The 57,671-nt window shown below is 39.4% G+C and carries 48 protein-coding genes and 1 pseudogene (2 of these 49 cut by a window edge); 36 read left to right on the forward strand and 13 right to left on the reverse strand.

The window, feature by feature from the left end; all coding sequences use genetic code 11:
• From KQI66_RS04935 to KQI66_RS05015, 17 genes are all read left to right on the forward strand, one after another.
• Positions 1-463, forward strand: partial view of a folate family ECF transporter S component gene (locus KQI66_RS04935; RefSeq protein WP_216427571.1) — the 3' portion only. 59 nt of this gene lie to the left of the window's left edge; the window shows 463 of its 522 coding nt (coding positions 60-522); its start codon lies off the left edge, out of view; it ends in the stop codon at positions 461-463.
• Between the two features lie 78 nt (positions 464-541).
• Positions 542-2,218, forward strand: a complete 1,677-nt coding sequence (locus KQI66_RS04940; protein ID WP_216427572.1) for a formate--tetrahydrofolate ligase — start codon at positions 542-544, stop codon at positions 2,216-2,218.
• Between the two features lie 17 nt (positions 2,219-2,235).
• Entirely contained in the window at positions 2,236-2,862 is a 627-nt protein-coding gene (locus tag KQI66_RS04945) for a cyclodeaminase/cyclohydrolase family protein (protein ID WP_216427573.1), read from the forward strand.
• Positions 2,853-3,698 carry a bifunctional 5,10-methylenetetrahydrofolate dehydrogenase/5,10-methenyltetrahydrofolate cyclohydrolase gene (locus KQI66_RS04950; protein ID WP_216427574.1) on the forward strand — a complete coding sequence of 282 codons (846 nt, stop codon included), beginning with the start codon at positions 2,853-2,855 and terminating at the stop codon, positions 3,696-3,698. Before KQI66_RS04945 ends, KQI66_RS04950 begins: the two co-directional genes overlap by 10 nt.
• A gap of 456 nt (positions 3,699-4,154) precedes the next feature.
• Positions 4,155-4,844, forward strand: coding sequence for an MgtC/SapB family protein (locus KQI66_RS04955; RefSeq protein ID WP_216427575.1), 690 nt, complete (start codon positions 4,155-4,157; stop codon positions 4,842-4,844).
• Positions 4,845-4,861: 17 nt separating this feature from the next.
• Positions 4,862-5,437: an NUDIX hydrolase gene (locus KQI66_RS04960; protein WP_216427576.1), complete on the forward strand. Its 576-nt coding sequence runs from the start codon at positions 4,862-4,864 to the stop codon at positions 5,435-5,437.
• Entirely contained in the window at positions 5,430-6,581 is a 1,152-nt protein-coding gene (locus tag KQI66_RS04965; RefSeq protein ID WP_216427577.1) for an alanyl-tRNA editing protein, read from the forward strand. Before KQI66_RS04960 ends, KQI66_RS04965 begins: the two co-directional genes overlap by 8 nt.
• 104 nt (positions 6,582-6,685) lie before the next feature.
• Positions 6,686-7,318: an aminoacyl-tRNA hydrolase gene (gene pth, locus KQI66_RS04970; RefSeq protein ID WP_216427812.1), complete on the forward strand. Its 633-nt coding sequence runs from the start codon at positions 6,686-6,688 to the stop codon at positions 7,316-7,318.
• A gap of 13 nt (positions 7,319-7,331) precedes the next feature.
• Complete coding sequence (mfd, locus tag KQI66_RS04975) at positions 7,332-10,835, forward strand: transcription-repair coupling factor (RefSeq protein ID WP_330655027.1); 3,504 nt, start codon at positions 7,332-7,334, stop codon at positions 10,833-10,835.
• 60 nt (positions 10,836-10,895) lie between these two features.
• Positions 10,896-11,627: a hypothetical protein gene (locus tag KQI66_RS04980; protein ID WP_216427578.1), complete on the forward strand. Its 732-nt coding sequence runs from the start codon at positions 10,896-10,898 to the stop codon at positions 11,625-11,627.
• A gap of 179 nt (positions 11,628-11,806) precedes the next feature.
• Entirely contained in the window at positions 11,807-12,934 is a 1,128-nt protein-coding gene (locus tag KQI66_RS04985) for an aldo/keto reductase (RefSeq protein ID WP_216427579.1), read from the forward strand.
• 198 nt (positions 12,935-13,132) lie between these two features.
• Complete coding sequence (locus tag KQI66_RS04990; RefSeq protein ID WP_216427580.1) at positions 13,133-14,347, forward strand: BMP family ABC transporter substrate-binding protein; 1,215 nt, start codon at positions 13,133-13,135, stop codon at positions 14,345-14,347.
• A gap of 103 nt (positions 14,348-14,450) precedes the next feature.
• Positions 14,451-15,977, forward strand: a complete 1,527-nt coding sequence (locus tag KQI66_RS04995; protein ID WP_216427581.1) for an ABC transporter ATP-binding protein — start codon at positions 14,451-14,453, stop codon at positions 15,975-15,977.
• A gap of 1 nt (position 15,978) precedes the next feature.
• Positions 15,979-17,109 carry an ABC transporter permease gene (locus KQI66_RS05000; RefSeq protein ID WP_216427582.1) on the forward strand — a complete coding sequence of 377 codons (1,131 nt, stop codon included), beginning with the start codon at positions 15,979-15,981 and terminating at the stop codon, positions 17,107-17,109.
• Between the two features lie 3 nt (positions 17,110-17,112).
• Positions 17,113-18,120, forward strand: a complete 1,008-nt coding sequence (locus KQI66_RS05005) for an ABC transporter permease (protein WP_216427583.1) — start codon at positions 17,113-17,115, stop codon at positions 18,118-18,120.
• A 227-nt stretch (positions 18,121-18,347) separates the two neighbouring features.
• Complete coding sequence (locus tag KQI66_RS05010; RefSeq protein ID WP_216427584.1) at positions 18,348-18,722, forward strand: YegP family protein; 375 nt, start codon at positions 18,348-18,350, stop codon at positions 18,720-18,722.
• Positions 18,723-18,902: 180 nt separating this feature from the next.
• Positions 18,903-19,799 carry a L,D-transpeptidase gene (locus tag KQI66_RS05015; RefSeq protein WP_216427585.1) on the forward strand — a complete coding sequence of 299 codons (897 nt, stop codon included), beginning with the start codon at positions 18,903-18,905 and terminating at the stop codon, positions 19,797-19,799.
• A gap of 64 nt (positions 19,800-19,863) precedes the next feature.
• On the opposite strand, the gene KQI66_RS05020 is transcribed toward KQI66_RS05015, so the two are convergent.
• Both KQI66_RS05020 and truA read right to left on the reverse strand, forming a co-directional pair.
• Positions 19,864-21,171, reverse strand: a complete 1,308-nt coding sequence (locus KQI66_RS05020; protein WP_216427586.1) for an acetyl-CoA hydrolase/transferase family protein — start codon at positions 21,169-21,171, stop codon at positions 19,864-19,866.
• A 38-nt stretch (positions 21,172-21,209) separates the two neighbouring features.
• Entirely contained in the window at positions 21,210-21,953 is a 744-nt protein-coding gene (gene truA, locus KQI66_RS05025; protein WP_216427587.1) for a tRNA pseudouridine(38-40) synthase TruA, read from the reverse strand.
• Positions 21,954-22,270: 317 nt separating this feature from the next.
• Between truA and KQI66_RS05030 the strand changes: the two genes are divergently transcribed.
• Genes KQI66_RS05030 through KQI66_RS05045 form a run of 4 tightly spaced genes read left to right on the forward strand, consistent with a single transcriptional unit; the run spans position 22,271 to position 25,878 of the window.
• On the forward strand, positions 22,271-23,530 hold the full coding sequence (locus tag KQI66_RS05030) for a UDP-N-acetylglucosamine 1-carboxyvinyltransferase (protein ID WP_216427588.1): 1,260 nt from the start codon (positions 22,271-22,273) through the stop codon (positions 23,528-23,530).
• A gap of 21 nt (positions 23,531-23,551) precedes the next feature.
• Positions 23,552-24,346 carry an MBL fold metallo-hydrolase gene (locus KQI66_RS05035; protein WP_216427589.1) on the forward strand — a complete coding sequence of 265 codons (795 nt, stop codon included), beginning with the start codon at positions 23,552-23,554 and terminating at the stop codon, positions 24,344-24,346.
• Between the two features lie 13 nt (positions 24,347-24,359).
• A complete protein-coding gene (rlmH, locus tag KQI66_RS05040) occupies positions 24,360-24,839 on the forward strand; it encodes a 23S rRNA (pseudouridine(1915)-N(3))-methyltransferase RlmH (protein WP_216427590.1) in 480 nt (159 codons plus the stop codon).
• Between the two features lie 22 nt (positions 24,840-24,861).
• Entirely contained in the window at positions 24,862-25,878 is a 1,017-nt protein-coding gene (locus KQI66_RS05045; protein WP_216427591.1) for an acyltransferase family protein, read from the forward strand.
• Positions 25,879-26,142: 264 nt separating this feature from the next.
• Here KQI66_RS05045 and murC read toward each other — a convergent pair whose 3' ends face one another.
• A complete protein-coding gene (gene murC, locus KQI66_RS05050) occupies positions 26,143-27,525 on the reverse strand; it encodes a UDP-N-acetylmuramate--L-alanine ligase (protein ID WP_216427592.1) in 1,383 nt (460 codons plus the stop codon).
• Positions 27,526-27,791: 266 nt separating this feature from the next.
• Between murC and KQI66_RS05055 the strand changes: the two genes are divergently transcribed.
• From KQI66_RS05055 to add, 6 genes are all read left to right on the forward strand, one after another.
• On the forward strand, positions 27,792-29,075 hold the full coding sequence (locus KQI66_RS05055; protein WP_216427593.1) for a glucose-1-phosphate adenylyltransferase: 1,284 nt from the start codon (positions 27,792-27,794) through the stop codon (positions 29,073-29,075).
• Positions 29,072-30,187, forward strand: a complete 1,116-nt coding sequence (gene glgD / locus KQI66_RS05060) for a glucose-1-phosphate adenylyltransferase subunit GlgD (protein WP_216427594.1) — start codon at positions 29,072-29,074, stop codon at positions 30,185-30,187. Before KQI66_RS05055 ends, glgD begins: the two co-directional genes overlap by 4 nt.
• Before the next feature lie 138 nt (positions 30,188-30,325).
• Positions 30,326-30,619 carry a septation regulator SpoVG gene (gene spoVG, locus KQI66_RS05065; protein ID WP_216427595.1) on the forward strand — a complete coding sequence of 98 codons (294 nt, stop codon included), beginning with the start codon at positions 30,326-30,328 and terminating at the stop codon, positions 30,617-30,619.
• Between the two features lie 140 nt (positions 30,620-30,759).
• Entirely contained in the window at positions 30,760-32,118 is a 1,359-nt protein-coding gene (gene glmU / locus KQI66_RS05070; RefSeq protein WP_216427596.1) for a bifunctional UDP-N-acetylglucosamine diphosphorylase/glucosamine-1-phosphate N-acetyltransferase GlmU, read from the forward strand.
• A 135-nt stretch (positions 32,119-32,253) separates the two neighbouring features.
• Positions 32,254-33,213, forward strand: a complete 960-nt coding sequence (locus KQI66_RS05075) for a ribose-phosphate diphosphokinase (RefSeq protein WP_330655029.1) — start codon at positions 32,254-32,256, stop codon at positions 33,211-33,213.
• Positions 33,214-33,318: 105 nt separating this feature from the next.
• Positions 33,319-34,335, forward strand: a complete 1,017-nt coding sequence (add, locus tag KQI66_RS05080; RefSeq protein WP_216427597.1) for an adenosine deaminase — start codon at positions 33,319-33,321, stop codon at positions 34,333-34,335.
• 49 nt (positions 34,336-34,384) lie between these two features.
• Here the strand turns inward: add and KQI66_RS05085 are convergent, their stop codons facing one another.
• Positions 34,385-35,680 carry an MATE family efflux transporter gene (locus KQI66_RS05085; protein WP_216427598.1) on the reverse strand — a complete coding sequence of 432 codons (1,296 nt, stop codon included), beginning with the start codon at positions 35,678-35,680 and terminating at the stop codon, positions 34,385-34,387.
• A gap of 130 nt (positions 35,681-35,810) precedes the next feature.
• Here KQI66_RS05085 and KQI66_RS05090 point away from each other — a divergent pair, with 130 nt between their 5' ends.
• Positions 35,811-36,638 (forward strand): nicotinate-nucleotide--dimethylbenzimidazole phosphoribosyltransferase, encoded by an 828-nt coding sequence (locus tag KQI66_RS05090; RefSeq protein ID WP_216427599.1) that lies wholly within the window; start codon positions 35,811-35,813, stop codon positions 36,636-36,638.
• 304 nt (positions 36,639-36,942) lie between these two features.
• On the opposite strand, the gene KQI66_RS05095 is transcribed toward KQI66_RS05090, so the two are convergent.
• The 3 genes from KQI66_RS05095 to KQI66_RS05105 form a co-directional block, all read right to left on the reverse strand.
• Positions 36,943-37,740, reverse strand: a complete 798-nt coding sequence (locus KQI66_RS05095; RefSeq protein ID WP_216427600.1) for an ABC transporter ATP-binding protein — start codon at positions 37,738-37,740, stop codon at positions 36,943-36,945.
• The gene (locus KQI66_RS05100) at positions 37,740-38,702 is read right to left on the reverse strand and encodes an ABC transporter permease (RefSeq protein WP_216427601.1); all 963 of its coding nucleotides are present in this window, start codon (positions 38,700-38,702) and stop codon (positions 37,740-37,742) included. The genes KQI66_RS05095 and KQI66_RS05100 overlap by 1 nt, the downstream gene beginning before the upstream one ends.
• Positions 38,703-38,892: 190 nt before the next feature.
• The gene (locus tag KQI66_RS05105; RefSeq protein ID WP_216427602.1) at positions 38,893-39,885 is read right to left on the reverse strand and encodes an ABC transporter substrate binding protein; all 993 of its coding nucleotides are present in this window, start codon (positions 39,883-39,885) and stop codon (positions 38,893-38,895) included.
• Positions 39,886-40,242: 357 nt separating this feature from the next.
• Here KQI66_RS05105 and KQI66_RS11560 point away from each other — a divergent pair.
• The 3 genes and pseudogenes from KQI66_RS11560 to rfbA form a co-directional block, all read left to right on the forward strand.
• Positions 40,243-40,374 (forward strand): annotated as a pseudogene (locus KQI66_RS11560) (sporulation transcriptional regulator SpoIIID); the annotation flags it as partial.
• 25 nt (positions 40,375-40,399) lie between these two features.
• Positions 40,400-40,807, forward strand: a complete 408-nt coding sequence (locus KQI66_RS05115; RefSeq protein WP_216427604.1) for a hypothetical protein — start codon at positions 40,400-40,402, stop codon at positions 40,805-40,807.
• 174 nt (positions 40,808-40,981) lie between these two features.
• A complete protein-coding gene (gene rfbA / locus KQI66_RS05120) occupies positions 40,982-41,842 on the forward strand; it encodes a glucose-1-phosphate thymidylyltransferase RfbA (RefSeq protein ID WP_216427605.1) in 861 nt (286 codons plus the stop codon).
• Between the two features lie 73 nt (positions 41,843-41,915).
• Here rfbA and KQI66_RS05125 read toward each other — a convergent pair whose 3' ends face one another.
• The 5 genes from KQI66_RS05125 to KQI66_RS05145 all read right to left on the reverse strand — a co-directional run bounded on the left by KQI66_RS05125 (position 41,916) and on the right by KQI66_RS05145 (position 51,599).
• Entirely contained in the window at positions 41,916-46,817 is a 4,902-nt protein-coding gene (locus tag KQI66_RS05125) for a leucine-rich repeat protein (RefSeq protein WP_216427606.1), read from the reverse strand.
• Positions 46,818-47,006: 189 nt separating this feature from the next.
• Complete coding sequence (locus tag KQI66_RS05130; RefSeq protein WP_216427607.1) at positions 47,007-48,128, reverse strand: DHHW family protein; 1,122 nt, start codon at positions 48,126-48,128, stop codon at positions 47,007-47,009.
• Positions 48,129-48,145: 17 nt separating this feature from the next.
• Positions 48,146-49,537 carry an MBOAT family O-acyltransferase gene (locus tag KQI66_RS05135; protein WP_216427608.1) on the reverse strand — a complete coding sequence of 464 codons (1,392 nt, stop codon included), beginning with the start codon at positions 49,535-49,537 and terminating at the stop codon, positions 48,146-48,148.
• 103 nt (positions 49,538-49,640) lie between these two features.
• The gene (locus KQI66_RS05140; RefSeq protein ID WP_216427609.1) at positions 49,641-50,129 is read right to left on the reverse strand and encodes a DUF4358 domain-containing protein; all 489 of its coding nucleotides are present in this window, start codon (positions 50,127-50,129) and stop codon (positions 49,641-49,643) included.
• Positions 50,130-50,132: 3 nt separating this feature from the next.
• Complete coding sequence (locus KQI66_RS05145) at positions 50,133-51,599, reverse strand: GDSL-type esterase/lipase family protein (protein WP_216427610.1); 1,467 nt, start codon at positions 51,597-51,599, stop codon at positions 50,133-50,135.
• A 648-nt stretch (positions 51,600-52,247) separates the two neighbouring features.
• Between KQI66_RS05145 and KQI66_RS05150 the strand changes: the two genes are divergently transcribed.
• The 4 genes from KQI66_RS05150 to KQI66_RS05165 all read left to right on the forward strand — a co-directional run bounded on the left by KQI66_RS05150 (position 52,248) and on the right by KQI66_RS05165 (position 56,479).
• Positions 52,248-53,171, forward strand: coding sequence for a helix-turn-helix transcriptional regulator (locus KQI66_RS05150; RefSeq protein WP_216427611.1), 924 nt, complete (start codon positions 52,248-52,250; stop codon positions 53,169-53,171).
• A gap of 282 nt (positions 53,172-53,453) precedes the next feature.
• On the forward strand, positions 53,454-53,753 hold the full coding sequence (locus tag KQI66_RS05155; RefSeq protein WP_216427612.1) for a DUF6110 family protein: 300 nt from the start codon (positions 53,454-53,456) through the stop codon (positions 53,751-53,753).
• A 79-nt stretch (positions 53,754-53,832) separates the two neighbouring features.
• Positions 53,833-55,911, forward strand: a complete 2,079-nt coding sequence (locus tag KQI66_RS05160; RefSeq protein ID WP_216427613.1) for a heavy metal translocating P-type ATPase — start codon at positions 53,833-53,835, stop codon at positions 55,909-55,911.
• Between the two features lie 223 nt (positions 55,912-56,134).
• Positions 56,135-56,479, forward strand: coding sequence for a phenylalanine--tRNA ligase beta subunit-related protein (locus tag KQI66_RS05165; RefSeq protein ID WP_216427614.1), 345 nt, complete (start codon positions 56,135-56,137; stop codon positions 56,477-56,479).
• Between the two features lie 182 nt (positions 56,480-56,661).
• Here the strand turns inward: KQI66_RS05165 and KQI66_RS05170 are convergent, their stop codons facing one another.
• Complete coding sequence (locus KQI66_RS05170) at positions 56,662-57,555, reverse strand: HAD family hydrolase (protein WP_216427615.1); 894 nt, start codon at positions 57,553-57,555, stop codon at positions 56,662-56,664.
• A 91-nt stretch (positions 57,556-57,646) separates the two neighbouring features.
• Here KQI66_RS05170 and KQI66_RS05175 point away from each other — a divergent pair, with 91 nt between their 5' ends.
• Positions 57,647-57,671: the start of a hypothetical protein gene (locus KQI66_RS05175; RefSeq protein ID WP_216427616.1), read on the forward strand. 140 nt of this gene lie beyond the right edge of the window; only the first 25 of its 165 coding nucleotides appear in the window; the start codon lies at positions 57,647-57,649; its stop codon lies beyond the right edge, outside the window.

Raw genomic sequence — 57,671 nt, forward strand, 5'->3', positions numbered from 1 at the left:
AATGCTTGTTGCACTGTATACCATATTATCATTTTTTACATTTAAACTAAGCACAACGCTTGAAATAGGCTTTGCATATCTTGCACTGGCTGTATGTGGAATGATGTTCGGTCCTGTTATTGGGGGAATTGCCGGTGCAGTAGGAGATACGCTTGGATTTATTGTAAGCCCTAACGGAGCGTTCTTCCCCGGATTTACGCTCAGTGCATTTATCATGGGCTTTATTTACGGAATTGTGCTTTATAAAAAGCCGCTTACACTTAAAAGAATAATGCTTGCGTCATTTATTGTAATGTTCGTATGCAATCTCATTCTTACACCAATCTGGCTTAATATGATGTATGGAACCAACCTTATTGCTCTTCCCAGAATAATAAGAAATGTAATTATGTATCCGATAAACACAATTTTAATGTATGCTGTTCTCAAATGTGTATGCAGCGTAAGAAAGTTGGAAGCCTGAATATGGTTTTAAGCCCTGAGATTTTAGAGAATCCCGGGGCTAAATTTATATAATTATAAGGATAAAGGAGAATTGTTTATGTCAGAGTATAAAAGCGATATTGAAATTGCACAGGAAACAGAGCTTCTTCCCATTGAAGAAGTTGCCGCAAAAATCGGTCTTACAAGAAAAGACCTTGAGCTTTACGGAAATTATAAAGCAAAGCTTGATTATACCGAATTAAGCAAAAAAGAGGATAAAGCAAAGCTTATTCTTGTAACAGCTATTACACCTACTCCTGCCGGAGAAGGAAAGACAACAACTGTTGTCGGCCTTGGCGATGCACTTAACAGAATCGGCAAAAAAACCGTTATTGCACTCAGAGAGCCTTCACTTGGACCTGTTTTCGGTGTTAAGGGCGGTGCTGCCGGCGGCGGATATGCACAGGTTGTGCCTATGGAGGATATTAACCTTCATTTCACAGGTGATTTCCATGCAATCGGTGCGGCAAACAACCTTCTTGCGGCTATGATAGATAACCATATTTTCCAGGGCAATGCACTTGGACTTGATGTAAGAAAAATCACATGGAAACGCTGCGTAGATATGAACGACAGACAGCTCAGAAGTATTGTCTGCGGTATCGGCAGCAGAGTAAACGGTATTCCCAGAGAAGACGGCTTTGATATTACCGTTGCTTCCGAAATTATGGCTATCCTTTGTCTTTCAAAGGATATAACAGACCTTAAGGAAAGACTTTCAAAGATAATTGTAGGCTACACAAGAGACGATAAACCGGTTACAGCCGGACAGCTTAATGCACAGGGAGCTATGGCGGCTCTTCTTAAGGATGCAATTAAGCCCAATATCGTTCAGACACTTGAGCATAATCCCGCTTTAATACATGGCGGTCCCTTCGCAAATATTGCTCACGGCTGCAACAGTATAACAGCAACAAAGCTTGCACTTAAGCTTGGCGATTATGTTGTAACAGAGGCAGGCTTCGGTGCTGACCTCGGTGCTGAAAAATTCCTTGATATTAAATGCCGTAAGGCCGGCTTAAGACCTGATGCGGTTGTAATCGTTGCTACTGTAAAGGCACTTAAGATGCACGGCGGAGTTCCTAAGACAGAGCTCGGAGCAAAAAATCTTGAAGCACTTGAAAAGGGTATTCCCAACCTTCTTAAGCATATCGAAAACATTACACAGGTTTACGGACTTCCGGCTGTTGTTGCAATCAACAGATTCCCCAATGATGATGAAGAAGAGCTTAAGCTTATTGAAACAAAATGCAAGGAGCTTGGCGTAAACGTAGCTCTTTCTGAAGTATGGGGCAAAGGCAGCGAAGGCGGCGTTGAACTTGCTAAAGAAGTAGTAAGACTTGCGGAAACAGCAGAAAACAATTTCAGATTTGCATATGACGATGATATGTCAATCGAAGAAAAGATAAATGCCATTGTAACTAAGGTTTACGGCGGTGAAGGAACAGACTTTACACCTGCCGCAAGAAAAGAAATGGCAAGACTCGAAGAACTCGGATTCGGAAAATATCCCGTATGTATGGCAAAAACACAGTATTCATTCTCTGATGATGCCACAAAGATGGGCAGACCGACAGGCTTCCGTATAACAGTAAGAAACATGAAGGTTTCTGCCGGAGCAGGCTTTATCGTTGTTCTTACAGGCGATGTTATGACAATGCCGGGCCTTCCCAAGGTACCTGCCGCTGAAAAGGTTGACGTCGATGCAAACGGCAAGATCAGCGGATTATTCTGATAACGGACGGTGTAAAAATGACTTTAATAAATAAAGACTGGTTTGAAGAGCTTTCGTCGGGAGCGCCTGTTCCCGGCGGCGGCGGAGCATCGGCAATGGGCGGAGCGGCAGCAGCCTCTCTCGGTATGATGGTAGGTAATCTTACCGTAGGAAAGAAAAAGTATGCGGCTGTCGAGGCTGACGTAAAGGAATATATGGTTAAACTTGAAAAGCTCAGAGATGAAATGCTCGTACTTATAGAAAAGGACGCAGAGTGCTTTAAACCTCTTGCGGCGGCATATTCACTCCCTTCATCAACCGATGAGGAGAAAGCCGAAAAAGAAAAGGTTATGGCAGAGGCTTTGGTGACAGCCTGCTCGGTTCCTTTGGAGATAATGGAAAAAGGTCTTGATATATGCCTTATTCTTGAGGAGCTTGCTGTTAAAGGCAGTGTTATGGCTATAAGCGATGTTGCTGTCGGAGTTGAATTTGTCCGTACGGCAGTGCTTGGTGCATCCATGAATGTATATATAAATACAAAATCCATGAACGATAGAGAGACTGCCGAAAAATATAACGCACATGCGGATGAATTAAACAAAACCGTTGCCGAAAAGGCGGATGCGGTATTCGATAAAATAAAGGAGACACTTAAATGTCGATAATAAAGGGCGCACAGGTTGCTGAGGCAGTCAGTGCCGAAACAAAGAAAAGAGCCGAAAAGCTTAAGGCTGAAGGCACAGAGCCTTGTCTTGCAATTATCCGTGTCGGTGAGGACGGCAGTGAAATTGCATACGAACGAGGTGCAATGAAAAGAATGGATAAATGCGGCATAAAATGTGTGTCGGTTGTGCTTGATAAAAACATCAGTCAAGCGGAATTTGAAAAGAAGTTTGTTGAAGTAAACGATGATAAAAATGTTCATGGAATACTTCTTCTCCAGCCGCTTCCCAAACAGCTTGATATTGAGCCGATTAAAGAGCTTATCAATCCGATTAAGGACGTTGACGCTCTCAGTGCGGTAAATCTTTATAAGGTTTTTGTCGGAGATAAAACAGGATATGCGCCTTGTACGGCAGAGGCTGTTATGGAAACTCTTGATTACATGGGAACGGATTACACAGGAAAGAAATGCGTTGTTATAGGACGTTCTCTTGTTGTCGGAAAACCGCTCGGAATGCTGCTTCTCGGAAGAAATGCAACAGTAACCTATTGCCACAGCAGAACAAAACAGCTTGCCGAAGAAGCAAAACAGGCAGATATACTTGTTGCGGCAGTCGGTGTGCCTAAAATGGTTAAGGCTGATTTCGTAAAGGAAGGCATGACAGTTATTGATGTCGGTATAAATGTAGATGAAAACGGCAATATGTGCGGCGATGTTGATTTTGAAAATGTTGAGCCTATTGTTGAAAACATAACTCCCGTACCCGGCGGAGTCGGTGCGGTGACTACATCGGTGCTCGCAAAGCACGTTGTTATGGCGGCTGAAATGCTTAAATAATCGGATAAATAAATTGTGATAATGCAGATTTGAATGTATAATTTAAGTCTGCATTGTTTTTATTGTTAAATTTAGCCACATTGTATACGGTAAACAGACTTAAAATATGTTAATATAAAACAGACAGAGAAACTGCGGCGGTTGTTCCACCCTCGAAAGGTGGGATGTTATGAGCGATTTTGAGATTATAATGATAATTTTAACTATCATTAGCATTTTAATTTCCGTACATAAAAAATAACCGCCACGTTGGCCCGTAACGGTTAAAAAATAAAAACCTGCTATTGGAGCAGCCTAAGCCGTTTCTTTGTTTTATACTGTATAACGGAGATATTCAGAAGTCAATAGATTAAAGATATTAATAGAATTTATGACAGTGCGGCAGATCAGACGTACTGTTTTTATTTTGTTGCAAAATCAAGACGAGATAAGTATACTAAAGCAGGAGGTGTTTTAATGAATTTAATACCCGATTACTTGAGAGAAATATGTATGCAGTCTATAATACTCAGGTTCATTCTTGCGGTTTTGGGCAGTGGATTGATAGGCTTGAGCAGAGGAAAAAGGCATCATGCCGCCGGCTTCAGAACGCATCTGCTTGTTTGCGTAGGAGCGGCATCTGTTATGATGATAAACCAATATATTTGTGAGTTTCTGGATTATAATGGTGATATGGGACGAATGGGAGCACAGGTAATAAGCGGAATAGGCTTTCTCGGTGCAGGAACAATACTTGTTACCGGAAAAAAGCATATCCGAGGACTTACTTCTGCGGCAGGTCTTTGGGCGTCTGCATGTATGGGTCTGGCTGTCGGAATCGGTTTTTATGAGGCGGCTGTAATAATGTCTATATTGCTTTTTATTATACTTTCGTGTCTTGAAAAGCTTGATGAAAAATATATAAAAACCTCGGCAGACCTTACAGTTTATATCGAATATGATTCAAAGGTGCTTTTCAGCCGTATTATAAGATGTATAAGAGATAACGGCTGGCACATAAACGATATTGAACAGCTGAATAATTCTGTCGATAATGTAAATTCGCTTATATTGGTGCTTGAGGTTCAAGACAGAACTATGAAGCATGGCGAATCGCTTAAGCATATTTCGGATATTCCGGGAGTTTTGTTTGTTGAAGAAATATAAAGCAGGTGGTTAATTTAATGAAGCTTAAAAATTTTAGAATGACCAAAAGCGGAAATTATCTCAATAATTACGAGCTTACCTATATAAATAAAGCCGGAAATGACAAGGTTTATGAAATGGTAAGCCGTGAAAAATATAAAGACGTCAACGATGTAGGAAAAAAGACAGCCGGAGTTATAATTGCGGCGTTTACAAATGACGGTGAAGAAGAAAAAATTCTCCTTGTCAGAGAATTCAGAATGGGCGTAAATGAATATGTCTATGCTTTTCCGGCAGGACTTTCCGATGCGGACGAAACCGTAGAGCAGACTGCCGCAAGAGAGCTTAAGGAAGAAACCGGCATGGAAATATCGGAAATAACGGATGTTTTAAGGCCTGCATATTCCTGTACCGGCATAACTGATGAAAAAACTGTTGTTGTATTTTGCAAATCCAAAGGAAATATATCCGAATGTACCTTTGATGATGAGGATATAACGGCAGGATTATACACAAAAGAAGAAGTTAAAACATTGCTTGCGGAGAAAACCTTTTCGGCAAGAACACAGGCAGTGTGCTATTTATGGATAAAAGGTGGAAAATTATATGACTGAAAAGCTTTTTTATAATGATGTTTATAAAAGTGAATTTAATGCCAGGGTTTTAAGCTGTAACAAAAACGGTGACAGATATGACGTTATTCTGGATAAAACTCTTTTTTATCCGGAAGGCGGCGGACAGCCGGCAGATAACGGAACAATAAACGGAATAAAGGTTTTTGATGTGCATGAAGACGGTGATGATATTGTGCATTATATATCCGAGCCTGTGGAAGAAGGCACGGAAATAAATGGCGTTGTCGATATGGAAAGGCGAGTACGTCTTATGCAGCAGCATTCCGGTGAGCATATTGTTTCGGGCATTATACATCATAAATTCGGCTACGATAATGTTGGCTTTCACATGGGCAGTGAATTTATAACAATAGATTTTAACGGAGTAGTACCTAAGGAGTCTATTGATGAAATTGAAAAAGAGGCAAACGAGGCTGTTTATAAAAATTTTGCCGTAAATATATTTTATCCTACACCGGATGAGCTTGAAAAGCTGGAATACAGAAGCAAAAAAGCTCTTGAAGGTGCGGTGAGAATTGTTCAGTTCGGAGAATATGACATATGTGCCTGCTGTGGACTTCATGTTGTTAAAACAGGCGAGATAGGAATAATTAAAATACTTTCTCATCAGAATTATAAGGGTGGCACAAGAATTTTCATGCTTGCCGGAAAACAGGCATATGAGGATTATGTGGCTAAGAATAAAATAATATATAATATTTCAAATATGCTTTCGGCAAAACCTAACGAAACCGATATTGCGGTCGAAAGACTTATTAATGAAAGAAATTTTATAAAGGAACAGCTTGTTGCTGTCAAAAAACAGCTTTTTGCACTCAAAGCCGAGGCAGTCAAAGAAAATACCGATTGTGTTGTTATGTTTGAGGATAATTTAGAATCCTTTGAATTACGCCAATTCTGTGAACTGCTTATGGAAAGAGTCGACTTTGCGGCGGTTCTCTGCGGAAATGAGGAAGAAGGATATAAATACGCAATCGGCGGAAAAAATAAAGAAATGATGCCGTTCATAAAAGAGGCAAATAAAGCTCTCAACGGCAGAGGCGGCGGAAAAGGCGATATGGTTCAGGGCTCGTTTAAAGCCGCAAAGGAAGATATTGAAAAGTATATTAGGGATAATGCCTGATGGATATATTAAAAATATTTATTTCTGCCGTTGTGATAGGCATTATGGCTGGTGTGGCATTCAGAAGCTTTTTTGAAGGAACATTTAATAAGAGAGGAAACGATATGTATATAATAGTAGGACTCGGAAATCCGGGAAGAGAATATGAGCAGACAAAGCATAATGTCGGCTTCAGGGTAATAGATAAGCTTGCGGACAAATACAATATAGATGTAACCAAGTTTAAGCATAAGGCTTTTACCGGAGACGGAATGATAAACGGAAAAAAGGTCTTTCTTGTAAAACCGCAGACATATATGAACTTAAGCGGTGAAAGCGTAAAAGAGGTTATGAGCTTTTATAAAGTGCCTATTGAAAATCTTATTGTTGTGTTTGACGACATAAGTCTTCCCATGAGCATGATACGCTTAAGGGAAAAAGGAAGTGCCGGAGGACATAACGGCATTAAAAACATAATATCCCATATGGGAACAGACGGCTTTGCAAGAGTTAAGGTCGGTATAGGCGAAAAGCCAAACGGCTGGGATCTTGCGGACTATGTTCTTGCAAAATTCAACAAGGACGAAGAGCCTCTCATAGAGGCCGGCATAGATAAGGCGGCAGAAGCGGTCGAAATGATGCTTGACGGAAAAATGAGAGATGCAATGAATAAGTTCAACAAAAAGGTTAAGGAAGAAAAGCCGGAAAAGAAAAACAAAAACGAAGAAGAAAACAATGACGGCAACGAAAACAGATAAGAGGTGATGTCCGGTGAAGTGGTTTATAAAACCGCTTGAAGAGATTGCGGATTATCGGTATATGCTTGAAAATATAAAATCGAAAAATACTCCTGTTTTGGCAACAGGAGTTATTGACGTGCAGAAAACACAGCTTATATATTCCCTGTGCGAGGAGCTTGACTGCGGTGCGCTTATAATAACGGACAGCGAAACCTCGGCAAAGGAAATCCATGAAAATATGGAGTTTTTTGATGACAGGGCCGTATATCTGCCGGCAAAGGATTTTATTTTTTACAGTGCCGATGTCCATTCAAGCGATATAACAAGACAGCGTTTTATGGCAATGGATAAGTGCATAAAGGGCGAGGCAAGATTTGTTACGGCAACGGCAGAGGCACTTTTTGAAAAGCTTATGCCTAAAGAACTGCTTGAAAAAAATATAATTGAGCTTTCGGCAGGAGATGTTATAGAACCGAATGAGCTTATTAAAAAGCTTGTTTATATGGGCTATGAACGCAGTGAAAGTGTTGAAGGTGTAGGTCAGTTTGCGGTAAGAGGCGGAATAGTCGATATATTTTCGCCTGTGCATGATATGCCCGTAAGAATAGAGTTCTGGGACGATGAGGTCGATCTGATAAAGACCTTTGATGTAATGAGCCAGAGATCACAGGCAAATATCGAAACGGCAAGAATATTCCCGGTAAAGGAGATACTTGCAGACAGCGGTATGCTTTTGAAAGCTGCCGACCTTATGGAAGCCGATATGAATAAAGCGGCGAAAAACTACGAAAAGAAGGAACGCTTTGAGGCTGCCGAAAACATAAGGAACACAATAGGCGAAATTGTCGATAAGCTCAGAAACGGAGCCGCCGGCGGAAACAGCTGTACAGGCTACCTTGACATTGCAACCGAAAGCTTTTTTGATTATATTCCGAAAAATACGCTTGTTTTTTATGACGAGCCTAAAAAGATAAAAAGCCATGCGGAAACGCAGTATTCCGAATTTGCAGAGAGCATGAAGGAAAGACTTGAAAACGGTTATATACTTCCCAAACAGGCAGAGCCGATATACGGAATTGACGATATTTACAGCTTTTCTTCTAAATTCCGAGAGGTGCTTTTGTGTGCGGTAACGCAGAGCATAACCGACTTTAAAATAAAGGCAATAGCGAATTTTAAGGTTAAATCTTCACTTTCCTTTAATGGAAAGCTGGATATGTTCTATGATGAAATTAAGTATCTTAAGAGTGAAAATTATCGTGTTATTGTTTTTGGAGGCGGCGAAAACAGATGTGAAAGAATAGTTTCCGAAATGCGAGATGCCGGAATAGAGGCGGCTCTTATTGATTACGATAAGGAATTTGAGCCTGTTGCCGGCAGTATATATGTCTGCCGAGGAAAAATTTCAAAGGGCTTTGAATATCCCGATATTAAATTTGCTGTTTTTTCTTTGAGCGAGATAACCGGAGAAATGGCTGTAAAACGCAAACGCAAGCGTGCAAAAAAAGGCAAGGCAATCGAAAGCTTTACCGACCTTAAGATAGGTGATTATGTTGTTCACGAAAGCCATGGTATCGGTGTTTACAGAGGCCTTGAAAAAATAACCGTTGACGGAATAAACAAGGATTATCTTAAAATATCCTATAACGGCGGAAGTAATCTTTTTGTGCCTGTAAATCAGATGGATATGGTGCAGAAATATATAGGCAGTGACGGAGCAAGACCAAAGCTCAGCAAGCTTGGCGGCCAGGACTGGAACAAAATGAAATCTAAGGTAAGAACGGCGGTTGCTATTCTTGCGGAGGATTTGATAAAGGTTTATGCAAAACGAGAGGCGGCTGAAGGTTACAGATATTCCCCCGATACGTCATGGCAGAGAGAATTTGAGGAAAGCTTTGATTTCACCGAAACCGATGACCAGCTTAGTGCCGTAGAAGACATAAAGCATGATATGGAAAGTGGAAAGGTTATGGACAGACTTGTCTGCGGTGATGTCGGTTACGGAAAAACCGAGGTTGCCATAAGAGCCGCTTTTAAAACCGTACAGGACGGAAAACAGGTGGCATATCTTGTGCCGACAACAATTCTTGCACAACAGCATTTTATGACCTTCATTAAAAGAATGGGACATTATCCTGTGCATATAGAGCTTCTCAACCGTTTCAGAACGGCAAAGGAGCAGAAGGCAACAATCAAGAATCTTGAGGCAGGCCTTACGGATATAGTTATAGGAACGCACAGATTATTATCCAAGGACGTTAAATTTAAGGATCTGGGACTTATTATTGTAGATGAGGAACAGCGTTTCGGTGTTGCTCATAAAGAAAGACTTAAAGCAATAAAGGAAAATGTAAATGTTCTTACGCTTACGGCAACGCCTATTCCGAGAACTCTGCATATGAGTCTTTCGGGCATAAGGGATATGAGCCTTCTTGAAGAGCCTCCGATGGAAAGACTTCCGGTTCAGACATTTGTTATGGAAAGCAATGAGCAATCTGTAAGAGATGCGATACACAGGGAAATATCGAGAGGCGGACAGGTATATTATCTGCACAACAGAATAGACAATATATTTGAAACAGCCGCAAAAATATCCAAGCTTGTGCCGGAGGCAAGAGTGCAGTACGCACACGGAAGAATGAGCGAGCGTGAGCTTGAAGGCATTATGACGGATTTCATTGAAGGCGAAATAGATGTTTTGGTATGCACAACAATAATCGAAACAGGTCTGGATATTCCGAATGTAAATACGATAATAATACAGGACGCCGACAGAATGGGACTTTCACAGCTTTATCAGCTCAGAGGACGAGTCGGCAGAAGCAACAGAACATCGTATGCTTACTTTATGTACAGAAAAAACAAGGTTTTGCAGGAAACGGCGGAAAAGCGTTTGCAGACGATAAGAGAGTTTACTGAGTTCGGTTCGGGCTTTAAAATAGCAATGCGTGACCTTGAAATAAGAGGTGCAGGCTCTCTGCTTGGTGCTGAACAGCATGGACATATGGAAACCGTCGGTTATGATATGTACTGCAAGCTTCTTGAGGAGGCCGTTTCAAAGCTGAAGGGCGAAGAGTATACGGAAAACTTTGAAACGACAATAGATCTGAATGTAAACGCTTTTATTCCGGATTATTATATTCAAAATGAAGAGCAAAGACTTGAAATTTATAAGAAAATATCACTTATAAACAGCATAGACAGCTTTAATGATGTTCAGGAGGAAATAGAGGACAGATTCGGAAACATTCCGAAAAGTGTTCAGACATTACTTGATGTTGCACTTATTAAAAACGATGCACATAATCTGGATATAACCGCTATATCGGAAAAGAATAAAAATATAGTTGTGACATTCAGAACAAATGCCGACATAAATACGGAGGTTCTCACCGGACTGCTTACGCAGAAGAACAGCCCATATCTGTTTACTGTGTCTGCCGAGCCATATGTCACTATAAAGACATCGCCAAAAAGCGGACTTAATTCCATGGAATATATTAAAAATTTCATAAATGAGCTGCAGAAAAGTTGAAATTAATCTGTTTTTGAGTATTATTATATAATAATGCTCTTGACCTAAGGAGGAAAACAGGTGAAAAAGACTTTTATTATAACAATGGCGGCGGCAGTTATGGCTTTTTCCGGCTGTTCGTCACAAAGCAAAACAGATATTAAACAGGAAGATACAACGGAATATGCTTTTTCAATAGGCGAAACCGATGTTTCCAAAGAAGAATTTAATATATATCTTTATGAAACACAGAAAAGTTTTGAACAGCTCGGCGGTACGGATATATGGGAAACTGACTTTGACGGAAGAACAGCGGAAAGCGTAGCCATAGACAATACGCTTAATTCAATACAGCTTGTCAAGTTTGCCGTTGAAGAGGCAGAAAAAAGAGGCGTAACTCTTGATGACAGCATGAAAAATCAGGCGGAAGAAAGAGCAGAAGAAATGTATGACGGTCTTTCGGACGATATACGCAGTAAAATAGGTGCGGATATATCGCTTTACGAAAGCGTTTTTGAAGAAAATATGCTTTATAACATAATGTATGAGGAAATAACCGGAGATTACAGTGTCAACGAAAAAGATTTTGAAGCATATTACAGCGAGCATAAGGACGAAATATTGTCGGCATATAAAACAAATGTAGATTCAACCGAGCCTGTAAATGACGATGCGGTTAAGGATTATGGTTTGGAATATTATACCGATGTTATGAAACAGGATTATTTCAACAGTGAATATAATAAATGGATTTCGTCAAACGCCGTTGACAAAAATGACGAGGTGTGGAATACAATAGCTCTAATTAAATAACGAAACGAAAAAGTATTATGCGGTTTTTGTATCTTACAAAAAATTAGACAAAAAATCTAATTATTAGAGGCCGGTACAAAACACATAATGCTTTTTTTATTGAATTTATCCAATTTAGTTTAGCCTGGTTTTATGATATATTTATATATACATCACTTATATCAGGGAGGAAAATAATTATGCAATACAGAGAGTTTGGAAAAACAGGCGTTAAGGTTTCGCCTATCGGTTTCGGCATGATGCGACTTCCGTCGGATAATGAAGGAAATGTTAATGAAGCAGAGGCAATAAGAATAGTACGTGAGGCAATAGACAACGGACTTAACTATGTTGACACTGCATTTAACTATCATGGCGGAAACAGTGAGAAGATAACCGGAAAGGCACTCCTTGACGGCTATCGTGACAAGGTTTATCTTGCAACAAAGGCACCGGTATGGATGTTCAAAGGCCCGGAGGATTTCGATTCTATACTCGAAAAACAGCTTTCACGCTTACAGACAGACCATATAGATATGTATCTTCTTCATTCATTAAATGCAATATCATTTGAAAAGAAGGTTCTCAGATACGGTGTTCTCGACAAAATTAAGGCGGCAAGAGATGCCGGAAAAATAAAATATATCGGTTTTTCATTCCATGACAAGCTTGATGTATTCAAAAAAATCTGTGACAGCTTTGACTGGGATTTCTGCCAGATTCAGCTTAACTATATTGATACAAAATACCAGGCAGGACTTGAAGGACTTAAATATGCTGCAGATAAAGGACTTGCTGTGTCAATAATGGAGCCTTTAAGAGGCGGTTATCTTGCGAATGTTCCCGATGCCGTTCAGAAGGTATTCGATGGAACAGGAAAATCGGCTGTTGAATGGGGACTTGATTATCTCTGGAACAGACCTGAAGTATCTGTTGTATTAAGCGGTATGGGTTCAGAGGAGCAGATTAAGCAGAATATTGAATTTGCGTCACGTTCTCATGCTGGAATGTTTAGCCCGGAAGATGAAAAAGTCATCGAAAAAGCACAGGAGATATTTGCATCTTATGACACAATTCCCTGTACAGGCTGTTCATACTGTCTGCCATGTCCTAAAGGTGTCGGAATTCCTTATAACTTTGTTGTATACAACAATTATCAGACTAATAATAACTATGAACAGGAGAAGGAACGCTATAAAAACTGGGTGACAATGTTCGGAAAACAGGCATCAGAATGTGTAAGCTGTCGTACATGTGAGAGTATCTGTCCTCAGCACATAAAAATATCAGATGAGCTTAAAAAGGTTGCTGAAACTTTCTCGAAATAAAATTGTACAAATTTCATTGGGCGATGTCTAAATCAGACAAAAAGTGTAAGATAATTTGTAATCTCTTAGTAGTATTAATAATTGACTTTATATAATCCGGTAGATTATAATTAATATACAAGTTTGTCAAATTAAGTATGAAGGGCTTGGTTTGGCAGTTGTAAAAAAACAGCATACGAATAAAAGGAGGATTTAGGAATGAGGAAATTTTTAGCAGTTCTTTTATCTGTTGCTATGGTGCTTGGCGTTGCAGGATGCGGTAGCAGCAATTCATCAACAAAGGCTGATGATACTAAAGATGCAGCAACAACAGAAGCAGCAAGTGACATCAAGGTAGGCTTTATCTTTATCGGTGACGAAAATGAGGGCTATACATACGCTCATGTTATCGGTGCAAAGGAAATGCAGGAAGCACTCGGTCTTTCTGACGATCAGATTATTTACAAATGGAACATACCCGAAAATGAACAGTGTTATGATGCGGCAGTTGACCTTGCAGAGCAGGGATGCAACATAATCTTCTCAAACAGCTTTGGCCACGAGGATTATATAATCCAGGCAGCTCAGGAATATCCTGATGTTCAGTTCTGCCATGCAACAGGCTACAAAGCAGCTTCATCAGGTCTTTCAAATATGCACAACTATTTCACATCTGTTTACCAGTCACGTTATGTATCAGGTGTTGTTGCAGGTATGAAGCTTGCAGAGCTTTACGGCGCTGATACAGATGTTAAAATCGGTTATGTAGGTGCTTATTCATATGCAGAGGTTATCTCAGGCTTCACAGCTTACTTCCTCGGTGTAAGATCAATCTGCCCTAACGTAACAATGGAAGTTAAATACACAGGCTCATGGGCTAATCAGGCTCTTGAAAAAGAAACAGCAGAAGCTCTTATCGCTGACGGCTGCGTTCTTATCAGCCAGCATGCAGATACAACAGGTGCAGCTTCAGCTTGTGAGGCAGCAAAGGTTTATGATGTTGGTTACAACGTATCAATGATGGAAGCAGCTCCTAACTATGCGCTTACATCAGCTTCAATCAAATGGGGTCCTTACTACACATATGCTACACAGTCAGTTATCAACGGCGAATCATTTGAAACAGACTGGTGCCGCGGACACGAAGACGGTGCTGTATGGATTACAGACCTTAACGAAGTAGCAGTAGCTGAAGGTACAAAGGAAAAGGTTGACGAAACATGGGCAGCAATCGATGATGGCTCACTCAAGGTATTCGATACATCAAAATGGACTGTAAACGGTGAAACAATCACATCAACAGCAAATATTGATGGATACAACGGTGTAGAATACATCAGCCCCGACGGATACTTCATGGAATCAGAGCTTGCTTCTGCTCCTTCATTCCAGTTTATCGTTGACGGTATTACAGAGCTCAACACAGTATACTAATTTTAAAATTTGGTTCAACAATTCAGGGCAGGGTGGTCTACAAACAAGGACAGTCCTGCCCTTGTTCCGTTTTAATTGAAAAGAGCAAGAAGGAGGTATATTTTTGGACACAAATAATGCAATAGAACTAAAAAATATATGCAAACGCTTTGGCGACGTATTTGCAAATAAAAATATTACACTTGAGGTAAGAAAGGGTGAAATTCTTTCTCTTTTGGGCGAAAACGGAAGCGGCAAGACAACCCTTATGAATATGCTTTCGGGAATTTATTTTCCCGATGACGGACAGATATTTATTGACGGCAAAGAGGTGTCAATAACAAGCCCCAAGGATGCCTATGAGCTTGGAATAGGTATGATTCACCAGCACTTTAAGCTTATTGAAACCTTTACTGCGGCAGAAAACATTATTCTCGGACTTCCCGGTAAGGAAGTGATACAGATGAACGCCGTTGTTGAAAAAATAAACGAGCTTATAAAAAAATATGGTTTTGAGCTTGATCCGACAAAGAAAATTTATGATATGTCCGTATCAGAAAAGCAGACCGTAGAAATTATAAAAATGCTTTATAGAGGCGCAAATATACTTATTCTTGATGAACCGACCGCAGTTCTTACACCTCAGGAAACAGACAGATTGTTTGATGTACTCCGAAATATGCGTAATGACGGAAAGGCAATCATAATCATTACACATAAGCTGCATGAGGTATTGTCACTTTCCGACCGAGTTGCGGTACTCAGAAAGGGCGAATATATAGGAACGGTTTTAACAAAAGAAGCTACCGAGCTTTCCCTTACGGAAATGATGGTAGGCGAAAAGGTCAGCCTTAATATAGGAAGAAAGCCTCCTGTTAATGTACATAAAAAGCTTTCTATTAAAAACCTTACATGTGTGGATAAAGCGGGAGTAACAACGCTTAAGAATGTATCCTTTGAGGCAAATGCAGGAGAGATACTCGGCATAGCCGGTATAGCCGGAAGCGGACAGAAGGAACTTCTTGAGGCAGTTGCAGGTCTTCAGAATATACAGGAAGGAAGTATAGTTTTCCATGATGATAAGGGCGATATAGAGCTTGTCGGAAAAACATCTACCGAAATACGAAATATCGGCGTTGCACTTTCATTTGTTCCGGAGGATAGACTCGGTATGGGACTTGTCGGAAATATGGACCTTGCCGATAATGTAATGCTAAGAAGCTATATGGACGGCAAAGGAATAGCTGTCAATCGTAAGAAACCAAGACAGAAAACAGAAAAGATTGTCGATGAGCTTAAGGTAGTTACTCCGAGCATTTCAACGCCTATAAGACGCCTTTCCGGCGGTAACGTACAGAAGGTACTTGTCGGACGAGAAATATCAAATGCTCCGGCAGTGCTTATGACGGCATATGCGGTTCGTGGACTGGATATAAACACATCATATATCATATACAATCTTATAAATGAGCAGAAGGAAAAGGGCGTTGCTGTTATATATGTAGGCGAAGATTTGGATGTTTTGCTTGAGCTTGCGGACAGAATACTGGTTCTTTGCGGCGGAAGCGTCAGCGGTATTGTTGATGCACGAACTACGACAAAAGAGCAGATTGGTCTTATGATGACTAAGCATTCAACGGAGGTAATGTAATATGGCTAAAGATAATTTAAAAAAAGAGCCTTTAATGCGTATTGTCAAGCGAACCAAGAACAGTACCATTTCAAATAAAATGGCTGTGATAGTAAGAGTTGTGGCCATTCTTCTGGCGCTTATTGTCTGCGGTATATTTATATTTGTACTCACAAAGACAAATCCTATAAAGGTTTATTACGGCATGATCGAAGGTGCAATGGGAACCAACAGACGTGTCTGGAACACACTTCGTGATACTATGATACTTCTTGCGGTTTCACTTGCTATAACACCGGCATTCAAAATGAAATTCTGGAACATTGGTGCAGAAGGACAGATACTTGTCGGAGGTATTGCAACAGCAGCGGTAATGAGATATATGGGAGCAACAATGAATGGCCCGGGACTTTTTGCCGTTATGATTGTTGTAAGTATAGTTGCCGGTATGGTATGGGGAATTATTCCTGCTATATTTAAGGCACAGTATAATACAAACGAAACATTGTTCACTCTTATGATGAACTACATCGCTATACAGCTTACATCATATTTTTGTATTGTATGGGAGGCCGTAAAGGGTAGCGGTACAATCGGAACAATAAACCAGGAAACAAGAAACGGCTGGATTTCAACATCGTTTTTAGGAAACATTTTCGGACAGTTCAATTACAGCATAAATGTAATACTCGTTATTATACTTATGGTTGTTATGGCTTATTATCTCAAAAAGACAAAGCATGGCTATGAAATAGCCGTTGTAGGTGAAAGCGAAAATACAGCAAGATATGCCGGAATAAATGTTAAAAAGGTTATTATAAGAACAATGGCAATTTCCGGTGCATTATGCGGACTTACAGGCTTCCTTCTTGTAAGCGGTTCAAGCCATACTATTTCAACAAATACAGCCGGAGGACGAGGCTTCACTGCGATTATCGTTTCATGGCTTGCTAAGTTCAATCCGTATATGATGCTTCTGATTTCCTTCTTCCTTGTATTTCTTGATAACGGAGCAGTGCAGATTGCCAGCCAGTATGGACTTAATGAATCAGCATCGGAGGTTATGACAGGTATAGTACTGTTCTTCCTTATCGGCTGTGAATTCTTTTTAAATTACCGTGTCGTTTTCAGAGGAAAGCATGAGGAGGCTTAAGATATGAATATTATACTGATTATTCTTAAAAAAATATTTACGGTAACATTTATTCAGAAAGCCGTTACTCAGGGTATTCCTATTCTGTACGGTGCTACCGGAGAAATTATGACAGAACGAAGCGGAAACCTTAATCTTGGTATTCCGGGAATTATGTATATGGGCGGTATAGGAGGTCTTGTAGGAGCTTTCGCCTATGAGCAGAGTGTGGCTGTTCCCAATGGCTGGGTAGGCGTTATATGTGCACTTGTTGTATCAATGCTGTTTGCTCTTATCGGTGGACTTATATACAGCTTTTTAACAATAACACTCAGAGTAAATCAGAATGTAACAGGTCTTGCTCTTACAACCTTCGGTGTTGGTTTCGGTAATTTCCTTGGCGGTTCGCTTTCAAGAATTGCCGGTTCAGCCGGTCAGGTCAGTGTATACATTACAGGACAGACATTCAGAACGAAAATACCGTTTTTAAGCACAAAGCTCGGCGTTGTAAGTGATATAGTATTTTCATATGGTTTTCTTACATATTTTTCTATAGTTCTTGCAATATTCCTTTCATGGTTCCTGTTTAAAACAAGAAAAGGTCTTAACCTCAGAGCTGTCGGAGAAGATCCTGCCGCTGCCGATGCAGCCGGAATAAACGTAATAAGATATAAATATGTTGCAACCTGTACAGGTGCGGTCATAAGCGGCCTTGGAGGACTTTATTTCGTAATGGAATACCTTGGCGGTACATGGCAGAACAACGGATTTGGTGACCGTGGATGGCTTGCTATTGCGCTTGTTATTCTTGCTCTTTGGAAACCGGCAAGAGCTATATGGGGATGTATACTTTTCGGTGGTCTTTATATACTTTTTGCATATGTTCCCTTTGGCGATGCTATGCAGGAGATATTCAAAATGCTTCCGTATGTAGTAACTATTGTCGTTCTTGTTATTTCGAGTGTAAGAGAAAAGAAGGACAGTCAGGCACCTAAGAGTCTTGGCTTGTCATACTTCCGAGAAGACCGATAAAGTCATGTTTTTTGAATAAATTGCGTTAAAAAACCACTTAAAAATACCGTTTGATTGGCGTTTTTGAGTGGTTTTTATGTTTATATTATAAAACATTATATATTATTTAATGAATATTGTTTACTTTGTATAGTACTTATAATTATATGGATTGACTAAAAAGAATATATAGTATATTATTAATATAAATATATGATTTATTTTGTATCTTTTAGGGGGTTGGTCTGGTGGGCAGATTTATTATTAAAAAACTTGATGAAGGTATACAGTTTTTTCTTGCTGCCGGAAACAGAGAGGTAATTGCGGCATCAGCTAAGTATAATTCAAAAGCATCATGTATGAAAGGCATTTCAAGCGTTGTCAGAAATGCTCCTGTTGCATCGGTAGAGGATAAAACTTGCAGAAAATCAGAAAAAGAAATAAACCCGAAGTTTGAAATATTTAAAGATGAGGACGGCTTATTCAGATTTGTACTGAGAGCAAAAAATGGCCAGACCGTTATTTCTTCCGAAGGATATAAAGCAAAAGCAAGCTGTAAAAACGGAATTGAGAGTGTAAAAAAGAACGCATCGAATTCAGAAATAGTGGATATGTGTGTTTAAAAACCGTAAAATTAAAATAATACCCGATTGATATTATGTCAGTCGGGTATTATTTTTATAAATTTTTAAGGAGATTTTATGTAAGTATTATGTGGAATTTAATGCTGAAGTAATGTATAATGCTAACATATGTGTCGAAAAATAAAAATTTATGCAGTATTTGATGAAAAGGAAAAACATATGAAAAAAATTATAACAGCTTTAATTGCTGTAATTATGCTTATTACTTCGGTATTTACGGTTTATGCACAAGATGATGATATGGACAAATACAGAATAGATGTGAACTGTGAACAGAATATAGTCATTGTCTACCGTAAAAATAATGACAATTCCTATGAACCGTACAAAGCCTTTGTCTGCTCGGTCGGAACGGATACACCGCACGGTACATTCCAAATATCCGAAAAATATGAATGGAGAAATCTTTTCGGAAATGTATGGGGACAATATGCCACAAGAATAACGGGACATATTTTGTTCCATTCTGTTCCTTATTTTACGCCGAATAAAGACGATTTGGAGTATGAGGAATATAATAAACTCGGAACAGTTGCATCAATGGGATGTATAAGATTAACCGTTAAGGACGTAAAGTGGATATACGATAATTGTCCGGAAGGAACAGTTGTTAGGATGTACGCAAGCAGTAAAAAAGAGCCGCTTGAAAAACCTATTCCGATAAATATAGATGTCGATAACGAAGAACTCAGAGGCTGGGATCCGACAGATCCGGATGAAAATAACCCTTGGAAAGATGTCTTCAATTCAGATAACATCGATGATGAAAAAGATGACAGCGGACAGTATATTTTTTCTGTTGCCGGAAATCAGCTTTTGCTGAAGAAAACAAATAATTTAATTTACATAACGAAAATATCAAAATATAAACAGGAGAGTTTTGGCATAAGGAGCATTAAGCCGGTTGAACAGGCCGAAACATTTGAGTTATACGGAGGAGTTCTTGTCCATGTTAAAAATATTGATGATGACGGAAATGTGAAATGTAATCTTACGGAAATTTCAGAGCTTGCAGGTTTTAGTCCGTATGGAGAAAAAACAATGTTTATATATTAATATAAAGTATAAATGCCGCCGATTATTATAATTAATAGTCGGCGGCATTATTTTTTGATGTGGGTTAATAAATTAAACCGTTTTTCTTTGCTTCAAATGTAAGTTCATCTCTGAAATCCGGATGTGCGATGCTGATTAAGCGTTTTGCTCTTGTAGGTACGTCGCAGAAACGTAAGTTTACACAGCCGTATTCAGTTACGACATACATGATTTCGGCACGAAGTGTTGTTACAATACTGCCGGGTGCAAGACTTAAGCAGATTTTTGAAACAGGGCCGTTTTTGGTGTTTGCAACAGATGACATGGCTATGAAGGATTTTCCGCCCTTTGATAATGTTGCACCGCGGATATAGTCAACCTGTCCGCCGGAGCCTGAGAACTGACGGAAACCTATGCTTTCGGAGCAGAGCTGTCCGGTAAGATCCATTGAAAGACCTGTGTTTATTGAAATCATATTGTCGTTTGCGGCGATGTTTTTTACATCGTTTACGTACTGATAAGGTTCATAATATACTCTCGGATTTTTGTCTATGTAATCGAGAGTTTCTCTTGTTGCCATTGTAAAACCGCATACGGAACGGCCGGGCATAAAGGTTTTTTGGCTGTTGTCTATTACGCCGAGCTTCTGGAGATATGCCATTGAATCTCCGTACATTTCGCTGTGGACACCGAGATGCTTTTTGTCAACAAGACCGTAGCCGACAGCGTTGGCTGTTCCGCCTATACCGAGCTGAATACATGCACCGTCGGGTATCTGCTCAAGTATGTATGATGCAATCTTTTTATCTGTTTCGGAAGATTCCCCTGACGGAGGAATGTCGATAGGTTCGTTGTGCTCAACAAAAGCAGAAATTTCGCTTACGTGGAAATCGTGCCTTGAACCGCATACTCTCGGAATGTTTTTATTTATTTCGGCTATGATTTTCTTTGAATTAACTATGCCGGCCGGAATGTATCCGGCAGGTCCTATGTTGCAGAAGCCCTGTTCGTCAGGCGGTGACATAGGTATAACGGCAACATCGGGACTTACAAATTTCATATATTCTTCAAACTGGTTGAGATGAAGAGGAACATTTGTTACCGAACCGTATTTTGCACCTGAACGCTCATATCCGCCATAAAAATAAGCATAGTATCTGAATTTATCCGGTGTAAGACGTTCGTCATCAAGGCCTATATCATTGAGAATAAGATTGCCATAGGCTGAAATGCCGCTGTATTCGCCTTCCTTTATTTTGTTGAGAAGTGTTGTGAATGTTTCCTTTGCAATGCCAAGACCGCCTAAAAACAGCTTGTCGCCGTTTTTTATGTGAGCCTTTATGGCTTCATTGGCTGTCATAAGCTTTGATTTGTAGATTTCATCATAGGTCATGTAATTTTGCTCCTTTCTTGTGTAAAACGTGGTGCACATTATTTATAGAATACTTCCATAAGCATAAGTCCTTTTGCCGGTGCAAGAGGTCCGGAAGAGTTTCTGTTTTTGTCTTCGATTATCTGTGTAATGTTTTCGGGAGAAAGCTCGCCTTCACCGACTTTTATCAGTGTTCCGCTTAATATTCTGACCATGTGGTATAAAAAGCCGTCGCCGGTAAAGTCGATGTTTATTTCATTTCCGCTTTGGAAAATTTCAATGCTTTCTATTGTTCGGACAGTGGATTTGTTCCCTTTTTTGTTATCGGTAAAGCTTTTAAAATCATGCTTCCCGATAAGATATTCCGAGGCCGAACGCATAAGTTCGATATTAAGGCTGTCGGTATGTCTGAAAGCGTATTTTTCGGTAAACACGGCAGGAATTTTTCCAGTCAGTATTTTATATCGATAGGTCTTTTTTATTGCATTAAGACGGCTGTGAAATCTCGGTTCGGCCTCCCATGCGGATATAATACCTATGTCGACCGGAAGAAATTTGTTTATGTTGTCCATTATCTCTTCGGCGGTCATATCGGTTTTTATCTTGAAATTGGCAACCTGTCCGTAAGCATGAACTCCTGCGTCTGTGCGTCCTGAGCCATGAACTTCGATTTCTTCGCCAAGCATTTTGAATAATATTTTTTCAAGCTTATTTTGAATTGTGTTTCCTGTGTTGCCCTGTTTTTGCCATCCGCTGTAATTTGTTCCGTCATATTGCAGCTTTATTGCAATGTTTTTTATCATAAAAACCGTCCTCCGAAAAAATAGGTAATTAAAATGATTATATACTTTTTGGGTTAAATAATCCACTGCTTTATAATTGCAGATTGATTTTTTAATGATATTATCTGATTTATGTACGGTTATTTAAACAATAGCCTTAAAATATGCGATATAGATACTTTTTTTAGTATAAAAGCAGGTAAATGAGCAAAAAAAGCTTTCCTACATAAAATTTTGGTGTTATAATACAACATTATAAAATAGATTAATTATGGGCAGCTGTATTGATTTTCTTTACGGCTGTATTGTTAGATATATTTGGGAGGCTTTTTGCTTATATGGAAAAGTTGGTTATTACCGGTGGTAAACGTCTTAACGGAGATGTTTTTATCAGCGGTGCAAAGAATGCGGCTGTTGCCATAATTCCTGCGGCTATTATGTCGGGCGGAGTATGTATAATTGAAAATCTGCCTAATATTGAGGACGTCGCAAGCCTGCGTTCAACGCTTAACAAAATGGGAGCTGTCTGCGAATATGTGGATAAGCATACACTTAAGATTGATAGCAGCGGAAATATAAACACTTCTGCTGTATTTGAGGAAGTAAGAAAAATACGTGCTTCATATTATCTTCTCGGAGCTTTGCTCGGAAAATATAAAAAAGCAGAGGTTGCAATGCCCGGCGGCTGTAACTTCGGAACACGTCCGATAGACCTTCATTTAAAAGGCTTTAAGCTTTTGGGAGCAAAGGTCAATGTATCCAACGGAATTGTTACTCTTTCGGCAGAACACCTTAAGGGTGCACAGATTTATATGGATCAGGTCAGCGTCGGAGCAACAATTAATATTATGCTTGCGGCATCAATGGCGGAAGGAACAACTATAATCGAAAATGCGGCGAAAGAACCGCATGTTGTTGATACGGCAAACTTCCTTAACATGATGGGAGCAAACATAAAGGGTGCCGGTACGGACATCATAAGAATACGTGGCGTAAAAGAGCTTCATGGTGCGGAGTATACAATTATTCCGGATCAGATTGAGGCCGGAACATATATGATTGCAGCCGCAATGGCAGGCGGAGATGTTACCGTAAGAAATATCATTCCCAAGCATATGGATTCGCTTACGGCTAAGCTTGCGGAGATGGGTGTAGAAATAGAAAAAAATGATGACAGTATCAGGGTTATTTCATCTGGACAGCTTGAAGGAGCTAATATAAAGACTATGAGTTATCCCGGTTTCCCTACGGATTTACAGCCGCAGATGACGGCACTTTTGAGCGGCTGTCACGGAATAAGCGTTGTTACGGAAAACGTATGGGATAACAGATACCAGTATGTTGACGAATTAAGACAGCTCGGTGCAAGAATTACCGTTGAATCGAGAGTTGCCATGATTCAGGGTGTTGAAAGACTTAAGGGTGCAAAGGTTTCTGCAACGGACTTAAGAGCCGGTGCGGCAATGGTTGTTGCCGGTCTTTCGGCAGAAGGAGTTACGGAGATAGATAATATAAAATATATTGACCGTGGCTACGAAGATATAGAAGAAAAGCTTTCAAATATCGGAGCAGATATTAAGCGTGTTAATGAAGATTAAGTTGGGTGGGTGTGTTTTGTTATGGATGTAAAGTTTTGTCCTCTTGTTAGCGGAAGCAGTGGGAACAGTACTTACATTGGTACGAAGCATACCCACATTCTTATTGATGCAGGAGTAAGCTGCAAGCAGATTGTCGAGCATCTTAACGAGCTTCATGTTAATCCGGAAGATCTTGACGCTATTTTTGTTACGCATGAGCATATCGACCATATAAAAGGCGTCGGAGTGCTTTCAAGAAAATATGATATACCGGTTTATGCAACTCCGGGAACATGGGAAGGTATAGGCTCAACCGTAGGAGAATTTTCTCATAAGAACATACGCTATGTCTATAAGGACGAGCAGTGTGTTATAAACGACATATGCGTAAAACCTTTTGAAATACCGCATGACACAATCGAGCCTGTGGCATATTCGGTGTTTGCCGAGGATAAAAAAATGACTGTGGCAACGGACATAGGGCATATAACCGATACAATAAAGGAAAACGTATATGAATCGGACGTTCTTCTTCTTGAGGCTAACCATGATATAGAAATGCTCAAAAACGGAAGCTATCCATGGCCGCTCAAAAAACGTATATTGGGCGATAAAGGACATCTTTCCAATGTTGCGGCAGGAGAAACACTCAGCGAGCTGATGAGCGGAAAAACAAAATTTGCTTTTCTCGGGCATTTGAGCAATGAAAACAATGAGCCTCATCTTGCTTATGAAACCGTTAAGAAAATACTTGAGAAAAACGGTGTGAAGGTCGGTACATATTTCAAGCTTGATATGGCGGCAAGATACAGCAACAGCCTTGCCGTTGAGCTGTAAGGCGGTTGATATTATGAAGGTTACTGTTATAAGTGTCGGCAGACTTAAGGAAAAATACTGGCAGCTTGCCATAGATGAATATTCCAAAAGACTGGGAAAATATATTAAGCTCAATATAATCGAGGTTGCCGATGAAAAAGCACCGGAAAACCTCAGTGTGGCAGAGGCACAGATAGTAAAAAAGAGCGAAGGCGAAAGAATACTAAAAAATATAAAAAGCGATATGTACGTTATTGCACTTGCCATAGAAGGAAAAATGCTTACCTCAGAGGAGCTTTCCGGCTTTCTTAATGAAAGAATGGTAAGAGGTGACGGAAACATTGCATTTGTGATAGGCGGTTCACTCGGTTTAAGCTCCGAGGTGATGGAGAGAGCCGATTATAAATTAAGCTTTTCAAAAATGACATTTCCGCATCAGATGATGCGAGTTGTTCTTCTTGAACAGATATACAGAGCCATAAAAATAATGAAAAACGAACCATACCATAAATAATATTACGGATAGGGAGAAAGCTATGGAAAAGCGAAAGGAAATAGACTTTATAAACGTTTTATTGTGTCTGCTCGTTATGCTTATACATATTTTATCCTATTCGATTTCTACCCTGGACAAGACAAGTGTCTGGTATGCGGCGGTGCTTATGCCGTCCAGACTTGCCTCTTTTGTTGTTCAGGGCTTTATTTTTATCAGTGCATTGAAATATTCGATGAGATATTGCGGAAAACAAAACAGCGGTTTTAAGTATCCGTCATTTATGAAATCAAGAGTTAAAACGGTTATAGCACCGTATATTTTGTGGAATATAATATTTTATCTGGCACTTATACCGCTTGGATATTTCATTTTGTCAACGGGTTCAATAAAAGCAATATGCACCTATATCGTCAAAGGCGACATGATAAGCCATTTTTATTTTGTTGTTGTAATAGTCCAGTTTTATCTGTTAATGCCGCTGTGGCTCAAATTAACGGATAATTTCAACGGCATGATGCTGTGCGTCATATCAATGTGCATAATGGTGCTGTTTGGGCGGTATGCGTCCGGATTCCGGTATAATGACAGAATATTTTTAAAATATATTTTTTACTGGATATGGGGCTGTACAGCCGGCAGAAATTATGAAAGGTTTATCCACATGTTAGATAAAAATAAAGGAAAATTGTTGATAACATTTTTAATTTTTGCGTTTGCGGATTCTTTTGGACTATATATAAACAATACCGTAGGAATTATCCCCGTTATGGAATATATACACATTGCTTACTGCATTTTTGCAATAATGCTTGTGTTTATGTTGGGTATAAAATTCAGCGGAATTGTGGATAAAACGGTTTTGTCTTTTGTAAACAGGCAGAGCTATAATATATATCTTTCACACTGTCTTATGCTGTACTATTGCAATTATCTGCTGAATTATTTCGGAATATATTCCGCAAAGGCAATGCTTTTGGCAAGATTTGTGCTTTGTTATGCGGTTACATTGATATTCTGGAGCATATATGATGTCGTAAAAAGAAAAATAAGCTGTTAAAAACGCTGTTGATAGTCCTGTGGATATGTTTATAGGCAAAAAACAGCTCAAATTGCGGAATATATATGTTAAGTATAAGACAAAGAATATTTTAATGAAATATGCTGAAATTTATTGTTGAATTTAATAAAAATACCTCTTCTGTGTTGTCTGAGAAGAGGTATTTTCTACGTTATGACGAAATTATTTTTTTTCTGAAAAATTATTGACAGTTGGAAAATGTGTGTAAAACCTGTTAATAACTTTGTGGACACTGTGGATAACTTAGTCCTCAACCAGTGCTTCGCCTATTAAATAGACATCTCCGGCACCCATAGTTATCAACAAATCGCCTTCCGAACAGTTTTTGCGTACATAATCCTTAATGGCCTCGAAATCGCCTACATATTCGGCGTCCTTTCCGTTGGCTCTTATATGCTCGGCAAGCTGTTTTGAGTTTATAAGGCCTGTATCCTTTTCTCTTGCGGCATAAATATCGGCAACGATTATTTTGTCCGCATTTTCAAAGGCTGTTGAAAACTCGTTGATAAGGTTATAGGTTCTTGAATATGTGTGAGGCTGGAATATACACCAGAGCTTATTTTTCTCAATGTTCTTTGCGGCAGCAAGAGTAGCCTTTATTTCTGTCGGGTGATGTGCATAATCGTCAATTACGGTTACGCCGTTGAATTTTCCTTTGTACTGGAAACGTCTGTCCGTGCCTGTGTAGCTTTCAAGTCCGGCAACAATGGCACTGTTATCGACATCAAAAGCTTTTGCGGCGGCAAATGCGGCAAGAGCGTTGTCAACATTGTGTTTTCCGGGAACCTTGAGTGCAACATGGCATTCGGGTTTTCCGTTTCTTACTATATCAAAATGATATGCACCCTTTTCGGTTACGGTAAGGTTGGTTGCCGAAACATCGGCATTGCTGTCTGTACTGCTGTATGTTACTACCTTTGCCTTTATTCCGTCTGTTAATTCCTTATAGTTATCAACAGCTGTGTTTATAACAAGAGTTCCGTTGTCGGCAATATTTCCGGCAAACTTATGGAATGAATGTCTTATGTTTTCGAGATTTTTGAAATAATCAAGATGGTCTGCGTCTACTGTAAGTATTACTCCTACATAAGGCTTGAAATGAAGAAAGCTATCGAAATATTCGCAGGCCTCGGCAATGAAATAATCCGATGAACCAAGACGGATATTTCCGTTTATGGACTGAAGTATTCCGCCGACTGTGATTGTCGGATCAAGCTTAGCGGCCATTATTATTTCGGAGATCATAGATGTTGTTGTTGTTTTTCCGTGTGTTCCGGAAACGGCGATACTGTTTTTGTATCTGTCCATTATTGCACCTAAAAGTGTAGCACGCTCGATTACGGTTATGCCTTTTGCTTCTGCCGCAAGCATTTCGGGATTGTCGTGCTTAACAGCGGCGGTGTAAACAACGAGATCTGTTCCGTTCTCTATGTTTTCTGCCTTCTGTCCTATGCTTACTTTAATGCCCTGTGCTCTAAGGCTGTCGGTAATTCCGGATTCTTTTATATCCGAACCGGTTATTGTAAAGCCTTCGTAATTGAGTATTTCTGCAAGACCGGACATACTTATGCCGCCAATGCCTATGAAATGTATATGCTGATTGTTGTTTGATAAATTAATATTCATATTTAAGACTTCCTCTATACGATTTTTTTCAGATTGATATTTAAAGAAAGTATACTACAATAAGCAAATAAAATCTACTCTGTTGCATTAAAAGAAATTAAAAAAAGGCTTATTAAAATATATAAATATATTTTGGTGAAATAATACTATTTTTTATTTATGTTATATATGGTAAAATTAATAGATAAATTAAATATGTAATATTGTTACAGAAATAATATTATGAAGTTTATCACCGTTGGAATTACATTAAGGAGGCGGTATATTTGGAAAAGAAGGAAATAATGGCACTTCTGCTTGCCGGAGGACAGGGAAGCAGACTTGGAATTCTTACTAAAAACACAGCAAAACCGGCAGTAAGATACGGCGGAAAATATCGTATAATTGATTTTCCGCTCAGCAACTGTATTAACTCGGGTATTGATACGGTAGGCGTACTGACACAATACCAGCCTCTGATGTTAAATCAGCATATCGGCATAGGTATTCCATGGGATCTGGACAGAAAAAGCGGCGGCGTTACCATACTTGCTCCGCACGTTAAGGGCGGAGAAGAAATGGGCGACTGGTTCATGGGAACGGCAAATGCCATTTATCATAATCTTGAGTATATCGACAGATATGATCCGGAATATGTGCTTATTCTTTCCGGTGACCATATCTATAAAATGGACTATTCAAAAATGCTTGAGTTCCATAAGGCCAATAACTGCACAGCTACAATAGCTGTTCTTGAGGTTCCCTTTGAAGAGGCAAGCCGTTTCGGAATTATGAATACTCTCGATGATGATAAAATATATGAATTTGAAGAAAAACCGGCGAATCCAAAGAGCAATCTCGCATCAATGGGTATTTACATATTCACATGGAAAAAGCTCAGAGAGGCACTTATAGAGGATAATAAGGTGCATTCAAACAGTGACTTCGGTATGCACATTATTCCTAAAATGCTTGCCGACGGAGAAACATTATATGCTTACAGATTTAATGACTACTGGAAGGACGTCGGAACAATAGAATCCTATTGGCAGGCAAATATGGAGCTTATAAAAACAGTTCCCGAATTCAATTTTTATGATAAATTCTGGAAAATATATACCAAAACCGATAATCAGCCGCCTCAGTATGTTGGCAGAGGAGCAAAGCTCCAGCAGTCCATTGCATCGGAAGGCTGTGAGGTTTACGGAGAGGTTCATTCTTCGGTACTTGGTCCTGATGTGCTTATCAAAAAAGGTGCGGTCGTAAGAGATTCAATACTTATGGAAAATGTTGTTATCGAAGAAGGTGCTGTTGTTGACAGATGTATAATCGATAGAAACAACATTATAGGAAAGGGTGCTGTTCTCGGTGAAGGCGAAAACATTCCCAACGAGCTTAAGCCCAATATCTATAATACGGGAATAACCGTTGTCGGAGAAAATTCCGTTATACCCGACGGCGTGCATATAGGCAAGAACTGCGTTATATACGGAAAAACCTCTGCTGAGGACTATCCGGACGGTGTTGTTGCAAGCGGAAAATCCGTTATTAAGGAGGAGAGCAGATTATGAAAGCAGTCGGTATTATTTTAGCCGGAGGAAACAGTGAAATGCGTCTCGGCGATTTAACGGCATTCAGGGCGGCAGCAGCTATGCCCGTTGGCGGCAGTTACAGAGCCATAGATTTTCCGCTTACAAGCATGACAGCCTCCGGAATAGGAAAAATTGCGGTTATTACACAGTATAATTCAAGATCGCTCCATGACCACCTTGTTTCATCAAAATGGTGGGACTTAGGAAGAAAAAAAGGTGGACTTTTCGTTTTTTCACCTTATACAAGCATGGATAATTCATCATGGTTCAGAGGAACTGCGGATTCAATTTATCAGAATCTTACCTTTTTGCAGAGAAGTAATGAGCCTTATGTTGTTATTGCCTCCGGAGATTCGGTTTACAAAATGAATTTCAAGAAGGTTATAGAATATCATGTGGCAAAAGGTGCAGACTTAACAATAGTATATAAAAATATAGAAAATGAAGATTTGTCCAAATACGGCGTTATGCAGATGGACGAGGACAAGCGTGTTATTGATTTTGAGGAAAAGCCACTTGAGCCTGTCGGACACAGCGTATCGCTCGGAACATATGTCATAGGCAGAGAAATGCTCATAGATCTGCTTGAAACAATAATTGCAGAGGGCAGATATGATTTTGTAAGAGATATTGTTATACGACTCAGAAAGAAGCTCAAAATATACGGCTATGAATTTGACGGCTACTGGAGAAGTGCCGGAGCAAGCATAAGCGAATATTATAGAACAAATATGGACTTTCTTGATAAAGACGTAAGAGATTTGTTCACAAAACAGGAGCCGTATATCGATACAAAGCCGAAGGACGAGCCTCCTGCAAAATACAATATGAATGCCGATGTTGAGGATTCGCTTATAGGCAGCGGAACAATAGTAAACGGCAGAGTTGAGCATTCGGTGCTTTTTAGAAGAACATTTATAGGCGACAGAGCGGCAATTAAAAATTCCATACTTATGGAAGGCTGTTATATCGGCAACGACTGTGTTGTTGAAAATGCAATTCTTGATAAAAATGTTGTTGTTACCGAAGGAAAAAGTGTTATAGGTCTTGCGGATACGCCATTAGTTGTAAAGAAAAATGATGTAATATAATAAAAGACTACTGATTTAGTAAAATTTGTGTTATTATTAGATATACAAGGAGAGAATAAAAATCAGAATAACATCAGAATAACTGAAATAAAATACAGATGATATAACATCATTGGTATTCAGAAAGGAAAGGGCAGAATGGAAGTAACAGATATAAGAGTCAGAAAGGTAAATAAGGAAGGAAAAATGAAAGCAGTTGTTTCGGTTACATTTGATAACGAAATCGTTATCCATGATATAAAGGTAATCGAAAGAGAAGAAGGTCTTTTCATTGCTATGCCGAGCAGAAGAACAGCAGACGGAGAGTTCAGAGATGTTGCTCATCCCATAAATGCGGAAACAAGGAACAAAATACAGAAACTTGTGCTTGAAAAATACGAAGCCGCACTCCTTGAAGAAGAGGCTTTTGAAAGAGAACACAACATGGAATAAGTAATTAGGCGGTGTCTGATAACCAGATGCCGCTTTTTACGTGTATATAATAATTATTTTTGACAATTCGTTAATAAAAAAATATAATAGCGTTAGAAACGGATTTAAAAATTTAATTTTGAGCAAATGGAGAGATTTTTATGAATAAACTTAAAGCTGTAATCCTTGCCGCCGGCGAAGGCAAAAGAATGAAGTCTAAACTTCCTAAGGTTCTTCACAAGGTTCAGGGGAAAACAATGGTTGACTGGGTTATTGACACAGCAAGAAGCTCCGGTGCAGATGATATATGTGTTGTTATCGGTCATGGCGGAGAACAGGTAAAGGAAACATTAAAGGATAGAAATGTTAAATTTGCCGTACAGAGTGAACAGCTTGGAACAGGCCATGCGGTAATGCAGGCAGGAGATTTTATAGAAGATAATGCCGATATTATTGTTTTTTATGGTGATACACCGCTTATTACCGCAGAAACAATCAAAAAAATGCTTGATTATCACAGAAAAGAGGATAACAGCATAACAATTATTTCTGCTATTGTGGATAATCCGGCCGGTTATGGACACATAATAAGAGATGAAAACGGACTTTTTGTTAAAAATGTTGAACATAAGGACGCAACAGATGAGGAAAAACTCGTAAAAGAAATAAATACAGGAATTTACTGCTTTAAGGGAACAGCTCTTAAAAAAGGCCTTTCGTTGTTGAAAAACGACAATGCACAGAAGGAATATTATCTTCCCGATACATTGGAGATAATTCTTTCCGACGGCGGAAAGGTAAACGCTATGGTCGTTGACGATGCGGACGAATTTGCCGGAGTAAACTCAAGAGTGCAGCTTGCAGAGGCAGAAGCTGTTATGAGAAACAGAATTAACAGATACCATATGGAAAACGGTATTACAATAATTGATCCTTCAAGAACATATATCGATGCCGACGCGATAATAGGATGTGACACTGTGCTTTTGCCCGGAGTTGTTATCGAAGGAAAAACTGTTATCGGAGAGGACTGTGTTGTCGGTCCGGATTCAAGACTTACCGATACAAAGCTCGGAAACGGCGTTAAATTCCAGTATTCAACAGCTATCGAGTCTTCTGTGGACGATAATACAACAGTAGGCCCTTATGCCTATATCCGTCCCAACTGTGCAATAGGAAAGAATGTAAAAATCGGTGACTTTGTTGAGGTTAAGAACTCAAATGTTGGTGACGGAACAAAGGTATCCCATCTGACATATATCGGTGATTCCGATGTCGGAGAAAGAATTAACTTCGGCTGCGGAACGGTTACGGTAAACTATGACGGAAACAAGAAATTCAGAACGGTTATTGGTGATGATGTATTCATCGGCTGTAACACAAATCTTGTTGCACCTGTCAAAGTGGGAAAGGGAGCATATATAGCCGCAGGCTCAACCATAACGGACGAAGTACCGGAAAATTGTCTCGCTATTGCCAGAGAAAGGCAGATAAATAAGACAGGTTGGGTTAAAAAGTAAAATTTTGTGGTATATTAAAGTAAAAATTTGAATAGTTTTTATGTTGAATTTTGATATATTGTGTTGTACCATATATAGTGGAATGGCTATGTGAAGCCGAAAATGACTGATTACCGAATAGGGGGACAAATTGAAATGATGTACACAGGCAGAAGCAATATTAAAGTTTTTTCCTGCAACTCAAACCCTGAACTTGCAAAGGCAATAGCAAAGAATCTTTTCCTTTCACTTGGAGAGGCAGAGGTTACACAGTTCAGTGACGGTGAAATTTCCGTAAAAATTAACGAGACAATCCGTGGTGCGGATGTTTATATTATCCAGTCTACATCACAGCCTGTTAATGACAGCCTTATGGAATTACTTATTATGATTGATGCAATGAGAAGAGCATCAGCCGGAAGAATTACAGCTGTTATTCCTTACTATGGCTATGCAAGACAGGATAGAAAGGCAAGAGCAAGAGATCCAATCAGTGCTAAGCTCGTAGCTAATCTTATAACAACAGCTGGAGCAGACAGAGTCCTTACAATGGATTTACATTGTGCTCAGATTCAGGGCTTCTTTGATATTCCTGTGGATCATCTTCAGGGAAATCCCATACTTACAAATTACTATCGTGAAAAATATGCTGACCAGCTTGATGAGTTTGTTGCAGTTTCACCTGACCTCGGAAGCGTAGGCAGAACAAGAAGCTTTGCAACAAGAGTTGATATTCCTATCGCTATCATCGATAAGAGAAGACCTAAAGCAAATGTCAGCGAAATTATGAATATTATCGGTAACGTAGACGGCAAGAGAGTAATCCTTGTTGACGATATGATCGATACAGCCGGAACAATCTGCAATGCCGCAAGAGCACTCGTTGAAAGAGGAGCTATCGAGGTAGACGCCTGCTGTACTCATGCCGTATTATCAGGCCCTGCAATCGACAGAATTCAGGATTCACCTATAAATGAGCTTGTTGTGCTTAACACAATACAGCTTCCTCCCGAAAAGAAGATTTCTAAGATTAAAGAGCTTTCGGTTGCACCTATTTTTGCCGATGCAATTAATCGTATCCATGAGGGTATTTCAATTTCTACATTATTTGACTAATATATGTATAATTCACAGGTCGGTTTCGTTTGAAATCGGCCTGTTTTAAAATTGAGGACAGATAAAAATTATTTTTTGGATATACCTGATAGGAGTGATTTTATTATGAAATATGATTTTCCGAAGCTTGATCTGCATTTGCATTTGGACGGTTCTATGTTGCCTGAGTCCGCATGGGAAATGGCAAAGGAACGTAATATAAAACTTCCTGCTGACAATATAGACGATTTTAAAAAATTTATTGTGGTGACAGCCGATTGCCGAAGTGTAAACGAATATCTTGAAAGATTTGAAATGCCACTTCAGATAATGCAGGACAGTTCGGCAATATCCAGAACCGCAAAAGAGCTTGTTGAGCTTTTGGCCGGACAGGGGCTTGCATATGCAGAGATACGTTTTGCACCACAGTTACATACAAGAAACGGACTTACACAGAAAGATGCAATAGAGGCGGTTATTGACGGAATAAACAAAGGTATAGAGAATTGTCCGTCGATTAAAATCGGTGTTATATGCTGTACAATGAGCGTTGGCCCGGAAACCGCAAATATGGAGGAAAATCTAGAAACGGTAAGACTTGCAAAGGATTATCTCGGAAAAGGCATTTGCGGAATAGATCTTGCCGGTGCGGAAGGCATTGTGCCGCTTAAAAATTTCCACCCGATATTTGATCTGGCAAAGGAGCTTGGCATACCGTTCACATGTCATGCCGGTGACAGTCAGGGTCCTGATACCGTAAGAGATGCAATGGATTTCGGATCTAAAAGAATAGGACATGGACATCATATATTTGATGATAAAGAGCTTTGCAAAAGCGCCATTAAAGAAGGCGTTACTCTTGAAATATGCCCGACAAGCAATATACAGTGTCAGTCACAGCCGAGCTATGAGGAGCATCCGGCGAAAAAGCTTTTTGATATGGGTATGAATATAACCATAAATACCGACAACATGATATTGTCGGATATAAACCTTGATAAGGAATATGACAGATGCCTTAATCAGATGGGCTTTGAATATAAAGATCTTATCAAGATGAACATAAATTCCGTAAAAGCATCATTTATGCCGGAGGAAGAAAAACAGCCGTTAATAGAAAGACTTGAAAAATATTATAAATAATCCAAATAAGCAAAAAATATTCCTCTGTCATTGCGGCAGAGGAATTGTTTTATATTTTGTATTTCTTTCTATTAGAAATTATAAGGCTTAAGCAGGCCATAATTACCTGGACAATCGGTGTTGCCGCCCATACGCCGTTTATTCCGAAAATATGAGGTATAAACAACAATATAATAAACAACAGAACAGGCTCGCCGTATATGAGCACATAAGCCGGAAGAGAATGTTGTGTTGCATAAAAATATGATGTTGTAACTCTTGTGAAGCCGAAGAATATCAATCCGGCAGAGAATATTGGAAAGGCATTTGCACAGGCCTCTGCAACGCTTTCAGATGTTCCGAAAAGTATAGGTATCTGACTGCGCAAGACAATCATAAGCACGGTACATACCAGAGAAAGTGCAAATGTAAATCTGTAGGCTATACTTCTGTTAAGCTTTAAAAGCTTTTTGTTTCCTTCTCCGTAATAACGGCTCAATATGGGTTGACAGCCATCGCCGACACCCTGTAAAAGAAGCTGTACAACACAAAGAATATAAGCAATGACCGCATAGCATGATACGGCAACATCTCCGCCATTTACTATTGCGCTTTTATTTATTACTATAAGTGTAATATTCGGTGAAAACGTAAGGCCGAATGGCGAAAGTCCGACAGCAATTATATGTTTTACAAGATCTATAAATCCGCTTAAGCTACCTATTGCCGTTACCGAAAAATAGTTTGATTTTTTTGCAAGTATTCCTATACATATTGCCATTGTAAGTCCCTGTCCGGTTATTGAAGCGATTGCTGCACCGGCAATGCCTAAGGAATAAATATATATAAGTGTGTAGTCAAGGATTATATTTGTTGCAAAACCGACAAGCATGGCGAGCATTGCAGCTGATGATGTAACTACATTTCTTATGAGCGGAACAAGTCCCGTACCCATTATCTGAAATACTGAACCCAATATTATTATACTTATATAATCCATTGCATAGGAATGGAGCTCACCTTCCGCACCGAAAACAGTCAAAAGCCTCGGTGATGAAAAATATAATATTGCGGTACAGAGTATACTTGCCAATATAAGCATAAATATTGTGGCTGTAAAATAGCTTTTTTGAGCCTTAATATCGTTTTTTCCGATGTTTATGGAAAGCTCCACCGAACCTCCTATTCCTATTCCGGTTCCTATTGCCTGAATAAATGCTGTTATGGGATAGGCTATGTTTATTGCGGCAAGACCGATGTCGCCGACACTGTTTCCGATAAAAAATCCGTCTACTATTGCATATACGCCGGATAAGGCGAAGGCAAGAACAGATGGAATAACATATTTATAAAACTGTTTTCGCATTGAAATTTCTCCATTAAAATATTTGATGTGCCTATGAATTGTAGCACTGTATGAGCTGAAGTGTCAATGTTTGACACAGATAATTTTTTATACTAATATTTAGGAATAATAAACTTGAGAGGTATTGAAAATGAAGTTTATAAATATATATAAAACGTTGGATAAAATTGCATATATACAGAAAAAAGGCAAGGCTGATATTTCTAAATCGGCAGTTGTTATTATGTGTGCCGACAACGGAATAGCCGACAGCAGTATAGCGGAAATTGCGGTAAAAACAGCCGGAGGCGAATCGGAGTACAGCCGAATGGCAAAAGCGGCTGATGCAGACGTATTCACATTGAATGCAGGCATAAGGGACAAAGCAATGAGTGAATGGCTCATAGACAGAAAGACGGCTGACGGTACGGAAAATATAATGTATAAACCGGCAATGTCCGACGAAAGTATGGCGTTTGCGGTAAGAAGCGGCATAGAAATGGTTAAGTCGTTAAAAATCGGAGATTATAAAATTATCGGTGCATCATCGATAAACAGCGGCGGAAATATTCCGATGGAGGCTGTGCTGTATGCTTTGACAGGGTATAATGCTATATCAGATTGTGCAAAAGAAATCGTATCGAAATATAGCTTTAAGTCGGTAAACAGGATATTGAGCACAGTAGGAAGCTTTGAAATTGCGGCAATGTCCGGACTGTTTCTCGGAGGAGTGCTTTGCGATATGCCGGTTATGATTGATGATGATATATCTGCCGTTGCGGCGTTTATGGCATATGCAATAGAGCCTAAGGTTAAAAATATAGCTGTTGCAGGTTGTTGTCAATCGGAAATAAGCCGACAGATATTTGAAACAATGAATATTGAACCGATAACGGATATTCAAACGGAAAGAACGGTGGAAGGTGTTTCTGTGGCACTGGCAGTTATGAAAATTGCATTAGCAGCTTTTAAATTTTAGATAAAGTTATTTTGTACAGCAGAAGGTATTAGGAAACAATAGTCATGACTTTCGTAAACGAAAGTTGCTTCGCCACCATACTATCTTGCATGGTCAATAGTTTCAAGGCTTTAGCCGATGGAATGAGCTATTCATGCCTCTGTTTAAACAAGTCGAAATTGCTGACCGCACAAGAAGGTGCGGTTGCGTAGCAACTTTTGCAAAGCAAAAGTCATGACAAGATTTCGGCTTAGTTGTCGACTTTGTCGACAACTAATAAGGCATATGGGTTTGACACCCATATGCCATTAATTTTGCGGTTAATTTATTTTGCAAGCATCATACGGTCGTTTGAAAGCTCTTCGCCTGCCGCCTCGCTGAATTTAACGAGAAGGTCATCAACCGTAAGGTTTTTCTTTTCATCTCCGGCAACATCATATATTATTTTGCCGTTGTTCATCATTATAAGTCGGTTTCCGATTGCAATAGCATCTTTCATGTTATGTGTTACCATGAGTGCAGTAAGATGTTCGCCGGTTACCATTTCGTTTGTGAGTTCAAGAACCTTTGCGGCTGTTTTAGGGTCAAGAGCCGCTGTATGCTCGTCAAGAAGAAGAAGCTTAGGCTTTTTAAGAGTAGCCATGAGCAGAGTAAGTGCCTGACGCTGACCGCCGGAAAGAAGTCCTACCTTGCTTGACATTCTGTCCTCAAGACCAAGACCGAGTCTTTTGAGCTGTTCGTGATATATTTCCTTTTCTTCTGATTTTATGCCCCAGCCAAGACCTCTTTTTTGGCCTCTTCTGAGTGCAAGAGCAAGATTTTCCTGTATTTCCATATCGGCGGCTGTTCCGAGCATAGGATCCTGGAACACACGGCCGATGTATTTGGCACGTTTGTATTCAGGCTCTCTTGAAATATTAATGCCGTCGATTTCTATTTTTCCCGAATCAATGGGATAAACACCGGCTATCATGTTAAGCGTTGTTGATTTACCGGCACCGTTTCCTCCGATTATAGTAACAAAGTCACCTTCATCAAGATGAAGATTTACACCGCGTAATGCTTTCTTTTCATTTATGGTACCTTTGTTGAAGGTTTTTCTTACGTTTACAATGTTAAGCATTATTCTTCGCCTCCTTCTTCCGAATATGCCTGCTTCTCTTTTATACGCTGTGTTACAACAGGGATACAGAGTGAAACGGCAACGATTATAGCAGAGAGAAGTTTCATGTCGTTAGCATTCATACCAAGACGGAGAACTACGGCACGAATTATGAAATATACGATTGCACCGACAACTGCCGAAGTAAGCTTTAATGCAAAGTTTCTTGCATATTTGAAGAAAACTTCACCGATTACGATAGAGGCAAGAGCAACAACGATTGCACCTGTTCCCATGCCGACATCGGCATATTTCTGGCTCTGTGCAACGAGAGCGCCGGAGAATGAAACAAGGGCATTTGAAATCATAAGAGCAAGAAGCTTTGTGCGGTTTGTGTTTACGCCGAGAGCTCTTATCATAGCTTCGTTGTTACCGGTTGCTCTTAAGGCACTGCCGATTTCTGTTCCGAAGAACCAATATAAAATAGCTACTATTACAACAGCAATAACAATACCGATAATAAGTGACGCTGTTGACTGTGTCATACCGAGAGCCTTTGCAAAGCCCGATGCCGATTCAATAGTTGAGCTTCCGGAACGACCTACAAAAAAGCTTATTATTGTTTCGGAGTTAAGAAGCGGAAGGTTGCTTTTGCCGCTCATTATTCTTAAGTTGATTGACCAAAGAGAAATCTGTGTAAGTATACCGGAAAGTATAGCCGGAATATTGAATACCGTGTGAAGAATACCGGTAACGGCACCTGCCGCAAGACCGGCAATTATAGCAATAAGAGTGGCTAAAGCCGGACTCATGCCGCCTAAAATAAGGACTGCACATACACAGCCGCCGAGAGCAAAGCTTCCGTCAACCGTAAGGTCGGATATTTTAAGAAGCTTATAAGTAATGTATACACCGAGCGCCATGATGCCCCATAAAACGCCCTGTGCAGTAGCACCCATAAGGGATGTAAGTAAACCGTTCATTAAATAACCCCCATTTTTATAACCTTTTATTTTCTTTGTTTTTCATACCTGATTGATAGTTTATCAGGTATAAGAGGTATACTATTTTACTGTATACACCTTATACCTGACAGACTGTTTTTAAACGTACAGAAGGCTGTGCCTCGGCTTTGTGCCGGACACAGCTTCTGTAATTAATAGTTTTTACTTCTTATTTTTTAAGACCTGAAACGTCAATACCTAAAGCGGCTGCTGTTTCATCGTTAACAGAAAGTTCGCACTGATCTGCTGAAAGATATCCAATAGGCATTGTTGCAGGATCTGCACCGTCTCTGAGGATTTCTACTGCCATCTGGCCAGCCATGTAGCCAAGCTGATAGTAGTCAATTCCGTATGTAGCAAGACCACCTGCATCAACCATACCCTGTTCGCCGCAGATGATAGGAAGGCCATTGTCTGTTGCAATCATGCTTACTGTAGGCATACCGGCAGCGATTGTGTTGTCAGTAGGTGCATATATAACGTCTACTTTGCCAACCATTGATTCAACAACTGTCTGGATTTCATTTGAAGATGAAACTGTGAAATCGATGTGTTCAAGACCGTTTGCTTCGCAAGCCTCTCTTGCCATAGCAGCCTGAATTTCTGAGTTAGATTCTGATGAGCAGAAGAGGATACCTACTGTCTTAGCATCGGGAAGAATCTGTTTAAGAAGTTCGATCTGTTCTTTTACGGGTGTAAGGTCTGATGTACCTGTTACGTTTCCGCCGGGTGCATCGTTAGAAGCAACAAGACCGCTTTCCGCAGGGTCAGTTACGGCTGAAAGAACGATGGGAATTTCTGATGTAACACCGGCAACAGCCTGAGCTGCAGGTGTAGCGATTGCATAGATAAGGTCGTTTCCGTCGTTTACAAGCTTTTCAGCGATTGTCTGGCATGCTGACTGTTCGCCTGATGCGTTCTGCTGGTCAACTTCGTATTTAATGCCTGATTCGTCAAGAGCAGCGATAAAGCCTTCGTTTGCTTTGTCGAGTGCCGCATGCTGTGTAAGCTGGAGAACACCGATTTTATATGTTGTATCGTCTGTGGTTTCTGTGTTTTCTGCTGATTTGTCATCTGTTGTTGTGTTTGTTGAACTGCTTCCGCATGCTGTAAGAGCAAGAGCAGTAGTAACAGCAACAACTGTCGCTAAAAATCTCTTCATAATAATTTCCTCCTAAAAAATAAAAAATTTGCTCCGTTTGCCTCACAAACGGTTAAGCTTATTATACAACGCTTGTTTAAAGCTTTCAATCGCTAAATTGTCATAGAACGGTTAAAAAATGTATAGATTTTTGCGCTTTTAATGGCTTTTTGCTGTGAAAAAATATAGATTGTTCAAATAATGCTGCTTAGTATAGGAATTTATAACAAATTAACAGTAGATTTTTTATGACATATTTTAAAACTTTAAACTGCAACAGTGATATAAGCAGATGTATTAGCATATCGGTCTGTCCGAATATTTATATACAGTTTTTCATATAAATAACTGAAATATATTTAAAACAGGAGTGTTATTTTGAAAAGTTATATAGAACAAAGAGCAGTAGAGGTTGCAAATTTTATTATCAGTTCAAAATCAACAGTGAGAGAAACGGCGAAAAAGTTCGGCATAAGCAAAAGTACCGTTCATACGGCAGTAACGAAAAAGACATTTTTAACCGGCGGTGATTTTTATGGCAGCATTGCGAGCCGCAGCCTATTGCCGGGTTTCTACCGATAAAGACGCTTTTATGGATAAGGTAAAGGCAGAAGTAATACGGCAGACAGAAAAACAAAACAGTATGAATAATGATGTCGATATATCTAAGCTGAAAAGACAGAGAGTCAAGCTTATTAATATGTATGAAAACGATATAATAGAGTTGCATGAGCTTAAAGAAAGGTTGTCGGAAACAGACAAGCTTATTGAAAAAAATAAAAATCAATATGACAGTTATGAAAAAATGAAAAACATAGTAAACGAATATCTGACGGATATAAATAAGCTGATAGATATGGCATTGCAGGAGAATGTATTTATAAAAAATGTCGTAAAAGGCATATATGCGGAGTCAAGCGGATTAGTTAAAATTATTGTATGATTTCAACTAAAAACTGGTATAAATGTCTTTTGAGAGGTAAGTATTTATTGACGTACATGTCGTAAAATGGTAAAATATATTCGGTAACAGTGCTTTCATATATACAAATGAAACAATATACAATCAATGTATTGATTATACACTAAAGATATACGATTTGAGGAGAGATGAATTTTGAAAGGAATAATATTAGCGGCAGGAAAAGGAACAAGATTATACCCTATGACTAAGCCGGTTTGCAAACCGTTGCTTCCTATTTATGATAAACCGATGATTTATTATCCGCTTGCGGTTCTTCAGCATGCCGGAATAAAAGATGTACTTATCATAGTTCCGCCTTATGACCTTGAACAGTTTGAAAGACTTTTCGGTGACGGCAGTTCATTGGGAATGAACATAAGCTACAAGGAGCAGTTTGTTCAGAGAGGTATAGCGGACGCATTTATTGTCGGCGAAGAGTTTATCGGTGACGATTCCGTATGCCTTGTGCTCGGTGACAACGTATTCTATGGCGACGGACTTAAGGAATGCCTTGATAAAGCACAGCAGAACACAGTCGGAGCAACAATATTCGGTGTTTATGTAGATGATCCGAGAGCCTTCGGCGTTGTTGAGTTTGATGAAAACGGAAAGGCAATAAGCATTGAGGAAAAGCCGGAAAATCCTAAGTCAAACTATATTGTTCCCGGACTTTATTTCTATGATAACAGAGTTGTAGAGATTGCAAAAAATGTTCAGCCTTCGGCAAGAGGCGAGCTTGAAATAACATCGGTAAACAACGAATATTTAAAGCTTGGCGCTCTTAATGTTGTAACTCTCGGAAAGGATTTTGTCTGGCTTGATGCCGGAACAGAGGACAGCCTTCTTGCAGGTGGAGAGGTAATAAGAAAAATCCAGGCAGAAACAGGCAAATATGTGGCTTGTATCGAGGAATGCTCATATGATAACGGCTGGATTTCAAGAGATGAGCTCCATAAGCTTGGCAAGGAGCTTGAAAAAACAAAATACGGAAAATATATAATGAATAAGCTTTGATTATTTTTCAGCTGGCAAAAAGGCTTCCGACGATTTCGTCGGAAGCCTTACTTTTTGTATTATAGCTTATTTATTAAAGAATGCCTTTAATGTTCTGTGCTGTTATTGCAGCCTCAGCCTTTGTGATGTTATCCTTAGGAGCGATTGTGTTGTCCGTTCTTCCTTTGTATATTCCCTTTGCAACTGCCCATGAGATATTATCAATAGCATATTCGGAGATTGATGAATAATCGTTGAAGCCTGTAACTGCGGCTCTGTCTGATGCATCAATGCCCTTGAATGTGAAGTATCTGTATATGAAGGCTGCCATCTGCTCACGGGTTACGTTTGCTGTCGGAGCAAATAAACCGTCGCCGATACCGCTTACAATGCCGTTTTCATATGCCCACATAATAGCGTCTGCATAAGGATTGTTGTTGTAGACGTCTGTGAATACAGAGTTTCCGCTGTAATCCGCACCGTCAAGCATATAGAGCATATAAACTGCCTCCTGTCTTGAGAGTGCTCTATCGGGATTGAAAGCTGTTGCTGTGTCGCCCTTTATAAGACCTTCTTCGATAGCGTCCTTAACATATGTATAAGCATAGTGGTTAATGATGTCTACATAGTTTGAAGCGTCCTTAGGATCGTATGCATTGTCGGGCTCTTCTGTTGAAGGCTTGTTGTTATTGTTGTTCTTATTTTCACCTGTTATGTTGTCAAGTGTGTAACTGCCGCCGTGACTACCGCTGTTGTTGTCCTTCTTTTTGTCGTTATATGCTGTTGTTAATGAATCAACCGCATTGTTGAACTCTTCCGGTGTAACTGTGTCAAGCTTTGAAAGAATATCCTTTGCATTGTTGATTTCGTTTACAAGAGTTTCGTATTTATCTGTTGTGTAGCTTGATTTCTTAGCGTTTTCGGCTTTTTTAAGAATGCTTTCAAGCTCATCTGTTACGATTATTTTATCCTTGCTGATGTTTCCACCGCTTATAAGCTCGTCCTTTGCAGCATTGTTTTTAACAACGAATACTGCTTCGGGTGACACATCGTTGAAAGCGTTTGCTCCAACCTTCTTAAGTGAGCTTGTTTCGATTATAACTCTTCTGAGATTTTCGCAGCCGTTGAATGTGTTCTTGCCGATGGTGTTTACTCCCTTAGGAATAACGATTTCCTTGAGTGAAGTGCAGCCGGAAAATACGCCCTTAACATCTTCTTCTGCGTCCTCGCTGATAAGGTCGCCAAGCTTAGTAAGCTTTTCACTTAATTTTACTTTCTCAAGTGATGAGCAGCCATAGAATGCAGCATCGTTTAATTCTGTTACATCATTTGATAATATTGCTTCCTTGAGTGATGCACAATTATAGAAAGCATACGCACCGATTTCATCAATGTTGCTTAAATCAATTTCAATTAAGGCCTTGCAGTTATAGAAAGCTTCGTCGTTTATAACTGTTACTGTTGAAGGAAGAGTAATTGAAGAGAGAGCCTCATCTCTGAATAACATTCCCTTGCCGATGTTGTCGAGAGTTGTTCCTTCTTCGAATTCAACTGTTGCTAAGCTGTAATTCCAACCGAGTATGTAATCACCGATATTTTTAACGCTTGCGGGAATTGTGATTGCTTCAAGCTTTCCGTTGTCGGAAAGAGCACCGTTTTCGATTGTTGTAAGCTTGCTGCCGGTCTCAAATGTAATTGATTTAAGGTTTAAGTTTCCGGCAATAGCATTTACTCCGAGCTTTTCAACTGTGTTGGGAACTGTGATTGATTCAATGTTGTCACAACCGTTGAAAGCACTTGCTTTGATTTCTTTTACTACATAGTTATAACCGTTGTTTCTTACTGTTCCGGCTATTGTGTAATCTCCGGCTTTGTTAACAACTGTTTTGTCAACGCTTTCGATAGAAACTACGCCGGGCTCTGTTTCGGTAGGATCTGCCGTAACTGTGTATGAAATACCGTTCTTTGTGAATGAAGGCTCTTTAACGCCGTCCTCAAGAAGAGTATCGTCAACTGTTATGTTTGCTTCGGGAACTCCGTATTCAACAAGCTTTGCTTTAACGGATTCTGTAGCAACTCTGTATTTAGCAGATGTGTTGGCTGATTTTACAACTAAGCTTTCGCTTGTTTCGCCTGTTGATTTGATTGTTACATTTTCAACCGATGAAGGAATCGAATCGCTGTCGATAAGCTCAACGCTCTTAGGAATTGTTAATTCCTCCAATGAGTTGCAGCCGCGGAAACAATACTTCGGAAGAGATTTAAGCTTTTCGGAAAGAGTAACCGATTCAAGCTTACTTGAGCTGCTCCAGCTGCTGAAATAGAATGCCATCTCTCCTAAGGATTCAACGGAGTTTTCCATAGTTAATGTTGTGAGAGCACTCATGTTTCCGAAAGCATTTTTGCCTATTGTCTTTGTATTCTTACCTGTGTTGAGTTCGATAATTCTTGTGTTTCCGTAGAATGCCTTGTCTGTGATTGCTTCTACCGAATCGGGAACAGTGTATTCTGTTGTTGTCTTTGCAGCAGGGTAAACTAAGAGAGTTTTGCCTCTGTCTGATAAAAGAACGCCGTCTTCGCTTGTGTATGCTCCTGTTCCGGAAACATTTATTGATTTAAGGCTGTTGCATTCGTAGAAAGCATCTGTGCCGATTGTCTTTAATGTTGCGGGAAGGTTGATTGATTCAAGACCTGAACGCTTGAAGGCTTCTGTACCGATTTCTTCAAGAGTATTTCCGACTGTAGCTGTTTTGAGAGCCTTGCAGTCGGCAAAAGCGGCTTCTCCGATTGTTTTAAATCCGTCTGGAAGTGCTATTTCTTTAAGACTTGTGCAAGTATCAAAAGTGTTTTCTCCGATAGATGTAAGCTGACTGCCTTCGGCAAATGTGATAGTTTCAAGATTACTTGCGTTATAAAAGGCATTTTTGCCTATGCTTGTTACGGTCTTTGGAATAGATATATTTTTAATTCTTGACGGTCTATTATCTTCCCAACTTGAATCCCAAGCTGCGGCAAAGGCATTTTCTCCGATAGCAATGACTGTGTATGTATTTCCTGTTGCTTCTTCCGTAACTGTTTCGGGAATTGTTACTAAATTAGCCATTTCCAATGTTACTTCGAAGGAACCTGAATATCCGCTTCCGACCTGAACCGTTCCGTTTGCAGTGTCTGTCGGATCGGAAAGAACCTTGTAATATATTCCGTCAAGTGTGAAGTTCTCGATTGATGGCTTGGGATCTTTTCCTGCCGAAGTTATGTTGTCCGCCGATACACCACATGTGTCAATAAGCATATTTTTGATTGCGTTTGTTTCGACATCAAATTCAACATCGTCGGGAGTACCGCTGAAGGCTGATGAGCTGATTGATGTAAGCTCAGGTGACTTTATTGTTACCTTTTCGAGGCTTTCACAGCCGTAGAGTATGCTGGTACCGATTTTCTTAACTGAAGCCGGAATTTCAATCTCCGAAAGTGATGAGCAGTTATAGAAAATATAGTCCAGAATTTCTTTTAAGTTTTTGGAAAGAGTAATTTCCGATAATGATTTGCTGTTGTAGAAAGCTAATTCGCCTATTGATGTTACCGAGTCGGGCATAATGACCGTTTCAACACCTGCACCCTGGAAGGCTGAACGTTCGATTGTTTCAACTCCGTCAGTTATTGTAACATCTCTTAAACGCTGGTTTTCTTCAAATGCGTAAGCACCGATTGTTTTTAAGCCGTCCGGAGTTGTGTAGGAAGAACCTGTTTTTGCGGCCGGATATAAATAAAGAGTTTCTTTGTTTTTGTCATAAAGAATACCGTCTTCGCTTGAATATTTGCTGTTTTCTTCATCAACATTGATTTCCTGGAGCTTTGAGCATCTTGTGAAAGCATTTTTATTTATATCAGTGCATGTTGACGGAATTGAAATTGACTTAATCATAGTTGATGAAAAAGCTTCGGTTCCTATGCTTGTAAGATTGCTTGTGCCGGTTTCAAGTCCTGTTGTTTTAAGAACTCCGCAATGCTGGAAAGCCTGTTCTCCGATTGTTTCGATTGATGACGGAATGTTGATGGTCTTAAGTGATTCGCAGAAAGCAAAAGCAAGGTCATCGATTTCCGTAAGGCTGTTGCCTTCGATTGTTACATTTGTGAGAGCGGAGCTCCAGAAGGCCTGTTTTCCGATGTATTCTACGTTTTTAGGTATTGTTATCGTTGTAAGTGAGCTACAGCTGTTGAAGGCATATGTTTCAATTTTTGTAACACTGTCGGGAATAGTAACTTCTCTGAGGTTAGGGCAACTATTGAATGCTCTGTCAGGGATTGTTCTAAGCTTTGAAGAAAGTGTTACGCTTGTCATTGTTGCACCGGAAAGCACGTTATCTCCGAGTGTTTCAACTGAATCCGGTATTGTGATTGTGTTTACGTTCAAGTCCGCAAGAGCAAGTCTACCTATTGCTGTTACAGTATCGGGAATTTCAAGAAATGTAATATCCGAGCATCTGAGAAATGCTTTGTCGCCGATTGCTGTAACATTGTAGGTTGTTCCGCCGTATTTAACGCTTGAAGGAATCGTTACACTTCCGGAAAGACCGGTCATGGCTGTATCGCCATCTCCGACCTGTACTGTGTCAGCGGATAAAACTTTATATGTGAGTGAACCGACTTCGAATACATCATCAACTGCATAAAGTGCAATATCAGCGTCCTGTAAATCCAATTCGTTTTCATAGGAAATGTCGTCGATAGACTCGTCTAAATCGTCTGAATTGTTTTCATCATTGATTTCTTCTTCGTTGTCGATTTCATTATCAACGTCCTTGTCAACTTTGTCATTAACTTCTTCTTCGTCATTGACTTCGTTTTCGCCGTTGATAACATCATTATTTTCGTCGAGATTTTCAATGTTGTTGCTTTCTGCCATAGCTGTAACGGTAGGGCAGGCGGTGCTCATTGAAAGTATAGCTGCAACGGCAGCCATGGCAACTTGTTTTCTTCTGTGTTGTGATTTCATAGCTACTCCTTTGTAAATTTAATAATATTTTTAATAAATTTAGGTTAGGACATCCTAACAGCGATATTATTAAAATTTTATTTAGTTGTCAATAAAAAAATAATCCGATTTCCGCTATACGCAAAAATCGGACCATTCGAGCTAAAAAATCCAATCGGTTCAAGGTTTTATTTGTATGAGATATTAAAATCATCGTGACAAAACAAGCGATAAATTTTTATCCTCTGAAAAATTTGACAGACTGTAGCATATAATTACACTGTCTATATTGTTATCCGCAACATAATCCGCAACAGATAACTTGTAATATCTTGGATCCAGTAAATGTATTTCCGAAAAATTCTGTGTCAGAAATGGAGCAAGAGAGTCGCTGTAAGAATCTCGGATAATTAAAAGCTTAGGTTTGTCGGTATTTTCTGTGTTTATAACTATCAACGGTTCGTTCTGACCTAAGAAATAGGTGTACTTATCCTTTATGTTGAGATTTTCGTCAAAATAAAGTTTTGAGTCCGACCAGTCCTTTCCGTTGAAGGATTTTACGTTTACTCCGTTGTCGGAAACATAGGTATGTATTTCGTCACCTTTAAGCCAGAACAGAGGTACTTTGGAATATAGTGTTCCGTAAAAATCGCTGTTTACCGTTGTGTCGGACATTTCGGAAATATCTTTCGCCTCTAAATTCATTGTATCGGCTATCGTTCTGTAACCGTAGTAAGCACCGAGGCTTGTCCAATGGTGGTCGGTTTTGTAATAAATATATTCATTGCTGTGAGAACTGAGTGCATCATAAATATCTATACATTCAGCATCGGACATTTCGTACAGGCTTTGAATAATCGATTTTTCATCTGATGACGGAAAGCTGTTTCTGTGTTCTTCGGTGCATATGTCATAGGCACTCGGTATAAGTGCAAAATATACAGGTACATTGGTTTTTTCGGCAAAGCTGTTTATTGCCGAAACGGTATTCTGCATATTCCCGATGCTTTCCTCGGACACAGGTGCACCCATGAGAGTTCCGTCTTTGCCGATAAATACGTTGTTTATTTCTCTCTGGCCAACGACATATTCGGAAAGAGTGTTGAGCTTTACAAAGAGGTTTCTTCCGGCAAACTGATCGTTTATATAGCTTTCGAAATCCTTTGCGAATTTGCCGCTTTTCAATGCCGATAATGAAAAATCGGGCTTTTGTGCCAAATATCGGTTTTCGGTTTCCGAAAAGCTTTTATCAGGCAATGCTATTATGGCAAGCATGAATACCGCAATCCATGCGATGAATATTCCTGTTAATATTTTTGAGAATTTCTTCATTTAGTTTTTCACCTGCCTCAAAATCTGAAATACAAAAACGGATTATAACCGGAGCTTATTATGGATGCTGTGCATAATATCAGACCGAATAAGCATAAAATCAGAGTCAGTACATTGCGGCTCTTTTCCGGAATGCACAAGAAAGCGTTTTTAACTAAAGGTGATGATGCGATTATAAGTATCACAAACAACGGCATATAGCTCACAAGATAAAATATATCCGACTGCGAAGCCAATGCCGATACGCCTATTCCGAACATTGAGCCGATAAGCGTTAAGCCTTCCGACAATGAGTTGCAGGCGAATAATGCCCAGCCGAGCATTGCAATGAGTATTGCATATATGTGCGGAAGTATTCTGCCTTTTTCAAGGTGTTTGAGCAAAAACAGCTTTTCGATTATGAGCCAGAAGGCATAGAATAATCCCCATGCAATAAAGTTCCAGCTTGCACCGTGCCAAAGACCGGTTGCCGCCCAGACGATAAGTATGTTTATATACCAACGGAGTTTACCTTTTCGGTTGCCGCCGAGAGGAATATAAACATATTCACGAAACCATGTGGAAAGGGATATATGCCAGCGACGCCAGAATTCCGTTGCGGATTTGGATATGTACGGATAATCGAAATTCTCTTTAAACTCAAAGCCGAGCATTTTTCCCAAGCCGATTGCCATGTCCGAATATCCGGAAAAGTCGAAGTAAATCTGGAAGGTGAAAGCGGCAACGGCAAGCCATGCACCGAGAACGGACAGATTTCCGCTGTTATAAAGCGTATCCCAAAGAATACCGATACTGTTCGCAAGTAATACTTTTTTGCAAAGACCGACAATAAAAACACATACGCCGTCGGAAAATTTGTCAACCGATGTATTTCTCGTTTCCATCTGCTCGGCAACATCACGATATTTAACGATCGGGCCGGCAATAAGCTGCGGAAACAGGCTGACATATGTACCGAAGGCAGTAAAGCTGTGCTGTGCCTTGCAGTCGTTTCTGTAAACGTCTATTACATAGGACATTTTCTGGAAGGTGTAGAAGGATATGCCTATGGGCATTACTATATTCATTTTTAAAGCTATGTTCAAAGAGAACAAAGCGTTTAATGTGTCACATATAAATGTAAGGTATTTAAAAAGTACAAGAAGGCCTATATTTATTATAATGGATATTATAAGCCATTTTTTGCCTTTTTCGCCTTTGTTGTGTGAGCGTTCAATCATTAATGCAAGAAAATAATCCACCGCAACCGATGCAAGCATAAGAAAAACATAAACGGGTTCGCCCCAGCCGTAGAAAACAAGATTTTCTATGAGAAGAACCAGATTACGCCATTTGAACGGAGTTATGTAATAAAGCATTAATGCAATGGGGAGATATATAAAAATAAATATTGTGGAGCTGAAAACCATAGAATATTCTCCTGTCTGCCGTTTTATTTTTGCTAAAAATTATCCCAAACCGAAAGGCTCGGTTCGGGATATTATTATAACAGATATTTATTCGGTTAAAAAGTTATTTACCTATTGCTTCTTTAAAAATTTCAGTCATTGCAGCGGAATCATCGGAAACAAACATAGCAACATAGTTTCCTTCGGAATATACACTGCAGGCATTAATTTTTTCGTATTCATCGGGAAGATAATCACGCATTTCATTGAGTTTTGCTTCGTATCTGTTATCTACCTTTTCTTTTAAATCTGCCGCCGCATTGCTGTCGGTTGCTTCAAGCATAATGATTTCGTCGCTTGATGTGCTCACCATTGTTATGGAACCGGCATACTGCTTTACCTCATCCATATCTATTCCGTAAAGAGAGGTAAGCTCACTTTCGGAGATTTCGCTCATGTCGCCGGGAAGAGTTACGGTTTCGGTTATTTTTGTATATACGTCGTTAAGATCAACGTCCTTTGCTGATGTTTCATTGCTTGATGATGAAGAGCAGCCTGCTGCAATTAATGTAAAGCAGGTGATAATTCCTGCGAGTAATATTCTTTTTTTCATGATTTATTCCTCCTGTTTTGTATGTGTAAGTAAAAAGTCTATCCATTTCTGGCATGCGTCGTTTGTAAAATGCAGTCCCATTGTGTCGGCGTCATAGCAATAAGAGTCCGGAAGATTTCCGTTTTCATCTCTCATAGCATATGCGACGTCAACAAAGTTATAACCGTTTTCTTCACAGAATTTTGCAAGAGCAAGGTCAAAGGTGAATATCTCCTTATTGGTAGGTATTTTTGTTCTGCTTGCTATGCAGGGAGTTATGGACTGGATATATATTTCAACATTAGGCGACTGTTCCTTTATTAATGATATTAACGTCTGATAGTTTTCCAGATAGCGGTCAAGGCTGTATGACGGAATATCGTTTATTCCAAGCATTATGTAAACCTTGTCAACATCCATTTTTGCTATTGCGTCCTGTATGAGCATATGCTCGCCGTTGTAATATGGGTGCTTTGATTCGTCGGTAAGCTCCCATAAGGCGTTTCCGGCACTCAAGCCCTGTGTTGTAAGAAACTGAGCGTTGCCCATAAACGAGCCGTTTATTTTGCGCATATATTCAGCGTACATTCTCAGCTTTACAGATATTGAATCGCCGACAAAGACGGTATTGTTGAAATAATCCTCTGTCTTTGCTTCGCTTTCCTGTATGCCGAAGGGCTTGTCGGTTACATACTTTTCATAGCTGTTTATATCAAAGCGTTTGTCGTTCTCATCAATTTTGATTACTTCCGTACTGCTTTGGCTGTCTTTTAAATCTGCAACAGAAACAGCAGAAAAGCCTTTTTCGGAAAGAGCCTCAGCCATAAAGCCGACTGTATTTATAAGGCTGTCTGCGGCAGAGTCCTTATTTTCGTTGACAATATCAAAGGAAATTACAGAGCCTTTTGTAGTTCTGTGCAGAAGCATTACGGCATCTTCCTTAGATGAAAGACCGTCGGCCTTTATTGTGCACACAGGAGAAACGGCTCCGTCTATACCGCTCAATGCGGCGGCCTTAAGCAATTCCTCGGAATATTCTCCGTCGTCTGACATTATGTATTTAGGCTCGTAATTCAGTGAAGAAAAAGACTGCTTTACGTTATATATTTCTTCAACGGCTTTTTTGACATCGATACTTTTTAGCATAATGCCAATATCAAATCCGGAATTTACTATTTCCGCAATATCTTCCGAACGCTTTTCGGTGTCTGAGCTGTCGGTGAAGAATAAAGCTGAAATTCCTCCGTCCGAAAGCATCTGTATAACCTGTGGCAATAGGTCTTTGTCCGGTAGGCCGTTGAACAGAATTGATATTTTTTTGTCCGCTACCGTATAGCTGCTGCAAATTTCGGCAGAGCTTTCGGCTGTTTCGAGTTCGGACATTACCGCTGCTACGGCATCTTCACCGGAATCCTTTTTTGAAGAACAGCCGGTAAAGGCAAGTATTGCGGCCGAAATTATAATAAAACGTCTGTATGACCGTATATTCATGTTGTTAATACCTCATTATTATTTATACTATACCATAAAAGAAAGTAAAATTTTTAATATTAATAAAATCGACAGAATTATGTAAATTATTCCTAAATATTTGGAATTAAGTTTTTAGCGGAAAGGTTCGGAAAACGAAGGGTTTTCCGAGTGGAATCCGCAGGCGGAAATCGCACTTTTCGCCGAGGAGAACGGAGAGTTTCGAGGATTTTTGGTTTTTAAAATCCGATGGAATGAACCGTTCATGCTCTAATTTAAACAAGTCGAAAACCTGTTTTCGACTTATGACATCGTAAAACGATGTCATAAATTATGTAAATATTATTTACGTAATCGTATTATATCAGCATTGCTTGAATAATCAATATATAATCAGCATAAACCGACAAATTTATTATAGCAGTTGAAAATAAAAATTTACATAGATTATTTATGTATACAAGCTAAAAATTATTTCCATTTGTTTAAAGAATATTTGTTTAAGATTTATTGACAAGTCAATAAAGTAATGCTAAAATTCGTTAGGTAAAGCTAATAGACGGTTTTTATTTTTTTTGATTTAAAGTTAGATTGAACTAACTAAGTTAGTAAAAACTAACAAAATTTGGATTAAATTCGGCAGGAGGTGCGTTTAACAGGATGTGTGCAATGGAAAGATATGAGCTTTATAATTACAATAAGGACGTATTCAACAGACAGCTGGAACATAAATTATGCTATAACGTCCTTCCGGGTACTGAAATAATTGTAAATGAGGCTGAAAAAAATCATTCCTATAAATTTAAAAGCAAAGGAAGAGGATATTTTGAAATATATCACTGCATGAAGGGCAGGCTTGAATACACAAGAAACGACGGAAAGTGCGTGTGCATAGAAGCAGGAGATATAATGCTTATGTATTCCGATTATAAAAGGTATATAAGCGTTCCCGAAGGTGACGGATATTACGGAATATCGGTTGAAATAGAGATAGGTACAGCGGAAAAGGCTGTATATGATGTTACATCTTCAATATTCGGGTATCCGATAAGTGTAAAACAGCTTGCCGAAAGACTGTGCCAGACAGAGTGTATGGTTATCCGTTCACATGAAGCTTCCGGATATATATTCTATGATTTATATAATGTAAGGGAAGCTGCTGTTGAAGGATATTGCAGACTTAAGGTTCTTGAGTTATTGCTTTTCCTTGACGGATACAGTGGAAATGAGTTTGTTTCGGATAAGATGTATTTCTATAAGGATCAGGTTGAAATTGTCAGAAAGGCAAAGAAGTATCTTATAGATAATCTTGACAGGCATATAACGCTGGAAGAGCTTGCGAAAAAGTTTTATATTTCACAGACGGCACTCAAGAGTATATTTAAAAATATATATGGTGCACCGGTTGATTCCTATATGAGAGAATACAGAATGAATACAGCCGAATATCTTTTAAAAACTACGGAACTGAGTGTGTCCGAAATAGCCGCAAAGGTCGGTTACGAAAGCCCGAGCAGATTTTCGGCAGTGTACAAAAAGTACAAAAATCAATCTCCGAGCGGAGTTCGTAAAATTGCGGTTAGCATAAGCTAATAAATTTGTATAAAAATACAATAGAATTTCAGCGAAAAAGTAGTAGGTTAGCATAAACTAATAAAAATCAAGAGTTTTTATGTCGAAATTAGAATAAAAAACGAAAATAAATATTTTTTGACTTTTGGGGATAGTCAAACGGAAAAAAATTGTGTATTATATGGGTGTAAATTTTTAAAACCAATTTAAAGGTGATTTAACAATAAAACATAAATTTAAAATAATATGGACATAAAACAGCGAATCACCAATATACACAATTATGCTAAGGAGGAAAAAACTATGATTAAAAACTGGAAAAAACCTACTATCTTTATCAGCGGTATTCTTATGGGAACTGCCGGAATTAAAATACTTACAAGCAAAGATGCAAAGAACGTATATGCACATACAACTGCTGCTGTTCTTCGTGCCAAAGAATGTGTTATGAGCGTTGTAACAAAGGTTCAGGAAAATGCAGGCGATATTCTTGCTCAGGCTAAGGATATTAACGAAACAAAATATGTTGATGAGGTAATCGACGACGAAGAAACAGAAGAAGCTGAAGCTGAAACAGAAGAAACAGCTGAAGAAGAAAAGTAATTTAAAAAACAGAATAATATAAGAGTCGTGTACCTCAGGGTGGGCGGCTCTTTTTTTCAGAAAGAAGGACTGATTACCAATGAAATGCACAATTCTCCATGAGAGTAAGGGAAGAATAAGGCTTCATATCAATAATAAAAAAAGAATGACAATAAAAGAAGCCGATGTACTTTCATATTATCTTAACGGTATAGAGAATGTACATCAGGCAACAGTATATGAAAGAACATGCGATATTGTGGTTTTATATAATGACGACAGAAATGCGGTTCTGGCTGCTCTGAAAAACTATAACGGACAGGACGAAGAGCTTATTAAACAAGTTCCGGAAAACACAGGACGAGAGCTCAACAGAATGTATCAGGACAAGCTCGTAAATATGATTTTGTTCAAAGCAGCAAGAAGTATATTCCTTCCTGCACCAATTATAGCTGCATATACTGCTGTTAAATCGGTTAAATACATATGGAAGGGCATTAAATGTCTGTTTAATAAAAAGCTTGAGGTTGAGGTGCTTGATGCCGTATCAATCGGTGTGTCAATAGCAAGATTGGATTTCTCGACTGCCGGTTCGGTTATGTTCCTTCTCGGAATAGGCGAGCTTCTTGAAGAATGGACAAGAAAGAAATCGATAGATGACCTCGCAAGATGTATGTCACTCAATGTTGACAGAGTATGGATGAAAAAGGACGATACAGAGGTACTTGTACCTGTTACTCAGGTACGTCCCGGCGACCTTATTGTTGTACATACAGGCAACCTTATTCCTCTTGACGGTAAGGTTGTTGAAGGAGAAGCATCTGTAAACCAGGCATCTCTTACGGGCGAATCAATCGCAGTTATGAAATCAAACGGTGCATATGTATATGCCGGTACTGTTGTAGAGGAAGGCGAATGTGTAATATGTGTTGAAAGCCAGCAGGGCTCAAGCAGATATGATAACATCGTTTCTATGATTGAAAATTCCGAAAAGCTTAAATCGGCAACTGAAAGCCGTGCAATTAATCTTGCCGATAAGCTTGTGCCTTACAGCCTCGGCGGAACAGCACTTACATATCTTATAACAAGAAATGCAACAAAGGCACTTTCAATACTTATGGTTGACTTCTCATGTGCGCTTAAGCTTTCAATGCCTCTTGCTGTATTATCGGCAATGCGTGAATGCGGTACATATAAGATTACGGTCAAAGGCGGAAAATATCTTGAGGCCGTTGCAAAAGCAGATACAATAGTATTTGACAAGACAGGTACTCTTACATATGCTTCACCTACCGTTGCAGAGGTTATTCCTTTCGGCGGTATGGACAGAGATGAAGTTCTTAAGGTTGCGGCATGTCTTGAAGAGCATTATCCTCATTCAATGGCAAATGCCGTTGTTAAAGAGGCCGCAAAAGAACATATTAACCATGAGGAAATGCACTCACAGGTTGAATACGTTGTTGCACACGGTATTTCAAGTATAATTGAAGGTAAAAAGACTATTATAGGAAGCAGGCATTTTGTATTTGAAGATGAACATGCAACTGTTCCCGAAGGTGAAGAGTATAAATTCGAAAATCTTCCCGAACAATATTCACACCTTTATCTTGCAATCGGCGGCGTTCTTGCCGGAGTTGTCTGCATATCCGATCCTCTGAGAGAAGAGGCTGCGGCTGTGCTTACAAGCCTTAAAAAGCTCGGTATAAAGAAAACTGTTATGATGACAGGCGATAATGAACGTACCGCTGCGGCAATAGCTAAGCAGGTAGGTGTTGATATGTATTATGCCGAAGTTCTTCCCGAGGACAAGGCAAACTTTGTAGAAAGCGAAAAGGCAGAAGGCAGAACAGTAATTATGATTGGTGACGGTATCAACGATTCACCGGCACTTTCTGCTGCCGATGTCGGAATAGCCATCAGCGACGGTGCGGCAATAGCAAGAGAAATTGCCGATATAACAGTCGGTGCGGATAATCTCTTTGAACTTGTTATGCTTAAAATGATTGCAAACGGACTTCAGAAGAGAATTAATTCAAACTATCGTTTTGTTATAGGATTTAACTCAATGCTCATTGCTCTTGGTGTAGCGGGAATTCTTCCTCCGGCAACATCGGCTCTTTTACATAATGTTTCTACTCTTGGAATAAGTGTAAAGAGTATGACAAATCTTGTTGGATAAAATATAGCTTATATATCAAAAGGCTTATTCGCAGTATGTGGATAAGCCTTTTTGACATTTAGAGATAATATCGGCAGTATTAAGATTAAGTTGGTTAAGTAGGTTGTTTAGTGGATTGTGTAAAAATTTATAAAGAACTTTATGATACTTATTCGGAAATAAGGCCGGGCTGTCTTAAATTCAAGGCCGAGTAAAGCCGTCGGACGACAGCTTTTGGATTTATATGAATGAGGAATTGCTTCCGGATGCACGTAAAAATATAGAAGGCAAAGAATGGAGTGAGATTCCAGGAGTAAAGGGAAGTCGTGCGGCATACAAGGCTTTCGGAAGAAATCTCGGACGTTATAGAGTATCTTCGGAGGCGTTGCTAAGAAGAGTTTGTGGAAATGACGAGCTTTATCATATAAGTTCATTTGTTGATGTGAATAATCTCATATCTGTTGAAAGCGGACTTTCGGTTTGCTCATATTACCTCGAAAATATCCATGGAGATATAATTTTCCGTAAGGCAGGAAACGGCGAAGGTTATAACGGAATAGGCAAGTATTTTATATATATGAAAATATGATTGTTCTTGCCTATGATGACAGTATTTTAGGTTCGCTAATGTCTGATTCGACAAGAGCAATGGTAACGGAGAAAACAAAATATATTCTTGGAGTGACATATTGCTTTGAATGAACTTTTAGAAAAAAGAAAAACCGCATTCGAAAAATATTCAAATGCGGAATGATTGGAAATCCGGACTGTTTAACAAGGCTTAATAAAACTGTTTGCCTCGGAGTGATTGTTTATAAAGCGTTTTTCAAGTATTTCGTAGGATGCCGTTTTGTTGATTATTTCTTTTATAAGGATGTCAAGCTCACTGTCTTTGCTGTAATCAGCAGGTGCAAAATATCTTATGCGATTGGTGTCTATCATTTTGTAGACCTTTTCTTTTTCCTTTGTTTCGGGATTATAAACGCCTATTGAATGGCCGCCATTCATGTTGACAAGACGCATACATGGAATGTCTGTATCGCTGTCGCCTATGTATACAATATTTCTGAACGGTATGCGTATATCCTCCGGCTTTATGTATTTATTTACATCGGGATCGTTTATATCAAGAAAGCCTTTTTGTATTCTGAAAAGAAATTGTGTCTTAGTTGTATAATTTATTACCTGTGATGGCCATTTGACTTTTCCGCCTTCGTCAAAATAAAATGAGCTGGCATATATTTTTTCAAATTGTCCGGTTCTTGCCATTAATGTGCCTTCTATCATTTCTTTAAGGCCTGACGATATTATGTAATGCTCGACTGTTATTCCTTTTTCTTCGCCGTATTGCTTTACTCTCGAAAACCAGTCCTCAACGCCGTTAAACAGTTTAACCTTTGAGCCATAGTTGGCAAGAGCTTCTCTGGAGAGCACAAAGTTGTTTTTGGCAGCTTCAACCATTTTATACATATATGCAAGATTTCTGTCCATGTTGTGGGCCTTTGCAAACTGGTTGGATTCTGTCCAGAACTTATCCACATCATAGCCGACGTCCTGTATATAGCCTTGTGCCTGCATATCGTCCGGTGACAGTGTTCTGTCAAAATCGTAGCATATTGCAAGTACGGGCTTGCTGTCTTTGGTTTTTCTTTCGTATTCAGCCATAAGGCATTCACCGCCGTTCTTTTTATTATAATTATATCATAAATAATATTGTAAATAATATAATTAATAAAAACATATTGGAGAATAGAAGTTGGATATACATTTTGTGGAGCAGT

The sequence above is a fragment of the Anaerotignum sp. MSJ-24 genome (genome assembly GCF_018918145.1).
Lineage (GTDB): Bacteria > Bacillota > Clostridia > Lachnospirales > Anaerotignaceae > Metalachnospira.

What these genes read in the sequence shown, in the direction of transcription:
- KQI66_RS04940 (WP_216427572.1), top strand. Translation starts at nt 542, where the DNA reads ATGTCAGAGTATAAAAGCGATATTGAAATTGCACAGGAAACAGAGCTT.
- KQI66_RS04945 (WP_216427573.1), top strand. Translation starts at nt 2,236, where the DNA reads ATGACTTTAATAAATAAAGACTGGTTTGAAGAGCTTTCGTCGGGAGCG.
- KQI66_RS04950 (WP_216427574.1), top strand. Translation starts at nt 2,853, where the DNA reads ATGTCGATAATAAAGGGCGCACAGGTTGCTGAGGCAGTCAGTGCCGAA.
- KQI66_RS04955 (WP_216427575.1), top strand. Translation starts at nt 4,155, where the DNA reads ATGAATTTAATACCCGATTACTTGAGAGAAATATGTATGCAGTCTATA.
- KQI66_RS04960 (WP_216427576.1), top strand. Translation starts at nt 4,862, where the DNA reads ATGAAGCTTAAAAATTTTAGAATGACCAAAAGCGGAAATTATCTCAAT.
- KQI66_RS04965 (WP_216427577.1), top strand. Translation starts at nt 5,430, where the DNA reads ATGACTGAAAAGCTTTTTTATAATGATGTTTATAAAAGTGAATTTAAT.
- pth (WP_216427812.1), top strand. Translation starts at nt 6,686, where the DNA reads ATGTATATAATAGTAGGACTCGGAAATCCGGGAAGAGAATATGAGCAG.
- KQI66_RS04985 (WP_216427579.1), top strand. Translation starts at nt 11,807, where the DNA reads ATGCAATACAGAGAGTTTGGAAAAACAGGCGTTAAGGTTTCGCCTATC.
- KQI66_RS04990 (WP_216427580.1), top strand. Translation starts at nt 13,133, where the DNA reads ATGAGGAAATTTTTAGCAGTTCTTTTATCTGTTGCTATGGTGCTTGGC.
- KQI66_RS05000 (WP_216427582.1), top strand. Translation starts at nt 15,979, where the DNA reads ATGGCTAAAGATAATTTAAAAAAAGAGCCTTTAATGCGTATTGTCAAG.
- KQI66_RS05005 (WP_216427583.1), top strand. Translation starts at nt 17,113, where the DNA reads ATGAATATTATACTGATTATTCTTAAAAAAATATTTACGGTAACATTT.
- KQI66_RS05015 (WP_216427585.1), top strand. Translation starts at nt 18,903, where the DNA reads ATGAAAAAAATTATAACAGCTTTAATTGCTGTAATTATGCTTATTACT.
- KQI66_RS05020 (WP_216427586.1), bottom strand. Translation starts at nt 21,171, where the DNA reads ATGACCTATGATGAAATCTACAAATCAAAGCTTATGACAGCCAATGAA.
- truA (WP_216427587.1), bottom strand. Translation starts at nt 21,953, where the DNA reads ATGATAAAAAACATTGCAATAAAGCTGCAATATGACGGAACAAATTAC.
- KQI66_RS05030 (WP_216427588.1), top strand. Translation starts at nt 22,271, where the DNA reads ATGGAAAAGTTGGTTATTACCGGTGGTAAACGTCTTAACGGAGATGTT.
- KQI66_RS05035 (WP_216427589.1), top strand. Translation starts at nt 23,552, where the DNA reads ATGGATGTAAAGTTTTGTCCTCTTGTTAGCGGAAGCAGTGGGAACAGT.
- rlmH (WP_216427590.1), top strand. Translation starts at nt 24,360, where the DNA reads ATGAAGGTTACTGTTATAAGTGTCGGCAGACTTAAGGAAAAATACTGG.
- KQI66_RS05045 (WP_216427591.1), top strand. Translation starts at nt 24,862, where the DNA reads ATGGAAAAGCGAAAGGAAATAGACTTTATAAACGTTTTATTGTGTCTG.
- murC (WP_216427592.1), bottom strand. Translation starts at nt 27,525, where the DNA reads ATGAATATTAATTTATCAAACAACAATCAGCATATACATTTCATAGGC.
- glgD (WP_216427594.1), top strand. Translation starts at nt 29,072, where the DNA reads ATGAAAGCAGTCGGTATTATTTTAGCCGGAGGAAACAGTGAAATGCGT.
- spoVG (WP_216427595.1), top strand. Translation starts at nt 30,326, where the DNA reads ATGGAAGTAACAGATATAAGAGTCAGAAAGGTAAATAAGGAAGGAAAA.
- glmU (WP_216427596.1), top strand. Translation starts at nt 30,760, where the DNA reads ATGAATAAACTTAAAGCTGTAATCCTTGCCGCCGGCGAAGGCAAAAGA.
- KQI66_RS05075 (WP_330655029.1), top strand. Translation starts at nt 32,254, where the DNA reads ATGATGTACACAGGCAGAAGCAATATTAAAGTTTTTTCCTGCAACTCA.
- add (WP_216427597.1), top strand. Translation starts at nt 33,319, where the DNA reads ATGAAATATGATTTTCCGAAGCTTGATCTGCATTTGCATTTGGACGGT.
- KQI66_RS05085 (WP_216427598.1), bottom strand. Translation starts at nt 35,680, where the DNA reads ATGCGAAAACAGTTTTATAAATATGTTATTCCATCTGTTCTTGCCTTC.
- KQI66_RS05090 (WP_216427599.1), top strand. Translation starts at nt 35,811, where the DNA reads ATGAAGTTTATAAATATATATAAAACGTTGGATAAAATTGCATATATA.
- KQI66_RS05095 (WP_216427600.1), bottom strand. Translation starts at nt 37,740, where the DNA reads ATGCTTAACATTGTAAACGTAAGAAAAACCTTCAACAAAGGTACCATA.
- KQI66_RS05100 (WP_216427601.1), bottom strand. Translation starts at nt 38,702, where the DNA reads ATGAACGGTTTACTTACATCCCTTATGGGTGCTACTGCACAGGGCGTT.
- KQI66_RS05105 (WP_216427602.1), bottom strand. Translation starts at nt 39,885, where the DNA reads ATGAAGAGATTTTTAGCGACAGTTGTTGCTGTTACTACTGCTCTTGCT.
- KQI66_RS05115 (WP_216427604.1), top strand. Translation starts at nt 40,400, where the DNA reads ATGGCAGCATTGCGAGCCGCAGCCTATTGCCGGGTTTCTACCGATAAA.
- KQI66_RS05125 (WP_216427606.1), bottom strand. Translation starts at nt 46,817, where the DNA reads ATGAAATCACAACACAGAAGAAAACAAGTTGCCATGGCTGCCGTTGCA.
- KQI66_RS05130 (WP_216427607.1), bottom strand. Translation starts at nt 48,128, where the DNA reads ATGAAGAAATTCTCAAAAATATTAACAGGAATATTCATCGCATGGATT.
- KQI66_RS05135 (WP_216427608.1), bottom strand. Translation starts at nt 49,537, where the DNA reads ATGGTTTTCAGCTCCACAATATTTATTTTTATATATCTCCCCATTGCA.
- KQI66_RS05140 (WP_216427609.1), bottom strand. Translation starts at nt 50,129, where the DNA reads ATGAAAAAAAGAATATTACTCGCAGGAATTATCACCTGCTTTACATTA.
- KQI66_RS05145 (WP_216427610.1), bottom strand. Translation starts at nt 51,599, where the DNA reads ATGAATATACGGTCATACAGACGTTTTATTATAATTTCGGCCGCAATA.
- KQI66_RS05150 (WP_216427611.1), top strand. Translation starts at nt 52,248, where the DNA reads ATGGAAAGATATGAGCTTTATAATTACAATAAGGACGTATTCAACAGA.
- KQI66_RS05155 (WP_216427612.1), top strand. Translation starts at nt 53,454, where the DNA reads ATGATTAAAAACTGGAAAAAACCTACTATCTTTATCAGCGGTATTCTT.
- KQI66_RS05160 (WP_216427613.1), top strand. Translation starts at nt 53,833, where the DNA reads ATGAAATGCACAATTCTCCATGAGAGTAAGGGAAGAATAAGGCTTCAT.
- KQI66_RS05165 (WP_216427614.1), top strand. Translation starts at nt 56,135, where the DNA reads ATGAATGAGGAATTGCTTCCGGATGCACGTAAAAATATAGAAGGCAAA.
- KQI66_RS05170 (WP_216427615.1), bottom strand. Translation starts at nt 57,555, where the DNA reads ATGGCTGAATACGAAAGAAAAACCAAAGACAGCAAGCCCGTACTTGCA.